A 57,222-nucleotide genomic window follows, 5' to 3' on the forward strand; every position below is an offset into this window, starting at 1 on the left:
GGGGCATCCACAGGTTGTCCGCTCTCACTGTCTCAACCGCTGCTGTGATCCACCGCATCAAACCATTGTTTGTGCTGGTCACACCCGGTAGAAACACCCTTTGATCGTGGTGTTCCCGGTGAGGCGAACGAGATATAACTCTAGACCACCCCAGCGGGTGCGGGCAAGCCGTTGGCCCGGATTCGGGCTGTGACAACCGTCACCGCTGAAAACACGCGGGATCCAGGGGCCTCAGCGAGGGGGTCAGTCGTCTGCTGTCGCACTCGTCGTCGTGAAGTAGGCGTAGCCGAGGCCGCGGGACGACCAGTCGAGCGAACCACAGGTCGAGACGCGGGAATCCGGGATCGCAGGGCAACCGGGCAGCCCGCCGGCCCCACGCTACGGTGGCCCCATGAGCGATCCTGCTGAACCACTGGCCCACTCTCCCATTGCGGTCATCGCCGGCGCATCCGGGTTCGTCGGCCGCTCGCTCCTCGGTCCGCTCGAGGAATGGGGCTACCGGGTGCGCACGATCGGGCGCGGTGCGTCAGCGGACGCCTCCTGGGAGGACCCTGTTGGCATCGCCGCAGCGGTCGATGGGGCCGATCTCCTCATCAATCTCGCCGGCCGCAGCGTCGGATGTCGGTACAACGACCGCAACCGGCAGGAGATCTGGAACTCCCGCATCCTCACGACCCGAGCACTCCACGACGCAGTCACTGCCGCCTCGGCGCCGCCGCGACTGTGGATCAACGCGAGCACGGCGACGATCTACCGGCACGCCACCGACCGCCCGCAGACCGAATCGAACGGCGAGATCGGAGCGGGCTTCTCCGTCGACGTCGCGACCGGCTGGGAGGCTGAGTTCTTCCGCGGCGATCTGCCCCACACTCGGCGCGCGGCCGCGCGGATGGCGATCGTCCTCGGTGACGGCTCGGCGCTGACCATGCTCGCGAGGGCCGCGCGGTTCGGTGCGGGCGGACCTCAGCTCGAGGGCCGCTGGTTCGGGCATCGGCGCTATCGGGGAATCGGCCCGACCCCGTCGGGCCCGACGGTCTGGCGGGGACACGAGCCGACCCATGGTCATCAGCGCTTCAGCTGGATTCACATCGACGACCTCATCGCCGCAATCCGGTTCATCGATTCGCACCCGGAGCTCTCGGGCCCGATCAACCTCGCGAGCCCCGGCGTCTCGGACAACACGGCACTCATGGCAGCGCTGCGGCGGGCCGTGCGGATGCCGATCGGGATTCCCGCGCCGCGGTGGCTGCTCGAAACCGGGATGCTCGTCCTCCAGCAGGAGTCCGAACTCGTCCTCAAGAGCCGGTGGGTGCTGCCCGAGAAGCTCGAAGCCGCCGGCTTCGACTTCCGCTGGACCGACGTCGGTGCCGCGGTGAAGGGTCTGCTGCGCTGATGGCGGGGTGAGGCGATAGCGCCCGACTCACGGGCGAGCTCCCCATTCCGACGGTTCACTGAGGAGGATCTCCCCGAGGGTGCCGCGCAGCTCGGCGACGACCTCGGCGCCGATCCGGTCGTCGAGCCACGCATCGAACCGGTCGATGACCCGCCCGGCGATCTCGACACCTGTCCACCCCGCCTCGGTCAAGCGCACGAGCCGCGCCCGCCCGTCGTTCGGGTCGGGCACCACCTCGACATAGCCGAGCCGCTCGAGGTGGCGGACCTGCTCCCCCATCGCCTGCTTCGTCATCCGCGCCCGCTGCGCGAGCACCGAGGCCCGGGTCCCCTCGGGGTCGATGACGAGGAACAGCGGGGCGTGCGCGGATCGGATTCCCGTCAGGCCCGCCTCGGCGAGGGCGTCGTCCAACCCAGCGAGCAGATGCTGCGCGGTCGCGGCGAGCAGGGAGCCGAGCGGCAGCGGCCGATCCCGCAATGGATTAGTAAGGGTCTTGACCATCTCAGCGAGACCTCCTATCGTGATAACAGTCAAGCACCTTACCATCTCGGCTGGCATCGGAAGAGGACTGCACATGGAATCGATGGATCGCCCGCGCCTCATCGGCGGCTTGATCTGGACTGCGCTCGGGCTCGGAGCCCTCGTCTGGGGGCTGGTCCTCGGGACGTCACCGGGACCCGTCGTCATCGCACTCACGGCATTGACCGTCATCGCCGCCGTGACCGCGCTGACCGGGAATGGGTGGGCACGGTGGCTCACCGGCCGGCTCCTCGGTGTCGCACTCGGCCTCGAGCTCGTCCTCTCGGTCGCCGATCGCTTCGGAGCTCTCGGCGCGCCTGGTGAGCCGGGCGTCTCATGGGGAAGCTGGGGCGACTTCACGACGTACACCGGGATCCTTCTGCCGTGGGCACCGGACATCCTCGTCACCGCCGCGGCCGTCATGGCGACTCTCGCCGAGGTCGGCCTCGGCGTCATGCTCATCCTCGGCCCGCAGTGGCGCTGGGCCGGCAAACTCACCGCCGGAATGCTTCTGTGCTACCTGGTCGCGATGCTCGCCACCGTCGGCTTCGGTGAGGTCGCTCGCTACGGAGTCGTCATCCAGATCGGGGCCGCACTGCTCGTCTCGGCCCGCGGGGCGCGCCCGCGGTCAGCCGATCGCAGTCAGCCGGCGGCCGCCTCGGCGGGGTAGGGCGCGGCCACGCACTCGGGGCAGCGGGGCTGACGACCGGCCGCGGTGCACTCCGCACACCGCAGATACTGCCGGCGGCAGGCGAGGTCGGCGCAGTTGACGAACTCCGGAGTCGCCTCCCCACACGCGACGCAGCGGCCGATCGATTCGGCGCCGGCACCGAACTCGACGTGCATGCGCTTGTCGAAGACGTAGAGCGAACCGTCCCAGTACCCCGAGTTGCCGAACGTCTCGCCGTAGCGGACGATTCCGCCGTCGAGCTGGTAGACCTCGCTGAACCCGCGGTTCCTCATGAGCACGGACAGCACCTCGCAGCGGATGCCGCCGGTGCAGTAGGTGACGACGGGCTTGTCCTTGAGGTCGTCGTACTTGCCGGATTCGATCTCGGCGATGAAGTCCCGCGTCGTCTCCGTGTCGGGCACGATCGCGTCCCGGAACTTCCCGATCTGCGCCTCCATCGCATTGCGCCCATCGAAGAAGACGACCTCGTCGCCGCGCTCGTCCATGAGCTTGTGCAGAGCTCCGGGCTTGAGATGGGTTCCCCCGCCTTGGACGCCGTCGGCGGTGACGGTGATCTCGTCGTCGGTGCCGAACGTCACGAGTTCGGGGCGGACCTTGACGCTCAGCCGCGGGAAGTCATCGCCCTGCCCGTTCGACCATTTGATGTCGGCGCCCCGGAACGGCTCGTACGACTTCGTCGCCCGCACATAGGCCTTGACCTCCCCGATGTCACCGCCGAGCGTCGCGTTGATCCCGTGCTCCGAGATGATCACGCGCCCCTTGAGGCCGAGGCTCTCGGCGAGGGTGTGCTGCCACAGCCGGACGGCCTCGGGGTCGGGCAGCGGCGTGAAGACATAGAAGAGCACGATTTTGGGAGTGGCCATGATCCCCATTCTATTTCTCGGCCCGGTTCCCCTGCCACAGCGGTTGCCGGCGGACGTCAGCGCGACCGTCTTCGCCGAGGTGACGCACCGTGAGAGCGTCACCGGCGCGTGCGTCGACGCCCTCGCCGAGGCGGCCCCTCCCCCGGGCGGGCGCGCGGGAGCAACCCGGCCCGGATAAGATGGACCCTGAGCTCCGTGTCGTACGAAAGGGCCACTCAGAGGACATGTCTGAAAACCTCATCTCCGCGAATCCCGAGTCTGCTCGCGCGGACGATGCCCAGGAGGTCGATCAGACCTCGAAGAAGGTCAAGGAGACGGTCGAGTTCGCCACCACGAACCCCGACGTCGACCAGCCGTTCGCCGAACTCGGCCTCAAAGCCGACGAATACGCCCGGATCAGGGAGATCCTCGGCCGTCGCCCCACCTCGGCGGAACTGGCGATGTACTCCGTCATGTGGTCCGAGCACTGCTCGTACAAGTCCTCGAAGGTCCACCTGTCGAAGTTCGGTGACTACGTCACCGACGACATGAAGAAGCACCTGCTCGTGGGCATCGGCGAGAACGCCGGCGTCGTCGACATCGGCGACGGCTGGGCGGTGACCTTCAAGGTCGAGTCGCACAACCACCCGAGCTACGTCGAACCCCACCAGGGCGCGGCCACCGGCGTCGGCGGCATCGTCCGCGACATCATCTCGATGGGCGCCCGCCCCGTGGCCGTGATGGATCAGCTGCGCTTCGGTGCGATCGACCACCCCGACACCTCCCGCCTCGTCCACGGCGTCGTCGCCGGCATCAGCCAATACGGCAACTCCCTCGGCCTGCCCAACATCGGCGGCGAGACCGTCTTCGACTCCGTCTACCAGGGCAATCCCCTCGTCAACGCCCTGGCCGTCGGCGTTCTCCGGCATGAGGACATCCGCCTGGCCAACGCCTCCGGCAAGGGCAACAAGGTCGTCCTCTTCGGCGCCCGCACCGGCGGCGACGGCATCGGCGGAGCCTCGATCCTCGCCTCCGAATCGTTCGACGACACGAAGCCCTCGAAGCGGCCCGCCGTCCAGGTGGGCGACCCCTTCGCGGAGAAGGTGCTCATCGAATGCTGCCTCGAGCTCTTCCGCGCCGGCGTCGTCGAGGGCATCCAGGACCTCGGCGCCGCGGGCATCAGCTGCGCGACCTCCGAACTCGCCTCGAACGGCGACGGCGGCATGCACATCGCCCTCGACGACGTGCTGCTGCGCGATGACACCCTCACGCCCGAAGAGATCCTCATGTCCGAGTCGCAGGAGCGGATGATGGCCGTCGTCCGGCCCGACCGCCTCGACGACTTCATGGAGATCGTTGAGAAGTGGGACGTCGAGACCTCCGTCCTCGGCGAGGTCACCGACACCGGCCGCCTCATCATCGAATGGCACGGCGACGTCATCGTCGACGTGCCCCCGCGCTCGGTCGCCCACGACGGACCCGTCTACAACCGTCCGATGACCGAGCCCTCCTGGACCGCCGAGGTGGCCGCGAACTCCGTCGAGGCCGCCGGCCTGGTCGCGCCCACCACCGATGACGAGCTGCGGGCGACCGTGCTCGAGCTCGCAGCCGCCCCGAACCTCGCGTCGAAGGAGTGGATCACCACCCAGTACGACCGTTACGTCCAGGGCAACACCGCGCAGGCCTTCCCCGACGACGCCGGTGTCATCCGCGTCGACGAGGAGTCCGGCCTCGGAGTCGCGATCGCGACGGACGCCAACGGCCGCTACGGCTACCTCGACCCGGCCCGCGGCGCCCAGCTCGCGCTGGCCGAGGCCTACCGCAACGTCGCCACCGCAGGGGCCATCCCCCGCGCGGTCACCGACTGCCTCAACTTCGGCTCTCCCGAGGACCCGGAGATCATGTGGCAGTTCGCCGCCGCAGTCGAAGGCCTCGCCGAGGCGTGCCAGGACCTGGGCATCCCCGTGACCGGCGGCAACGTGTCCCTCTACAACCAGACCGGCGGCGTCGCCATCCACCCGACCCCGGTCGTCGGTGTGCTCGGCGTCTTCGACGACGTCGCCCGTCGCACCCCGAGCGGCTGGAGTGAGCCGGGTCAGACGATCTACCTGCTCGGCACCACGGCAGCCGAACTCGACGGTTCAGCATGGGCCGACGTCACGGCCGGCCACCTCGGCGGGGTTCCCCCGCAGTACAAGCCCGAGGCCGAACGCGAACTCGGTGAGATCCTCATCAACTCCTCGCGCGACGGCATGGTCGATGCCGCCCACGACCTCTCCGAGGGCGGCCTGTCCCAGGCCCTCGTCGAGGCGAGCCTGCGGTTCGACACCGGGGCGCGCATCTGGCTCGACGAACTCTGCGAACGCGACGGCATCGACGTCTTCACCGCCCTGTTCTCCGAATCCACGGCACGGGCGATCGTCGCCGTGCCGCGGTCGGAGGAGGTCCGGTTCAAGGACATGTGCACCGCACGCGGCTTCCCGTTCATCCGCATCGGCATGACCGACACTGGCGACGGCGAGCCGCAGCTCGAACTCGTCGATCACTTCTCGATCGGCCTGAACGAACTCCGCGACGCTCACGAGAAGACCCTGCCTGAGCATTTCGGCTGAGGTGAGATCGGCAGGGTTCGGCCTGCTGGGCTGAGCAGGGTGCGGCCTCTGCGTTGAGCAGCGGTCGGCCTCTGTACTGAGCAATGAAGGAGCCGCGTGGTCATCCACGCGGCTCCTTCGTGTCTGTCTGGGACCCATCCGGGCTCAGCGGCGCCTGTCGTTCAGTGCCGCGGGCGACGCGGCGGGTCGCCGGCTCCGTGCCGGCCGTCGTAGGGCTGGCCGCCGTATGGCTGGCCGTCGTAGGGCTGGCCGGCAGTCCACTGGCCGCCGAAACCCTGGGTGGAATCGGAGCGCTGGGTGGAATCGTGTCGGCCGTAACCGTACGGCTGATCCGCTGAGTTCGGGCCGGACGCCTGCGGGGAGCCGTGGGCTTCGTGCGCGCCCGTTGCCTGCCCGCTCGACTGCCCTGTCCCCGGGTGCTGCGCGAACGGGTTCCGGGCGTAGGGATGCTGTGCGTCCGGAGAGGGTGCTCCCGAATACTGCGCGTCCTCGCCGGGAGCATACGGATACTGGGCGCCTTGGTATTGGGCACCGTGGTGCTGGGCGCCCGGGTATGGGGCACCCGAATGCTGACCGCCGTAGTTCGGGGCTCCCGGGTGCTGACCGCCCGAGAACTGGTCACCCCAGCACTGCGCTCCCGGATACTGCGTTCCCGAATACTGACCGCCCGCCGCCGGTCCCGGCTGCAGCCGTCGACGCTCTCCGAGGGCCGGCTGCGCGACGACGGGCACCGACCCGCCGCGCAGGCGACCGCAGACGTGGAGCAGACCGAGCGCGGCGAAGAACAGGAGCAGCGAGAGCACCTGCGAGATAAGTCCCGCAACTGCGGGATCCGCTGCCTGGAGGGTGGTGACGTACTGGACGACGGCGACGACAACGGCGGAGACAGCAGCGAGGCCCGCGGCGACGAGATGGACCCACCACGACCGGTTGCGCACGATGTTCCAGGCGATGAGCAGAGCGGCGACCACGATCGTCGAGAAGACGGCGAAGACGATCGGGAACAGCGAGTACTCCGCGTTCATCCGGTAGACGAACTCCGTGAGCAGCCGTGTCATCACCGGCGGGACCGCCACACTGAGGATGCCGGCGACAAGATAGATGCCGCCGCCGACCATCCGTCGCAGCCAACTCGTGTTGCGCACGAGGAGGAACGCGAGGACGCCGACGAGGCAGGCGATGATGCCGGCGATGAGCACCACCGCAGAGTAGAGCGCGGCGAGATCCGGGAGCCCGTCGGCGATCGACGTCGAATAGATGAACGGCAGCAGGGTGATCGCCGGCAGTCGATCGATGAGGATCGACACCCAGAGCGCGATGCGTGCGAACCATCCGGGGTCGACGGCAGCAGACGCCGCTGCCGAGTGTTGCCTGCTCTCGGACCACCGGCCACCGGGACCGGATCCTGGCTGGTGCTCCGGCACATGGCCGGGGACTCCGGCATTGCGCACATACGGCTGACCGGGGTTCTCCGGCGGCTTCGGGCCGGGCCACTGCTCACTCATGCGGCCACTCTATGCGCACATGGGGTTCCCGAGCGGCAGATCATCGGTGAACTCTAGGCCCCGGTGCCGAGCTCCTCGTCGAGGCAGTCGGTGAGGGTGGGCTGCGCGAACTGGTACCCGGTCTCCTCGAGCTTCGTCGGCATGACCTTCTGGTCGGCGAGTGCCAGCTCCCTGGCGCCGTCACGTCCGAGGACGAGTTCGGTGACGAATCCCGGCGTCGGGATCACCGCGGGGCGGTGCAGATGGGCGGCGAGCGCCTCGGCGAACTCCTTCTGCGTGACGAGGTGCGGGGCCACCGCGTTGACCGGGCCCCGCACATAGTCCGTCAGCGCCGCATGGACGTAGGACCGTGCGAGGTCATCGAGCGAGACCCACGCGAGCCCCTGATCACCGCTGCCCAGCCGCCCTCCGGCCCCGGCGAGGTAGAGCGGCGCCTGCACCTTGAGGAACCCGCCGAGGGTGGTCAGCGCGATGCCCGACCGGATCGAGACCCAGCGGATGCCCGCCTCCTCGACGCTCGCCGCCGCAGCCTCCCAGTCCCGGCACAGGTCGGCGAGGAACCCCTCACCGAAGGGCGCGGACTCATCGACCGGGCGCTGCGCCTCGGCGCCGTAGGCCCCGACGGCCGACGCACAGACGAAGACCTCCGGTCGCTTCGCCTCCGGCAGCGCCTTCATCGTCTCCGCGAGCAGCATCGTCGAATCGAGACGGGAGGAGCGGATCTCCTCTTTGGCCTTCTTCGTGAACCGGGTCGCGATCGACTTCCCGCCGAGGTGGACGACGGTATCGGCCCACGCGAGGTCGCGGGGGTTGATGATCCCGAGCTCGGGATCCCAGTGCACTTCGTACTCGAATTTCGGGGTCCGACGGACGAGGAGGCGGACGAAGTGGCCGGCGGTCGAGAACAGCGCCGCAACCTGCCGACCGACGAGCCCGCTGCCGCCGCCGATGAGGATGTGCTTGGGCGTGCTCGACCGCAGCAGCGGCGCGTTCATCCGCTCGAGGAACGCGAAGTCCATGAGGAGCCGGCGCTGCCGGGCCTCGAACGTCGCCTGCAGATAGTGGCTCATCGCGCGGTCGATCGTCTCGAATCCCTGCGGCGTCATCGAGAACTCGATGGTGTCGGAGATCTGCGATCCGCCGGCCTCCGAGGTGAACTCGTGGGTGTGCTTCCACTGGCTCAGCGGACCCTTCATGAGCTCGTCGACGAAGGAGAAGCGGGAGGGCCCCTCGGAGTGCACGGCGGTGAACGGGCGCCGCACGAGTCCGTAGCTGCCGGGCAGGCTCGCCTTGATCTGGGCGACCGACCCCGGCGCGAGCGGAGGATAGCCCTCCTCGACGATCTCCTGCGCCCAGTGCGGTGAGACGCGGGTCAGCGCTCCGGGTCGTGCGTGCCAGTCGTACGTGGTCTCGGCGGCGAGCGGGACTTCCGAGGTCCACTCGAACTTGGTCATGGCTTCCCTCCTGTTCTCTCCGATGATGCCACCCCAAGCTCAAAGTGCGATCCACAACGCGCGGAATGGTCAGTGAATGGGAAGCGGCCGGCCGCCTCCTGGCCCAGGCGACGCCGCCACCGGCCGCAGCCTCCCCTACTCGGCGGGGATCTTCCCGTAGCGGAACGCCGACCAGAAGTCCCCGCGCACGTACCCGGTCTCGATCTGCGGGTCGAAGTCCCAGTGCCGGACACGGCCGATCCGCAGCGCATCGGCGACGAGCTGCCGGTTCCGCTGGGACCCGAGCACGTGCTCTTCGACCTGGATGAGGTCATAGCGCGCGGCGATCTCCGCCCGCAGCTGCGCGCAGACCTCCGCGTAGGCGGGATCGGCGGCACGGCTGTCGAGTTCGTCGGGGTCGGCGTCGAGGTCGAAGAGCAGGTCGGGGTCGCCGGGGCACACGATGAGCTTGAGCGGTCCGCGGACGATCGTCACCTGCGGTCGGCGGGTGCCCTCGGCGAAGTACTCGATGACGATGTCGCGTTCCGCAGGCCTCGACTCCCCCGCCGTCTCGCGGCGCGCCGTCTCGAGGAGGGAGACCCCGCTCAGCCCCTCGTCGACGTCGTTCACCCGCACCCGCGGCACGGCCGCGACGTCGGCGGCGTCCGCGGACTGCGCGGCCCCTTCGCCTCCGGGGTCCCGTCCCGCCGGGTCGCCGGTGAGTGCCCCGGTGCGCGCGATCTCGAGCAGCGTCGGGGCGAGGTCGATGAGCGAGACCGGCGTCGTGTACCGTCCGGGGGCGACCACCTCGGCGGGCCCGGAGATGATGAGCGGGACGCGGGCGGACTGCTCGTACGGGGACATCTTGTACCACAGCCCTTTCTCCCCGAGCATGTCCCCGTGATCGCTGACGACGATGACCACGGTGTTCTCGGCCAGGCCGAGCTCCGCCAGCCGAGACGTGATCCGGCCGATGTGGTCGTCGACGTAGCTCACCGCGGCGAAGTAGGCGCGTCGGGCCCGCCTGACCTCCTCGAGCGTCGGCTCCCTCTCGTCGAATCCGCACATCGTCCGCAGCCGATGGGTGTGCGGATCGGAGGCCGCGTCGGGGACGGCGGGGTGGGCGGGGTCGGGGATGCCCGCCTCGGCGAAGCGGTCCCAGTGCTCCCGCGGCGGCTCGTACGGGTCGTGCGGGTGGATGAACGAGGTGACCATGAGGAACGGGCGGTCCTCACCCGCCGCCTGGTTCGCCCGCTTCCGGTCGCTCAGGTGGCGCAGGGTGCGGAAGAGCACCTCGTCGTCGAAGTCCTGCTGGACGTTCGCCGTGGCCGCACCGGCGGTGAACACGGGGTCGGCGGAGTGGTACCACTGGAGCCGGTCCGCCAGTGGTCGGGTCCAGTCGGGGACCATGTCGAGGTCGGCCGGGTAGACGTCGGTCGTCAGCCGCTCCTCGAAGCCGTGGTGCTGGTCGGGGCCGATGAAGTGCATCCGGCCGATGAGCGCGGTGTGGTAGCCGAGCTTGCGGAGCCGATGAGCGAACGTCGGCACCGAGGCGGCGAAGTCGTCGCCGTTGTCGAGGCAGTCGATCTCCGAGGGCAGGCGCCCGGTCATCATCGCCGCTCGGGACGGCGCGCAGAGCGGGCTCGCGCAGTAGGCGCGGTCGAAGACGGCGCCGGTGGCGGCGAGCGCATCGATGGTGGGAGTGCGTGCGGCATCGCTGCCGTACGCGCCGAGGGCGTCGGCCGCCATCTGGTCGGCCTGGATGACGACGATGTTGGGCGGTTGCATACTGGGTCACGTCCTTGTGTGTCAGGGCGCGACCGTCCGCGGGCGCGCCGGATCTAGGGTGGCGGTGGAGCCTGAGTGAAAGGGGTGTGTGATGAGCTCATGCTGCGGTCCGTCGCGAACATCGCCGGCCAATACCGGTGCGTCGCGGCAGACCCCACCCGAGGTGGGCGTTCGCGCAGAAGAAACCCCCGCCGAGGTGGCTGTGCCGGGCCGGAATGCGACCGAAGGCGCGGGTCTCGTCGACGGCACAGGGCTCATCGACGGCCCAGGGCTCATCGACGATGGGGCACTCATCGCGGGTCTCGCCGCCTCGGCGCCACAGGATCTGCGCCTCATCGGACTGCCCGGCGGCACGTTCCGCATGGGCAGCGAGGATGCGCTCGCCTACCCTGCCGACGGCGAAGGTCCCGTGCGCGCGGTCGCCGTCGACCCGTTCGCGATCGCAGCGACCACGGTCACCGTCGCCTCCTTCGCCGCGTTCGTCCTCGCCACCGGGCACCGCACCGAGGCGGAGGTCCACGGCGATTCGCTCGTCTTCGCCGGTCATCTGCCCGACGCGGTCCGCGCGCAGTCCCCGGCCGTAGCCGCGACCCCGTGGTGGCGTCAGGTCGCGGGCGCCACGTGGCTGCACCCGGCCGGCCCCGGTGCTCCAGGGCCGGGTGCCGCTGGAGCAGCCGCGGTGGGACGAGTGGAAGGTCATGGGCCCATCGTCGCACTCGCCGACCATCCCGTCACGCATGTGACGCGACGTGACGCCGAGGCCTACGCCGCCTGGGTCGGCGCCCGCCTGCCGACCGAGGCCGAATGGGAGTACGCCGCCCGCGGCGGACTCGACCAGCAGCCCTACCCGTGGGGTTCGGTGCGCGAACCCGACGGCGTCCCGCGGATGAAGACCTTCGTCGGCACCTTCCCCGACGGTCCCACCGAACCGGTCGGCACCGTCGCCGCCAATGCCTTCGCCCCCAACGGCTTCGGGTTGCACAACATGACCGGCAATGTCTGGGAGTGGACGAGCGGGGCCTTCGCCCCTCACGACGACCGTGCCGTCCTGCGCGGCGGCTCCCACCTGTGCCACGCCTCCTACTGCCGCCGGTACCGCACCTCGGCGCGCACCGCGGTCACCCCCGACACGTCGCTCGCGCACACGGGGTTCCGACTCGCCCTCACTCTCTGAGCTGCGCGGGCGGCGGGACCCGGCGACCGGCCGGCTCGGCGGAAGTCCTCCCGGTCGGCGGCTGCCGCTCGAGACAACTCCTATGCGTCGTGCATACAATTGTCTGCATGTCCTCACAGCACATGCCGGCCATCGAGGCCGCGATCGGCGAATGGCACACGGCGGTGAACTCGGGTGACCGCGCCCGTTGTGCGCGAGCCGTCGGAGATCCCGTCGTCGTCCTCGGCCCCAAAGGCGCAGGCCCGATCACTCCGGCGGAGTTCGCCGACTGGGTGGACCGCTCCGGCATCCGGATGGTCCCGCGATCATGGCACCCGATCAGCGAGCGCCTCATGGTCGTCGAGCAGGACGCGACGTGGCCGCAGAGCCCGACTCCGACGCGGGTGGCCACGGTCTTCCGCGTCAGCGGTGCCGCACGGGGCTCCGTCGTCACCGCGGCGCTCCGGCAGCCGAGTCTCCGGTCGGCCCTCGAGCTTGCGTTCATCTGCCGGGAGATGGCGGCCACCGACCACACCGACTCGCTCGCATGACCTCCGACCATCCCGGTCGGGCGCTGTTCGCGTTCGTCCGTCGCTTCGGCCAGCTGCCCGGCCGTGAGACCGTCTCGACGGCGCAGGGCCGACTCGCCCTCGTCGCCGAGGCGGTCGATGCGCTCACGTCCCGCGGCGCCGATGCCACGGTCAATGCGGTCGCCGCTCACCTCGGCATCGATCAGTCCGGGGCGTCGCGCCTGCTGAGAACGGCCACCGAGGCAGGAGTCGTGCGCACCGACGTCTCCTCCGCCGACGCGCGGCGCCGCACCTCGGTCCTCACGCCCGCTGGAGAGTCGATGCTCGCCGAGGCGCTCACCTGGCAGGATGAGGTCCTCGCTCGTCTCACTGCGCAGTGGTCCGAGGACCGCCGGGCCGACTTCCTCTCCGACTTGGGCGAGATCGTCGCTGCGGCGGACCGCCTCGGGCTCTGACTCCGCCGCCGGAGGAGAGCGCCGCGGTCAGGACACCCGCGTCGACGGCCGCGGCGTCGCCGCCACCTCAGTCACGCGGACGAGCCGCCGGCTCACCTCCGGTCTCCCCAGCACCGTCGGGGCGGGACTGGGCATGCACCTCGGTGGGGTCGGCCTCGGACTCAGCGGCCGCCTCGGCGGGGATGTCCGTCTCACTGTCCGAGGAGTCCGCGGTCTCCGGGGTCCACCCGTCGGCCCACTGGCCGGTCTCGTAGTCGTAGCCGACGGGTTCGCCGTTCTCGTCGGTGCGCTGGTACCAGTCGGTGTAGTCCTCGTGCTCGGAGTCGATATCGCCGTTGGCACCGTCCCCGGGTTCGGTCGGGACGACGTGGAGGGCGAAATTGTCGCCGTAGGTCTCCGCGCCGGCGACGACGGCGTTGTCGACCGCGTTCTGCGCATACTTCCGGCGCAGGGCGATCGGGTCGGTGCGCAGCTCCTTCACCCACGCGACGATGATGAGGATCATCACGAGGGCGAACGGCACGGCGGTGACGATGACGAGCTGCTGGAGACCCTCGAGGGCGCTCGCGTTGCCGAGGAGGAGCATGACGACGGCGATCCCGGACATGACGAGCCCCCAGAACACGACGACCCACTTCTTCGGCGTCTGGTCGCCGCGGCTCGTGAGCATGCCCATGACCACCGAGGCGGAGTCGGCGGAGGTGATGAAGAAGATCGCGAGGACGACGATCGCGACCGCCGGCAGCCAGCCGATGCCCGGGAGGTTGCCGATGAGGGTGAAGAACACCTCGGGGGCCTCCATCGTCTCGGTGAATCCGGCAGCGCCCTCCCGGTACATCCAGATCGAGGTCCCGCCCATGATCCCGTAGGCGACGAAGAGGAGGGCCGAGGGGATGAAGATCGTGCCGAGGATGAACTGGCGGATGCTGCGGCCGCGGGAGATCCGGGCGATGAACGTGCCGACGAACGGCGACCACGAGATCCACCATGCCCAGTAGTAGACGGTCCACACCGACTGGAACTCCTGCGTCTGGCCGCCCCACGACAGGGACCGGCCCATGAGGTCGAAGAACGAGCCGAGGTACTCCATGAGCGCCGAGGGCAGCAGGTTGAGGAGGAAGAGGGTGGGGCCGAGGAAGAGGACGAGGGCGACGATGCCGACCGTGAGCACGATGTTGATCGATGAGAGGTAGCGGATGCCGCGGGAGACGCCGGACACCGCGGAGATGATGAAGCCCACGGTGAGGACGCAGATGATGATGACGAGCGTCGTGTTCGTCATCGGACCGGCCCCGGACACGATCGTCACACCGGTGCCGATCTGCATCGCGGCGATGCCGAGGGCGGCGGCGGTCCCGAAGAGGGTGGCGACGATCGCGAAGATGTCGACGAGGCGACCGGCGAAGCCCTCGGTCTGGCGCTTGCCGAAGAGGCTGCGGAAGATCGAGGACAGCAGGAGCGAGCGGCCGCGGCGGTAGGCGGCGTAGGCGATCGCCCCGCCGACGAGGGCGTACATCGCCCACGCGTGGAAGCCCCAGTGGTAATAGGTCTGGGCCATCGAGCCGTGGAGGGCCTCAACGGTCTCCGGGTCGTTCGTCAGCGGCGGTGGGGKGATGAAGTAGGTCAGCGGCTCGGAGGGACCGAAGAAGAGGACGCCGATGCCGATGCCGGCGGCGAAGAGCATCGCGACCCACGCGAACGTGCTGAACTCCGCCTTCTCCCCGTCCTTGCCCAACGGGATCCGCCCGTACGGCGAGAACGCGATGATGAGGAGGGCGACGAGAACGACGATCGCGACGAGGTTGAAGAACCAGCCGACGTTGAGCGTCGACCAGTCGTAGGCGGCCGTCGCGACGGTGGAGACGCTGCCGGGATCGGCGATGCCCCAGATGACGAACGCGACGGTGAGACCGCCGGCGATCGCGAAGATCACCTTGTCGATCGAGTACCGGCGCCGCTGTTCGTCGATCGCGATGCCGGGCACGAGGATCGGGTGGATGTCGTGCGGGTACTGGGTCTCCGCCTCCTCGCCCACACCGTCGGTGGTGCCGGCCGCCCGTTTGGGTCGTGCGTAGTCGAGGGCGCCGAGGCGCTTGCCGGCATCCCGGCTCACCCGCTTGGCATCGCGGCCGACCCGTTTGGCGTCGGCTCTCATCCGTTCGCGGGAGGCGCGGCGGGCCGGAGTGCGCAGCGACAGGGAGTGCTCGGGGGCCGCGTCGGTGCGCGTCGTGTGCTCGGTGTCGGGCGCCGGCTGCGTGTCGGGCGTGGTGTGACGGTCGTCGGTCGAGTCGCGGGACAAGACGATGGGCCTTTCTCAATGGTCGGTCTCAGTGACAGTGGTCGGTCTCAGTGACGGGTTATCGGTCTCGGTGACGGTTGCCGGTGTGCTCTGTGCCGGTGTGCTCTGTGCCGGCGGGCCGTGTCTTCGCCGCAGGCTGCGCTCCGGTCGGAAGCGTGCGGCGCCCGTGTGGGCGTGCGGCGGCTCGGGCGGCAGCTCACCGTCGATCAAGTCGCCGGGTCAGCTCGGTTGAGGGTTCGGGAAAGCTGGTCGCCGGAGTCGTGGCCGGCGGAGAGGAATACGGCGCTCCGGCGCACTTCGTCTGTGTGAGGCGGTGTCGAGCGATCAGGGTTCTCCACCGCACGACACGATGCTCGACACGACGGCTGCCGGCTCCCGCCGATGCGCGGGCGGCCGCTGCGGGGAGGGGGTTTCCGGGGTCGTTCGACCACGGCGGTGTGATCTCGAGCTCCTGGAAATGCCCATGGTGTGGGAGATTAACAGCTTCTGCGGACCATCTCAACGGCACACCGTCATCGAGGGAAACGGCAAACACTCCTGCCGGAATGCAGCGCGCACACCTGCCGGAATGCGGCGCGCTCCGCTGACCGGCACGGTCAATGACAGCAACCGTGCTGGTCAGCGGAGCGTCAGCCGGGCGCTGCGGCGAACCTCAGGAGTGGAATGCGCCGGACCTTGGGTGCGGAATGCGACGAACCTCAGGTGAGCCCTGCGCCGGACCTCAGTTGAGCAGCGCGCGGTCGCCGAGAGAGGCGCCCTTGAGCTTCGAGAACTCCCCGAGCAGGGCCTCGACCGTCAGCGTCTTCTTCTTCTCGGCGTCGGCCTCGTAGATGATGCGGCCCTCGTGCATCATGATGAGCCGGTTGCCGAGCGAGATCGCCTGCTCCATGTTGTGGGTGACCATGAGCGTCGTCAGCCCGTCGGCGGCGACGATCTTCTCCGTCAGCTCGGTCACGAGCGCCGCCCGCTGCGGGTCGAGGGCAGCGGTGTGCTCGTCGAGGAGGAGGATCCGCGGCTGCGTGAACCCGGCCATGAGAAGGCTGAGCGCCTGCCGCTGCCCACCGGAGAGCAGCCCGACCTTCGTCTTCAGGCGATTCTCCAACCCGAGTTCGAGGGTCGCGAGTTCGGTCCGGAAGCGCTCGCGCCGCGCCGAGGTGGTCCCCCGTCCCAGCCCCCGCGCACGTCCGCGCTTGAGCGCGAGCGAGAGGTTCTGCTCGATCGTCAGGTCGGGCGCGGTCCCGGCCATCGGATCCTGGAACACGCGCCCGAGGTAGGCGGCCCGGCGGTATTCGGGCTTCTTCGCCACCTCGGCGCTGTCGATCGTGATCGACCCGGAGTCGATGGGCAGGCGGCCGGAGATCGTGTTGAGCAGGGTCGATTTGCCCGCCCCGTTCGACCCGATGACGGTGACGAAATCGGATTCGGCGAGAGTGAGCGAGAGGTTCTGCAGGGCTTTGCGCTCGTTGACGGTGCCGGGGAAGAAGGTCTTCGAGATCGAGTCGATCGTCAGCATGGCTCAGCCTTCCTTCACGGTCGAGGAGCGGGGACCGGACGTCCCCGCGGGGACGCCGCCCTGTGCGGCATGGACGGCGGCCGGATCGTCGGTCGTGCCCTCGGGCAGTTTCGCCGGAGCCCGGTTGCCGCGGGAGCGCAGGGACGGGATCCGCTTGAGGAAGCCCCACCGCGGCAGCAGGAGCGCGACGATGACGAGCAGCGCGGTCGTGAGCTTCATGTCATCGGTGTTGAGGCCCGCCCGCAGCGCGAGGAAGATGATGATGCGGTAGATGACCGATCCGAGGATCGCGCCGAGGCTGGCCATGACGATGTTCCGGTTGCCGAAGATCGCCTGACCGAGGATGACCGAGGCGAGGCCGACGAGGATGAGGCCGATGCCCATGCTGATGTCGGCGAACCCCTGGTACTGCGCGATGAGCGCGCCGCAGAGGGCGACGAGTCCGTTGGACAGGGCGAGCGTGAGCATCGTCGTGTTATCGGTGTTGACGCCGAGGCTGCGGATCATCTCGCGGTTGTTGCCGGTGGCCTGGATGGCGAGGCCGAGGTCGGTGGTGAGGAACCAGTCGACGAGGAACTTGAGCACGAGGACGAAGGCGATGAGGATCGCGATCGACACCCACGTCCCCAGCCACATGTTCGCCCGCAGCGGGGTGAACACGGTGTCCTCGCGCAGCAGGGAGAGGTTGGCCTGTCCCATGATCCGCAGGTTGATCGACCACAGGCCGATCATCGTGAGGATGCCGGCGAGCAGTCCGTCGATGCCGCCCTTCGTGTGGAGGAGGCCGGTGATGAAACCGGCGATGAGGCCGGCACCGACGGCGGCGAGCGTCGCGAGGAACGGGTTGACCCCGGCGATGATGAGGGAGGCCGCGGTGGCGCCTCCCGTGGTGAAGCTTCCGTCGACGGTGAGGTCGGGGAAGTTGAGGACCTTGAAGGTGAGGTAGACACCCAAGGCCATGGCTGCGTAGATGAGCCCGAGCTCCAGCGCTCCGTACATTGCTGTCCGATCAGATCGTCAGGGCATCGCCCTGGTTGCCGTGCCGCCCGGGACTCGTCCCGGGCGCTGAGCAGGCGGGTCACGCCGCCTCTAGATGATGGGAGGGAACACGACGCGGGTCTGCGGTGAGCACTCACCGCAGACCCGCCTCGGCGTCATTCGATGACTTTGTCGGCTTCGTCGATGAGGTTCTGCGGAATCTCGACGCCCTGCTTCTTCGCCGCTTCGGGGTTGACGACGAGTTCGAGGGTCTCGCTCGTCTCGACCGGCATGTCCGCCGGCTTCGCCCCGTCCTGGAGGATCTTCAGGGCCATCGCACCGGTCTGCTCGCCGAGCTTCGTGTAGTCGATGCCGCGGGTGATCGCCGCGCCCTGCTCGACCTGTCCGGCCTCGGAGCCGACGAGCAGCGCCTGGTTCTTCTCAGCGGCCTGGACCATCGTCGTCACCGCGGAGACGACGTTGTTGTCGGTGGGCACGTAGTAGGCGTCGACCTTGCCGAGGGAGTCGACGGCCTGGCCGAGCTCACTCGAGTTCGCGATCGTCGCCTCCTTGATCTCCAGCCCCATGCCCTGCGCGGCCTCCTTCGCGAGGTCGACCTGGACCTGCGAGTTGACCTCACCGGAGCTGTAGACGATGCCGACGGTCTTCGCGTCGGGCTTGACGTCCTTGACGAGCTGCAGCTGATCGGCGACCGGGTTGAGGTCGGAGGTGCCGGTGACGTTGCCGCCGGGTGCCTCGTTCGACTGGACGAGGCCGGCCTCGACCGCGTCGGTGACGGCGGTGAAGAGGACGGGCTTGTCGGTGATCGCCTGGGCTGCGGCCTGCGCTGCCGGGGTGGCGACGGCGAGGACGAGGTCGAGGTCGGAGCTCGCGAAGTTCTGCGCGATCGATGTGGCGTTGGCCTGTTCGCCGTTGGCGTTCTGCTCGTCCCAGTCGACCTCGACTCCGGCGTCCTCGAAGGACTTCTTGAATCCGGCGGTCGCCGCGTCGAGGGCCGGGTGCTGGACGAGCTGGGAGATGCCGATGCTGTACGAGTCCCCGCCGCCCTCACCTCCGCCGCTGTCGCCGCCGGAACACGCCGAGACCGCGGCCATCGAACCGATGGCGACGAGGGCCACGGCCAGTTTCTTGAGACGCATACTTCTCCCCTTTGAAAAATATCGGCCCGGGGCGTGGGGCTCCGGGGCGAACCGATGACCGCCCCCGTCGCTTGGGGGCGGTCGAGCATCAGTCCAACCGTTGACCGACCCCGGGTGCCCTCGGCGTCGAGGACGGGTCGGTGCTGGACGACTGTGATGCTATCAACTCTATTCGGCGCCTCTGACACCAGTAGTCGAAATCACACATCGGGAGACGTTTCGTCTGCAGATCGTTATCTGCACGGCCACGCGTCCGCTCAGGGGGCGATCTGCACGTCCGATCGTCCCAGGACGCGGAGCATCCACGCGAAGTCGAACGCCGTCTCCTTCCACGCGTCGTAGCGTCCCGAGGCACCGCCGTGACCGGCGGCCATCTCGGTGCGCAGCAGCGCATCGGCGCCGACCTCGCGCAGCCTGGCCACCCATTTCGCGGGTTCGACGTAGAGGACCCGGGTGTCGTTGAGCGAGGTCACGGCCAGGATCTGCGGGTGGGCCGCCTCGGCGACGTTCTCATAGGGGGTGTAGGAGCGCATGTACTCATAGACCTCCGGATCGTGGAGCGGATCGCCCCACTCCTCCCATTCGATGACGGTGAGCGGGAGTTCGGGCATGAGGATCGAGGTGAGCGCGTCGACGAACGGCACGTGGGCGCTGATCCCCGCGAAGAGCTCGGGCGCCATGTTCGTCACCGCCCCCATGAGGAGCCCACCGGCCGATCCCCCGGTGGCGACGAGCTGCTCCGGCGTCGTCCATCCCTCGGCGATGAGGTGGCCGGCGACGGCGATGAAGTCGGTGAACGTGTTCGTCTTCACCGTCGTCTTGCCCTCGTCGTACCAGTGGCGGCCCATCTCGCCGCCGCCGCGCACGTGGGCGATCGCGTAGACGACGCCGCGGTCGAGAAGGGAGAGCCGGGCGACGGAGAAGTACGGGTCGACGCTGATCTCGTACGAGCCGTAGCCGTAGAGGACGAGCGGTGCCGGGGCGCCGAGGCGGCCGTCGGGTCCGACATCGACGAGGTCGGTGCGGTAGACGAGGGACACGGGGATCTCGGTGCCGTCCGCAGCCCGCGCCCAGACGAGGGATTCGCCGTACCGGGCGAGGTCGACGCTGCCGAGCACGGGCTGGCGCTTGAGGACGGTGTCGGCTCCGGTGGCGATGTCGTGCTGGAAGACGACGGCGGGCGTCGACATCGACGTGAACGTCAGTCGGATCGCCGGCTGTTCGAACTCGGGGTTCGCCCCGAGGCCGAGCGTGCCGGTCTCCCGATCGAAGGGCAGCTCCTCGAGCGGGCCGAACGGGGTGCTCGGCGCCCCGGTGAGGGGGACGATGCCGACCCGGGCGAAACCGCCTCGGCGATAGCTGATGACGATATACCCGACGAAGGCGTCGACCTCCTCGATGCGCAGGCCGTCGACGTCGACGAGGACGCTGCGGCCGGTCGTCGTCGGGTCGAGGCTCGTGCCGGCGGGAGCGTCGACGGCGTCGGCGGTCTCCGTGGCGTCGCCGGTCGGGTTCGCGGCGGGCACGTCGATGATGTCGAAGTCCGCGCGGTCGCGGTTGTGGGTGATGAGGAAGCGGTCCTCGTGGTCGATGAGGGCGTGCTCGACGGAGTACTCGACGCCGTCGACGCGGGGCCACACCTCGGCCGGGGTCGCCTCGAGGTCGCTCGTCCGCAGCGCCCAGTAGCCGGTCGTCGTCTTCGAGCCGGTGACGATGAAGAGGTACCGGCCGGAGCGGGAGAAGCCGGCGCCGACGAAGAAGCGCTCGTCGGGTTCGTGGAAGATGCAGACGTCGTCGGCGCTGTCGGAGCCCACCGCGTGACGCCACACCTTCTCCGGGCGCCACGCGTCGTCGACGGTGGTGTAGAAGACGAAGCGGCCGGTCGGGTCGATCGAGGCCCCGGCGAAGGTGTTCTCGATGGCATCGGGCAGGTCCTCGCCCGTGACGAGGTCGCGGATGCGCAGAACGTAGCGCTCGTCGCCGGCGGTGTCGACGCCGTAGAGGAGGCGGCCGCCGTCGTCGGTGAGCGAGAACGTCCCGAGCGAGAAGAAGTCCGAGCCCTTCGCCGCCTCGTTCGAGTCGAAGACGACCTCCTCGTCGGGCAGCGGTTCGTCCCCGACCTCCGGCGGCGTCCAGTCCTGCGAGTCCGCGATCGGCACTCGGACGTGGATGCCGTAGTCGAGTCCGGCCCGAGTGCGTGTGAAGTACCAGTACCCGCCGCGGCGGGTCGGCACCGACATGTCGGTCTCCTTGATGCGGGTTCTGATCTCGGTGAAGATCGCCTCCCGCAGCCCGGCGACGTCGGCCGTTTGCGCCTCGGTCCATGCGTTCTCCGCTTCGAGGTGGGCGATGACCTCGGGAGACTCCTTGTCCCGCAGCCATTCGTAGTCGTCGACGAAGGTGTGCCCGTGGTGCGTGCGCTCGTGCGGGACCTTCTTCGCCACCGGCGCCGAGGCGGGGGCCGCGGCCGGGTCGACCGCGTCGGTCGGTGCGGGGGTCGGAGCGGGGACTGCAGGTGCGGCGTCGGGGGCGGTCGCCTCGGCGGGGGTCGGATCGGGCTGCGGGGAATCGGAAGACGTCATGTGCCCACCCTAGCCACCCGCGCAAGGGTGCCCGGGCTCGCGGGGTCGTCGACTCCAGGGCTGCGGAGCCTCTGTTCGCACGCCCCCATTGTGAGCAGAATGCGCAGAAGGCGCAGAACGCGACAAACGGGTTTATTGCACTCAACCGCAGACCGTGACGCGCGCCACACTAGACTGAGGTCCATGTACGTCTTCGCAGGTGAAGGCGTTCTTCGACGATGAAGAAGGGACATCTGCTCAATGATGATGCAGTCTTCCGGCAGCGCAGGCCCGCCCGGCGGCCCTGACTCCGGCACCGCCCCCGATTCCGGGGACCCACACAGATCCGGCGGCGTCTCCCGTCGCCTGTTCGGCAAGGTCGCCTACGGCGTCATCGCCGTCGCGGCGATCGGCACGGCGACGGGATATTCGATCCGGTCCGCCTCGGCGAAGGGGGACCTCTCGGCCAACCTCACCCTCATCGCCCCGGCCGGTGCCGGCGGCGGCTGGGACGGGTTCGCCCGCGAGACCCAGCAGGCGATGCGGGTGACGCGCACGGCGAACAACGCGCAGGTCGTCAACATCCCCGGCGCGGGCGGCACCATCGGCCTCGGCAAGTTCTCGACGATGGACGGACGCGCCGACACGATCCTCGCCACGGGCACCGCGATGGTCGGCGGCATCGCCCTCAACGACTCCCCCGTCGGCTTCGACGACACGACCCTGCTCGCCCGCGTCGCCGAGGACTACGACGTCCTCATCGCCGCCGCCGACTCCCCGTACGACACGCTCGAGGACGTCATGACCGCGTGGCATAAGGACCCCGAGGGCTTCGTGTGGACGGGCGGTTCGGCCGGCTCGGTCGACCACCTCACGATCGCCCAGCTCGCGCAGCTCGGCGGGATCCCCGGCTCCGCGATCACCTACATCCCGAAGTCCGGCGGCGGCGAGTCGATTCAGACCCTGCTCTCGGGCACCACCGACTTCGCCTCGACCGGCTTCAACGAGGTCTCCGACCAGATCGAGGCCGGACGCGTCAAGGCGATCGGCCTCGCCGCCCCCGAACGCCTTCCCGGCTTCGAGGACATCCCGACGATGAGCGAGCAGGGCTTCGAGGTCACCCTGACGAACTGGCGCGGCTGGCTCGGCGCTCCCGGCATCACCGCCGACGAGACCGCAGAGCTCGTCGGCATGCTCGAGACGACCCGCAACAGCCCCGAATGGAAGGACGCCCTGGCCCGCAACCAGTGGACGGACGTGTGGCTGACCGGTCAGGAGTTCGCCGACTTCATCGTCGAAGACACCAAGCGCATCGAAGCGCTGCTTGAGGAGTTGGGACTGTGAGCACGACAACGGACACATCCGCACGGACCCGGACGGGCCACCTCGGCGAGGGGACCTGGTGGCACGGCCGCTCAGGTCTGCTCGTCCCGCTCATCCTCGGTGCGTTCTCGACGTACCTGCTCATCGGGATCCTCACGATGGACGTCGCCGAGGACGCCGACCCGCCCGGCCCGCAGTTCTTCCCGATGATCATCATGGTCCTCGGGTACGTCATCACGGTGCTGCTGACCATCGCGATCATCCGCAACCCCGAACCCGTCGACGCCGACACGGCCGCCCCCGCCGAGGCGAGGGAGGAGAAGGCGTTCTCCACCCCGGTGACCTCGGCGGTCGCCGCCTCCCGGCTGTCCCCGCACGAGGAGGACGAACCGAGCGCGGATCGTCGGGCCCTTGCCGAGGCGCGGGCGGAGGATGCGAGTCATCGCACCCATTCCGACTTCACGTCCCTGGCCTGGGCGATCGGCGGCTTCGCCGCGTTCGCCGCGATCCTCGAGTTCGCCGGCTGGATCATCGCCGCGGCCCTCCTCTTCTGGTGTGTGGCCCGCGCGATGGGCTCGCGCCGACCGCTGTTCGACCTCACGCTCGCGCTGACGTTCTCCTCGCTCGTCTACCTCGCCTTCGCGGTGCTCCTCGGACTCAACCTGCCCTCGGGTCTGCTCGGAGGGGAGTTCTGACATGGATGCTCTCTCCTCCCTCATGGAAGGCTTCACCCACGCGCTCACCCCGATCAACCTGCTCTGGGTCCTCGTCGGCTGCTTCCTCGGCACCGCCGTCGGCGTGCTCCCTGGACTCGGGTCGTCGATGGCTGTGGCGCTGCTCCTGCCGATGACCTTCGCCCTCGACCCGACGGGCGCGTTCATCATGTTCGCCGGCGTCTACTTCGGCGGGCTCTTCGGCGATTCGACGATGGCGATCCTCATGAACACCCCGGGGCAGGCCTCGGCGATCGCCTCGACGTTCGAGGGCCACAAGATGGCCAGGGCCGGCAGAGCCCCGCAGGCGCTCGCGACAGCGGCGATCGGGGCGTTCATCGGCGGGTTCGTCTCGTGCTTCCTCGTCGTCTTCATCGGGCCCCTGCTCGCGGACCTCTCAGCGAACTTCGGTCCCGCCGAGTTCTTGGCGCTCGCACTCTTCGCCTTCGTCGCGACCTCCTCGGTCGTCGCCGACTCCGTGCTCAAGGGGCTCATGGCGCTCCTCCTCGGCATCGGGATCTCGGTCATCGGCATCGACTCGGTCTCGGGCACGGAGCGGTTCACGTTCGGGGTGCCCGAGCTCTTCGACGGCGTCTCGCTCGTCACGGTCACCGTCGGCATGCTCGCCCTCGGCGAGGTCTTCTACATCGCCTCCCGGATCCGGCGGAAGGCCGCCGACAACACGATCAACGCCTCGGGCCGGCCGTTCCTCTCGGGACGCGAATTCAAGGAGGCGCTGCCGGCGTGGCTGCGCGGCACGGCGATCGGCCTGCCCTTCGGCGTCGTCCCCGTCGGCGGTGCCGACGTGCCGACCTTCATGGCCTACGGGCTCGAACGCAAGCTCGACTCCCGCCGGGCGGACCCGCAGTTCGGCAAGGGCGCGATCCGCGGCCTCGCCGCCCCGGAGGCTGCCGGCAGTGCGACGACGGGCATCGCGATGGGGGCGCTCTTCGCGCTCGGTCTGCCGATCTCGGCGACCGCGGCGATCATGCTCGCCGCATTCCGCCAGTACGGTCTGCAGCCGGGGCCGCTGCTCTTCGACCGGGCCCCGGAACTCGTGTGGGCCCTCATCGCGAGCTTCTTCATCGCGATGATCGTCCTCCTCATCATCAACCTGCCCTTCGCCCCACTGTGGGCGAAGCTGCTCAAGATCCCCGAGCCCTACCTCTACGGCGGCATCGCGGTCTTCTGCGGGCTCGGCATCTATGCGACCTCGGCGTCGACGTTCGAGCTCTTCGTCCTCCTCGGGATCGCGATCATCAGCTTCGTCCTCAAACGCTACGGCGTCCCGCTGGCACCGCTGATGATCGGCATGGTGCTCGGCCCGCTCGCCGAGACGAACCTCCGGGATGCGCTGCTCGCCTCGGGCAACGACCTCTCGGTGCTCATCTCCTCGCCGATCGCCGTCGTCCTCTACCTCATCCTCATCGCCGCCCTCATCTACACGGGCACCGGCCGGGTCCTCGCCCGCCGGCGGCAGCGGGCACGGGCCGAGGCCCTCGCCGCTCGCTGACCGCGGGGATGTGAGGCACCGAAGCGCCGAGGTGGGGCGGACGATCGTGTCCGCCCCACCTCGGCGCTTCTCATCGCGGGAGCGTCAGTGCGCGGACACGGGCTCCCGCACCTCAGCGGCCTCAGTCTGCGGTCCGCGGCCGGCGCCCTTGAGGCCGAAGGCCGTGAGGACGGCGGCGGTGAGGACGACGACGGTCGCACCCCCGGCCGCCCACTGCACGCCGAGGTCGAAGGCGCGCACAACGGTATCGGCGAGCTCATCGCCGAGGCGGCCGCCGATCTCACCGGCGCGCTCGAGCGCGGATCCGAGCGTCTCGAACGCCGGATCCTCGGCCCTCTCGCCGAGGTGGGAGGCGAGCTGGCGGCCGAAGACCATCGTCGTCAGGCCGCCGAGGACGGCCGTGCCCATGACCGAGCCGAACTCGTAGGCGGTCTCGGAGATCGCCGAGGCGGCTCCGGCCTTGTCCGCCGGTACCGCGGAGAGGATGAGGTCGTTGGTGATCACCTCGGCGGTGCCGATGCCGGCGCCGAGGACGATGAAGGAGATGATCATGCCGGGCACGCTCGGCTCCGGGGTGAAGGCGACGAAGCCGAGGCCGGTCGCGTTGAGGGCGAGCGCGGCGGGGACGACGATGCGCGGCCGGATCCGGGCAACGAGCGGGACGGCGAGGTAGCCGGCCGCGATCGACATGATCAGTCCGGGGACCAGGGCGAGCGCGGCCTCGACCGGGGAGAGGCCGAGGACGAGCTGGAGGACCTGCGTGCCGAAGTAGAGGAACCCGGCCAGCCCCATGAGGCTGAGCAGGTTCGCCGTCACCGCCGAGGTGAACACGGCGTTGGCGAAGAGCCGGACGTCGAGCATCGGGTTGGCGGATGCCAGCTGCCGGCGGACGAAGAGGAACCCTGCGATGAGCGAGACGATGACCGCTGCGACGAGGAGCCAGTCGAGGCCCTCGGACATCCCGTGCTTGATGGCGAAGACGAGCGGGGTGAGCGTGAGCATCGAGAGCACGATCGAGAGGGGATCGATGGGGCCGGGATTCGGGTCGCGGGACTCCGGCAGGAGGAGGAGCGCAGCGGGGATGAAGAGCGCGATGAGGGGGAGGTTGATGAAGAAGATCGAGCTCCAGTGGAAGTGCTCGAGGAGGACGCCGCCGACGACGGGACCGAGCGCGGCACCGCCGCCGAAGAGCGCGGCCCACGTCGCGATCGCGATCCGCCGGTCCCTGGCGTCGAGGAAGATGTTGCGGATGAGCGAGAGCGTCGAGGGCATGAGCGTGGCGCCGAAGACGCCGAGGAGGGCGCGGGCGACGATGAGCATCTCCGGGGTCGTCGAGAACGCCGCGAGCAGGGACGCGGCCCCGAAGCCGATGGCACCGATGACGAGGAGGAGCCGGCGCCCGAAGCGGTCGCCGATGCTGCCCATCGCGACGAGGAGGCCGGCGAGCATGAGCGCGTAGATGTCGACGATCCACAGCAGCTGGGTGCCGGTGGGGTGGAGGCCGGTGCTGATCGCCGGCAGGGCGAAGCCGAGCACCGTGTTGTCGATCGAGATGAGGAGGACAGGGATCATCAGCACAGCCAGGCCGAGCCATTCACGCCGGCCGGCGCGCACAGGTGGAGTCTGCGTTGTGAACATGCTTCAACTGTACCGTCTAGACGGTATAGTTCCAAGGTCTGGGGCGACGGTGAGGCCGGACTCACAGTCGGTGCGCAGGATCTCGGTTAGGCTCGTATCCATGGCACGGAATTCCGCCGATACGAGGGAGAAGCTCCTCGACGCCTTCGACAGGCTGCTCGAACAGCACGGCACTGCCGGGGCGACGCTCGACGCCGTCGCCGCCGAGGCGGGAGTGTCCAAGGGTGGTCTGCTCTACCACTTCGGGTCGAAGGCGAAGCTCGTGCAGGGCAGCCTCGACCGCCTGCGCCGCCTTGTCGACGCCGACATCGCGGCGATGCGATCCTCCGAACTCGGCCCCCACATCTACTACCTCGAGACCTCGGCGGAGATGGGGACGCCACTCGACCTCAGCCTCATCGCCGCGACCCGCCTCGCCCAAGAGCACGACGAGGCGCGGGTGGCGCTGCGGGAGACGCGCGAGCAGTGGTTCGCCGTCCTCAACGACCACCTCGGCGACCCGCACCTGGCGATGACGATCCAGCTCATCGGCGACGGAATGTACCTCAACCAGAACTTCGGGCTCTCGGAGTCCGAGGCGCTCGTCCACGTCAAGGACGTCCTGGCGCGCCTGGGACTGTAGGGCGCGGCGGGGCGCGGCGGGTGCCTGGACGTTTTAGGCAGGTTTCCGCGCCGTTTCTCTGCCTAGAACGTCCAGGACTCGGCCGTTCTGCCCGAGGACCATCGAGTGAGGACGTCGCTGTCCGGCGGTCAGGCTCCCATCGCACCGCACTCGTGCACGAACGCCTGTGGACCCCACCCCTACGCGGTGCGCCCCCACTTCTCATAGCCCACGACTTCAACAGGCGATTCTTGGTCACTTCGGACAGGTTCCAGAGCCAGAAACCAGCCTGAAACGTCCAGGTCTCGGGCCGCCACAACTGTTGCGCGCCGATTGCTGCCGGCATTGCGTATCTCGCCGACCACATGTGTGCAGACGACGATGATCGACGAGCCGACTCGTGTGCAGATCGCCTGTGGGCGGCGACACCGTTTCCACAGGCACGCAACCGTAACTTCCCACGACTGTCTGCCTCGGGGAGCATCAGCGATATGATCACTCCAGGCCCGTGGGAGTTGCGCGACTACTCCCCGCTCTTCCGCGCGAACGCTGCCGAACAGCGCGGGATCTCACGGCACAAGCTCTTTCACTCGGGCCGCTATCCTGTCGTCGTCCCCGGTGTCCGCATGGATCGCGAATCGACAGTCGCCTACCCCACGCCGCAGTGGGCCGATCAGAGTTGGATCGACGACGCCCAGCGGCTGCGAGCGGTGGGCCTCAAGTACCCGAAGGTCGCCGCCGGCTTCGCAACAGCGGCCCGGCTCTTCGGTTGGCCGCTGCCGAGGGCTCTGCAGATATCCGAACTCCATGTGTGCTCTGACGACGTGAACATGCGCATCCGCCTCCCTGGCATCCGTCTGCACCGGACGAAGGTCTTCGTCTCCTGCGAGTTCTTCGGCCTGCCAGTGGTCACACCCTTATGCGTCTTCGTCACTCTCGGACCGGCGTTGTCTCTCCACGATCTCGTGAGACTCGGCGACGCCGCAGTGGGCAATTGGCATGGGCCACCCCAGCTCCGACTCGACGAGCTGCGCGGGTTCGTCTCCGAGACCAGGGGAATCCGGTTCCGCCGCCACCTGCTCGAGGCCCTCGAACTCGTCCGCCCGACGGTCGACTCGCCGCGCGAGACCGACCTGCGGCTGTGGACGCGCTCGGTCGGTCTGCCCGAACCGACCGTCCATCCGCGCGTCTGCTGCCCGAGCATCAATCGCGTCGTCGAACCCGACCTCGGCTACGAGAACGAGAAGCTCGCGCTCGTGTACGACGGCGACCACCACCGGACCTCGAAGGACCAGTGGAACAGGGACATCGCACGCGACGAGGCGATGCGCCTCGAAGGGTGGACGGTCTTCAGGGTCACCGGCCGCACGGACTACCGACAGCTCGAAGCTAAGATCAGGCGGCACCTCGGCCTGAGCTGAACAGTACAGGCACGAGCTGAGGACGCTGGGTGTCGATCTGCGACCGGCAGATCGACACCCAGCGTCCTCAGCTCCACCCCACCCCGGAGCGGCCGCCCCACGACCCCTCACCCGAGGTGGTGGACCTCCTGCAGCCGGTAGACGGGGGTGTCTATCCCCTCGAACCGGGCCTTGAGCTGGAGAGCCAGGTAGAGCGAGTAGTGCCGCGACTGGTGGAGGTTGCCGCCCTGGAACCAGAGGTTCTCCTGCTGGGTGGGCTTCCACATGTTGCGCTGTTCGCCCTCCCACGGACCAGGGTCCTTCGTCGTGTCCGAGCCCAGTCCCCAGCACTTGCCGACCCGATCGGCGGTCTCCTGATCGACGAGGTCGGCGACCCAGCCGTTCATCGACCCGTATCCGGTGGCGTATACGACGAGATCGGCGGGCAGTTCCGTGCCGTCATCGAGCACCACGGCATCCTCGCTCAGATGATCGACCTGCCCCTTGGCGAGGCGCACCTTGCCGTCGGCGACGAGTTCGGCGGCACCGACGTCGATGTAGTAGCCCGAGCCTCGGCGCAGGTACTTGAGGAACAGCCCGGACCCGTCGTCACCGAAGTCGAGGTCGAACCCGGCCTCCTCCATCCGCCGATAGAAGTCGGCGTCACGCTCCTTCATCTGCTCGTAGAGGGGGATCTGGAACTCGTGCATGATCCGGTAGGGCAGGGACGCGAAGATGAGGTCGGCCTTCTCCGTCGTCACTCCGGCCGCGACCGCCTCCTCCGAGTAGAGCGCGCCGAGGCCGATCTCCATGAGCGAATCGCTCTTGACGATGTGCGTGCTCGAGCGCTGGACCACCGTCACGTCGGCGCCGTTCTCGTAGAGGGCCCCGCAGATGTCGAACGCGGAGTTGTTGCTGCCGATGACGACGACCTTCTTCCCCGCGTACGCGTCCGGGCCCGGGTGCTGCGAGGAGTGCTGCTGCTCGCCGCGGAAGACCTCGCTGCCGGGGAAGCTCGGGATGTTCGGCTTGCCCGACATTCCTGTGGCCATGACGAGGTGCGTGGGAGTGAGCGTGATCGACTCCCCGCCGCGTTCGACCTCCACCGTCCACTGTCCGGCCGCCTCGTCATAGCTCGCCGAGGTGGCCGTCGTCGACGACCAGTACGGGATCTCCATCACCCGGGTGTAGAACTCCAGCCAGTCCGCGATCTTGTCCTTGGGTGCGAACACCGGCCAGTTGTCGGGGAACTTGAGATAGGGCAGGTGGTCGTACCAGACGGGGTCGTGCAGGCACAGCGACTTGTACCGTGACCGCCACTGGTCCCCCGGCCGCTCCCAGCGGTCGATGACGAGCGTCGGCACCCCGAGCTGCCGCAGTCGGGCCCCGAGCGCGATCCCGCCCTGTCCCCCGCCGACGACGAGCACGTACGGGTGGGCGGTCTCGCCCCACGCGGCATCCTCCTCGGCGCGCTTCTCCGACCAGCTCTTCCGCTGCGGATCGACCCCGTGCTCGGCGCCCTTGACCCGGCGGGTGCCGCGGGGCTCCTCGTGTCCGGTGATCTCCTGCAGCGTGGTGAGCACGGTCCAGGCCTTGATGCCGTCTTCGTCGATGAGGCGGACGAGTCCTCTGCCGCGCCCGACCGAGGTGGTGAAGGTGAACCACGCTTCCGTCACTCCGTCGGCGGTTGCTGCCGGTTCATTGAGTTCGAATTCCGCCGGCGAGACACGATCGAGGTTGTGGGTGAGCAGGTCGGTGACCCCATCGGGGTTCTCCACGGTTTTGAGGTTCCAGGTGAAGGACACAAGGTCCCTCCAATAGCTGTCGGTGGCGAACAGACCGGCGGCGGCCGGAATATCCCGCCGGCTGAGCGCCGATTCGAAATCCTGCAGCCACCTCATAGCGATGTCGTCGGCGGTCAACTGGGGACGGTCGAGCGTCGTTGTCATGTCACTCCTCCTCATTGAGTTCAGTGACTCCAAACTAGGCCGGGCACTCCCGGTTCAAAAGAGTTGCACCGGATTGCATGGACCACGCTGTGCCGGGATTCTCACCAAAGCTTCGACCCCATGGTCAGGGGTGCGTTCCCGTCCTATACTCAAGGCATGCTTCAGCCGGATCTGGCGCATCTCGCCAGAGATCTGACACGCATTCACGATGCTGTGATCACCGGGGCGTCGCCGCCGGTGCAACCGCGCGCGCTGGTCAGGCGCTCGTGGGATCGGATGCTGCGATTGGGGCTGGACCCGGATGGCGCGAATGCGCGGATCGTCGCCGATGGGGCCGAGCTGGAGACTCGGCGGAGGACGTCACGGCTGAGGCTGGTCGTCGATGAGATGCGCTCAGTGCTGTTGCGGGCTCCCGACGCTGCGCCGTTCATCCTCGTCGTCACGGATGCCGATGGAGTCATTCTGTGGAGAGATGGTGCGGCTTCCGCCAGACGGCAAGCCGATGAGCTTGGATTCGTCGAAGGAGCGCATTGGTCCGAAGCCAAGGTCGGTACGAACGCCATCGGCACGGCGCTGGCCGAGGAGGCACCCGTCCAGCTCTTCTCCGCCGAACATTTTGAGGCCTCTCAGCACCCTTGGTACTGCAGTGCCGTGCCCGTGCACGACCCGCATGACGGGACTCTCTTGGGAGTCGTCGACATCAGCGGTCCGGCGATGACTCTTCATCCTGCTGTGCAGTCGTTGGTGACTACGGCGGTGCGTCTGGCCGAGGCCCGCCTGATGATCGCTCAGCAGGAAGCGCTGAACACTCTCCGCGATCGGATGTCGGCGATGCTTGCGGGCACGTCCGGTCCGGCCCTCGTCGTCGACGATGCCGGATGGGTGGCGTATCAGCAGGGCGTACGCAGCCGCGACCGCATCGAGGTGCCGGCCGCTGACCGTTCGATCCTCATCCCCGGTGCCGGTCTGTGCCTGCCGGAGAAGATCACCGGTGGATGGCTGCTGCGGCCCACCGGCGATCGTCGAGCTTCGGTGACTCTGCGGATGAGGCAGGACCCGCCCGTTCTCGATATCCATTCCGGAACCGAACCTCTGGTCGTTCCGCTCACGCCACGGCGGGCGCAGATTCTGGCGGCGGTCACCTCTGCGGGGGCTGCGGGGATCAGCGCTCCCGACCTCAGCCAGCGCCTCTACGGGGACGGCGACCATGTGGTCACCGTCCGCGCAGAGGTCTCGCTCTGCGCCGTTCCGTCGGAGCCCTGCTCGCCACCCGGCCCTACCGGTGGGCCGACGGCGTCGACGCGCGGGTGGACTAGGCCGGTCACGACGTCGCCGGGGAACAGAATCGGCTGAGAGATCGAGAAGCACGAAAGAGGCACTCCTGAGCGACGGCTAGTTTCCCACCGCGCCGAGCCACCAGGGACAGCGCATTCGCAACGTTCTTTCGGTATCCGCCAGCTCTGTCACGACGCCGATGCTTATCGGGCACTGCAGCCGCTATTGTCTGCAACCCGTGAAGATTCGGTGAAGTAAAATCTGAGGCACACCCATTGACTCCGAAGAACGGTTCACCAGAGTTGACTCTTTCCCAACAGGCTTACAGTGTCATCGAAGACATGATCATCAGTGGGTCGATTCCTGCCGGCAGCTACATCACCGAGCCCGAACTCGTGGAGAAGACCGGCTTGGGCAGGACACCCATCCGCGAGGCGTTGCAGCGCCTCGCACGCGAGCACATGGTGACCATCCGGCCCCGCCGAGGCATCTACGTTCCCTCTCTGGAGTATGAGACCGAATTGCGTATCCTCGAAGTCCGCAGAGAGCTCGACGTCGTCGCCGTCCGCCTCGCCGCCAGACGAGCCTCAGATGACCAGCGCAGCAGGATGCGATCTCTGGCCGCGCAGCTCGAGCAGATCGGATCCGACTTTCCGACTTACGCGGAGACCATCCGCGAAACTCATCAACTGCTGGCAGCCGCCACCAAGAACACCTACCTCGTCGAATCTCTGCTTCCGCTGCAGAATCTCTCTCGACGCTACTGGATCTCCAACGTCGTCGATGTCGAGAAGGAGATCGCAGCCAGTTCCGGCTGCCATCTGCGCATGCTCAGAGGCGCGGCGGACATGGACGTTGACGCGGCAGAGAAAGCCGCCTACGATCTCAACGACTATCTGGTCGACTATGCAACGAGAGCGGCGCAGATGGCCTGACTCAGCTATCTGCGCCGCAACGGGTTCGCCTGCCGGCTCAGTCCGCTGACCCAGCCGGAGCCGTCCCGATCAGGTCGGGTTTCCCGACAACCCCGCTTGTGCGTCCCCATCGGCACCCGGCACGCGCATCTCGAAGGTCTCGGTCACGACCGTGTAGTCGAAGTAGCCCATGCGCGCAATCGGCTTGGCCTTGAGGATGTCGATCTTGCCATCCTCCGAGACATAGTCATCGTTGAGGTGGATGCGCTCGACCGAGGCATAGACGATGTCGATCGAGCCCACCTTCGAGTTGCCGGGCAGCCGGTGAGTGGAGATGTACTTGCACTCGTACTGGAACGGGCTCTCGGCGATCATCGGCGTCGCGGACAGGTCAGCCGAGCGACGGGTGACGTCCATCTGGTCGAACTCGGATTCGTGCGCGTCCATCACCTGGGCGCTGATGTTGACCTGCTCGCGCAGATCCCAGGTGGCCATGTTCCACACGAACCAGCCGGTCTCCTCGGCGTTGAGCACGGTGTCCTTGCGACGCCCATCGGGGTACTGGTTGGCCGCGAACATCACCATCGGCGGATCGAATGTGAGGTTCTGCCACTGGCTGTAGGGAGCGATGTTCTCGACTCCATCGGCGCTCACGCTCGAGAGCCAGCCGATGGGACGCGGCACCGTCAGCGCCTTGAACGGCGAATGTTCGAGGGGACGGTTCTTCGACGAAGGATCGTATTTCATCTGGATTTTCCTTTGTTGGGTTCGAAGTGGAAGAGATGGTGCCGGCACCGAAGGCCGGGGCGGCAGCCAGACTCAGGCTGCGGCGGCCTTGACCCGGCGGCGCAGGTTTCCGGTCATGAGGTAGTAGAGCACGGCGGAGACGACGACGCCGAGGATCCAGGCGATCTCCGCGCCATTGAGCAGGTAGGCGATCGGTCCGACGTAGATTGCGCTGTTCATGAACGGGATCTGGACGATGACGCCCGCGAGGTAGGCGACGTAGGCGATCCAGTTGAACTTCCCGTAGATCCCGTTCGGGTCGAACAGGCCCTTGATGTCGTACTTCTTATTGCGCACCAGGTAAAAGTCGACGAGGTTGACCGCCGACCACGGTGTCATGAAGTAGAGGAGGAAGAGCAGGAAGTTCTGGAACACAGTGAGGAAGTTCTCCGAGGCGGCCAGGGCGATGGCAAGCGCCACCGCGGTCACGCCGAGGATGAACAGCGTGCGCGTGTACGACTTCAGATGGTTCTGCTTGGTGAAGGCGGAGACGATCGTTGTGATCGACATGAACCCGCCGTAGGCGCTGAGCGTGTTCCCGGCAAGCTTGCCCAGGATAACCGCGAGGAGGACGATCACGCCGAACTTCCCTGCCAGGTCGGTGATGTAGCCGACCTCGCTGCCGCTGAACGCGTCACCACCGAGGAACGCGGCGAAGGCGCCGACGGTCATCGCGAGGCTCGCACCGAGGACGCTGCCGAGGAACGTCCACCCGACGGTGGCGTTCTGCGAGGTAGTCTCGGGCAGGTAGCGGCTGTAATCGGCGATGTACGGGCCGAAGGTCAGCTGCCACGAGGCGGAGAGCGAGACGCCGAGGACGAACGGAGCCATCGCGAATCCGTTGCTCGCCGTGATGGACTCGCCCATATCGCCCGTGACCATGACGACGATGAGCCAGACGAAGACGATGGCGCTGAGGAACGCCGGCAGGTGCGAGAACCGGTGGATCCAGCGATAGCCGACGATGGCCGAGAGCGCACAGAAGACCGCGAAGAGGATCGCACCGATCTGCGGCGAGACGTGGAACAGCAGCCCGAGCGCCTGACCTCCAAGGACGAGCCCCGTGGCATAGAAGCCGATGTAGATGAAGAGTGCGAGGACCAGCGGCAGGATGGCACCATAGAAACCGAACTGTGCCCGGCTCTGGATCATCTGCGGCACCCCGAGCTGCGGTCCCTGCGCCGAGTGCAGAGCGGTGATGTACCCGCCGAGGATGTTGCCGAGCAGGATCGCCGGGATCGACCACAGCGCCGAGTTCCCGAGAATCGTCATGAGCGCACCCGTGACGAGAGCGGTGATGGAGCTGTTCGCGGCGAACCACACGAAGAGCAGGGAGATCGGGCGTCCGTGACGTTCGGACGGCGGGATGTAGTCGATGGTTCGCTTTTCGACGAATTTAGGTTGAAGCTCGGGTGTAGCAGTCATCATGACCTCCATTGCACGGCTGCGTTAAGTGCAGTGTCGTGAAATATATCACCAATATATCTTTGGTCACAATACCGTCGGACCCTTTTCATTCGGCCGCGACGAGCAACGATCCGCGAAGTTCCGCGCGTCGTCGAGACAGGGAATCGCCCGACCGGAACAGCGCCGAAACTGTGCTTGCCGACCGGGTCTGTGCTGAAAAGAGAGCCCTCACGTGTACCAGCGTTGGGAGGTCAGAATGGCTGGCGAGAAGCTCGACCTCGAAATGCAGGGCACGGGAGGACTCCTGGCTCGAATCCACACAGCGATGGGAACCGAGGAGATCGCTCTGATGTTCGACGATGCCGAGGATCCCGCATCACTGTGCAGACTGTGAAGGGCGGGGCCGACATCGTCTGTCGGCCCCGCCCTCAGCTATTCAGTTCTGGTGCGACCTCAGTCCAGCAGGTCGTGTCGCACGATCGACTGTTCGCGATCGGGGCCGACGCCGATGACCGACATCCGGCAGCCCGAGAGCTCCTCGAGTGCGAGCACGTACTTCTGCGCGTTCTCCGGCAGATCGTCGAAGGTCCGAGCCTTCGTGATGTCCTCGGTCCAGCCGTCGAAGTACTCGAAGATCGGCTTCGCATGGTGGAACTCGGTCTGCGACACCGGCATCTCCTCATGACGCTCGCCGTCGACTTCGTAGGCCACGCACACGGGGATCCGCTCGATGCCCGTGAGCACGTCGAGCTTCGTGAGCACATAGTCGGTGAAACCGTTCGTGCGGGCGGCGTAGCGGGCGATGACCGCGTCATACCAGCCGCAGCGGCGCGGTCGTCCGGTGTTGACGCCGAACTCGCCGCCGGCCTTCTGCAGGTATTCGCCCATCTCGTCGAAGAGCTCGGTCGGGAAGGGTCCGGCGCCCACGCGGGTCGTGTAGGCCTTGACGATGCCGACGACGCGGTTGATCCGCGTCGGGCCGATCCCGGATCCCACGCACGAACCGCCAGCGGTCGGGTTGGAGGACGTGACGAACGGGTACGTGCCGTGGTCGACGTCGAGCATCGTCGCCTGACCGCCCTCCATGACGACGACGTCTCCCCGGTCGAGGGCGTCGTTGAGCATGAGCTCGGTCTCGGCGACGTAGGGGCGCAGCCGCTCGACGTAGGGCAGGAAGTAGTCGACGACCTCCTCGACGCTCACCGCGCGACGGTTGTAGACCTTGACGAGGAGTTCGTTCTTCTGGTGGAGCGAGCCCTCGATCTTCTGGCGCAGGATCGACTCGTCGAAGATGTCCTGGACGCGGATGCCCAGGCGCCCGATCTTGTCCATGTACGCCGGCCCGATGCCGCGCCCGGTCGTCCCGATCGCGCGCTTGCCGAGGAAGCGCTCGGTCACCTTGTCCAGCGTTTGGTGGTAGGGCGCGACGAGGTGCGCGTTCGCCGAGATCCGCAGCTTCGAGGTGTCGGCGCCGCGCGATTCGAGGGCGTCGATCTCCTCGAAGAGCGCTTCGAGGTTGACGACGACGCCGTTGCCGATGACGGGGGTGACGTTGGGCGAGAGGATCCCCGCGGGAAGGAGCTTGAGCTCGTACTTCTCACCGCCGACGACAACCGTGTGACCAGCGTTGTTCCCGCCGTTGGGCTTGACGACGTAGTCGACGCTGGTGCCGAGGATGTCGGTGGTCTTCCCTTTACCTTCGTCGCCCCACTGAGCGCCGACGACAACGATTGCTGGCATGAGTGTTTCACCTCAAGTGAAAGAAGGGGATCATTACCTCCACAGTCTACTTGCTGGTCATGACATCGCCCCCGTTCCGTCCGCGGCCCCGCCCCGATACGGCCCCCGTTCCGTCCGCGGCCCCGCCCCGATGCAACCCTCGTTCCGACCGCGACCCCGCCCCGATAAGACCCACGGCCCCACCCCGATAGGGCCCTCGCACCGGTAGCATGGGGCAGACCGTCCGGTGTTCGAAGGAGCTGATGATCGATGACCACTCCCGACACCGCTGACACTGCCGTCGAACGCGTCGTCCTCCTCGACGAGGCCGCCCGCCCCATCGGGTCGATGCCCAAGTCCGAGGTCCACACCGCCGACACCCCGCTGCACTCCGCGTTCTCCTGCTATCTCATCGACGACGAGGACCGCATCCTCCTCACCCGCCGCGCCCTGACGAAGGCGGCGTGGCCGGGCGTGTGGACGAACAGCTTCTGCGGTCATCCGGCACCCGGGGAGGACATCGAGGACGCCCTCGTCCGGCGGGCTGACCAGGAGCTCGGCACGACCGTGAGCGCCGTGACGGTCATCGCCCCCGACTTCCGCTACCGTGCCGTCGATGCCGGCGGCATCGTCGAGAACGAGGTGTGCCCGGTCTACGTCGCCCGGATCGCCTCGCCGCTGGACCCCTCCCCCGCCGAGGTGGCCGAATGGTCCTGGACTCCGATCGCTGAGGTCCGTGCGGCGCTGAGTGCGACACCGTTCGTCTTCAGCCCGTGGATGGTCGATCAGTTCGCCGCCGGCGTCTTCGAGAGCCTGCGGCCGTGAGAGGACCCGACTCCGCGCGCGCCGAACCTGCCCCGGGTTACCACCGGATCCGCTCGTTTGCGGCGGCCCGAGAGGTCCTCCGAGCCCGCCGCTCCACGGTCCAGGCCGGCTTCACCGCGGAGCGGATCCCCCGCGGATGGTTCCGCCGCCACCCGATCCTCATCTCCGACGGCCCCGCGCATGATGAGCAGCGGCGTGCCCTCGCCCGCTTCTTCGCCCCGTCTGTCGTCGACGAACGGTACGCGGCAGACATCGAGGCGCAGGCCCAGGCGATCGTCGATGAGGCCGTCGTCACCGGACGCTGCCGCCTCGACGACGCCGCTCTGCTCTACACCGTTGGAGTCACCGCCGGGATCGTCGGCCTCACCGCGTCCCCGGTCCCGGCCCTCGCCTCGCGGCTCACGGCGTTCTTCCGGCAGCCCCCGGTCGACCTCGCCGCCCCGAACTGGGGGCGGACCAACCGCCAATGGCTGCAGGCCGCCGTCAACGGGCTCCTCCCGCTCACCGCCTTCCACGTCTGCGACGTGCTGCCCGCCATCCGCGACCACCGGCGCAGCCCTCGCGACGACATCATCTCCCACCTCCTCGCCACCGGTGCCGGCACCGCGGACATCCTCGTCGAATGCGTCACCTACGGCACCGCGGGCATGGTCACCACTCGTGAGTTCATCTCCTTCGCCGCGTGGCGGCTGCTCAGGGACGATGAGCTCCGCCATGACTACCTCGGCGCCGCCCGGGACGCCCGGCTGGCGATGCTCGAGGAGGTCATCCGCCTCGACCCCATCGTCGGCCACCTCTACCGGCGCGTCACCGACGATCTCACCGTCGACATCGACGGACAGGCGACGACGATCCCCGCCGGCGACCTCGTCGACATCGACGTCACAGCCGCCAACGTCGATCCGTCCGCGTTCGGGACGGCCGCCGAGGCGGTCTGTCCGGCCCCGACCGAGCGCGGTCGCGTCCCCGGCCGCCCGCGGACAGCGCTTCCCGCGGGACTGAGCTTCAGCGACGGGGCCCACCGCTGCCCGGGACAGCCCGTGGCGCTCGTCGTCGCCGACGCTCTCCTCCACCGCCTCCTGGCGTGCGAACCCACCCTCCTCACAACCCCGGTTGTCGGTCACGACTCCGTCATCGCCGGGGCCCGACTGCGCGGTCTCGACCTCGGCTTCACCGTCCCGTCCCGTCCGCGGCGGCGCTAATGTTCGGCCAGTGGGAGTACCTCGCGCTCATGGCGGCCTGTGTGCTCATCACCCTGCCCCTCGAGTTCGCGTTCGCCGCGCGGGTCTATCGCCGGTGGAGGCTCCTGCTCGCCGCCCTCATCCCCGTCGTCATCGTCTTCGCGGTCTGGGACCTCATCGCGATCGCCCGCGAGCACTGGTCCTACAACCCGGAGTTCGTCACGGGAATCGAATTCGGTGCCCTGCCGCTCGAAGAGCTCGTGTTCTTCGTCGTCATCCCCATCTGCGCCCTGCTCAGCTACGAGGCCGTCGGCACGGTGCTTGCCCGCGCCCCGCACTGGTGGGCGCGGCTGACGAGGAGGAAGGAGCGATGATCCCCGAATACACCGTCATGACGGTCGCCGGCATGGTCCTCGTCATCGCCCTCGAACTCTTCGTCTTCCGCAGCGGCATCTTCCGACGCGCCCAGTACTGGGCCGCGCTGGCGATCTGCCTCTTCTTCCAATGCCTCGTCGACGGCTGGCTGACGAAGCTGCGCGACCCCATCGTCGTCTACAACCCGGACATGTTCTCTGGCATCCGCGTCCCCTTCGACATCCCCATCGAGGACTTCGGTTTCGGCTTCGCAATGATCACCGCGGTCCTCATGCTCTGGCAGTGGAACCTCAACCGGCGCAGCGCCGAGGCGGACTCCCCCGCCGAGGCGGACTCCCCCACCGAGGCGGACGGATGACCGCCCGGACCCGCACCGGTTCCGGTGCCGGCACCGAGGGCCGTTTCCGCCCCGCCGACCGGCATGCCGTCCGGCTCCCGGCCGCCCCCGGCAGGTCGCGGCCGCTGCGGCCGAAGAGCGTGACCGTCATCGGCGGCGGGATCGCGGGACTCAACGCCGCCACCGTCCTCGCCGAACGCGGAGTCGACGTCGTGCTCGTCGAATCGGGCCCCCGCCTCGGCGGGCGGGTGAGTGCATGGCCGCTGCCCGGCGGGCGGACGATGAGTCGCGGGTTCCACGCGTTCTTCCGGCAGTACTACAACCTCCGCGACCTGCTCCGCCGTGCCGATCCTGACCTCTCCCGTCTGCGTCCGCTCGCGGACTATCCCCTCACCCGCCGAGGCGGGGCCACCGATTCGTTCGCCGCGATCCCGACGACGCCGCCGTTCAACCTCGCCGGGTTCGTCCTCTCGAGCCCGACGTTCCCACTGTCGGGACTGACCGAGATCGACACCGCGGCGGCGTTCGAACTCATCGACGTCGACTTCCCCGACTCCTTCGCCCGGTACGACGGCGAATCAGCGGCGGCCTTCCTCGACCGCCTGCGCTTCCCAGCGGAGGCCCGGCATCTCGCACTCGAGGTGTTCGCCCGGTCGTTCTTCGCCGACCCCGATGACTTCTCCGCCGGCGAACTCGTCGCCATGTTCCACACGTACTTCGCCGGCTCCTCAGAGGGCCTCCTCTTCGACGTCCCCACAGACGACTACGACACCGCGCTGTGGGCACCGCTCGGGGACCATCTCGCCGACCTCGGCGTGCGCATCGAGACCGACTGCACGGCGACTGCGCTCAGACGTGGCCCGAGCAGGTGGACGGTGACGACGGACAGCGGGGAGGTCGACTCCGATGCCGTCGTCCTCGCCGCCGATCCGGCCGCGGCCCGCAGTCTCGTCGCCACGCTGCGCGCTGACGAGCCCGCGGAGGCCGAGTGGGTGAGCCGGGTCGCCGCCACCCGCAACGCGCCCCCGTTCGCGGTGCTCAGGCTGTGGTTCGACGGACCCGTCGACCCCGACCGTCCCGCCTTCCTCGGGACGAGCGGCTTCGACCTCCTTGACAACGTCTCCGTCGTCGACCGCTTCGAGGCCGGCGCCGCCGACTGGGTGCGCGAGCACGGAGGGTCCGTCGTCGAACTCCACGCCTACGCACTGCCGAAGACTGCACTGCAGAAGACCGCGGTGCAGGAGGCCGGAGTGTCGGAGACCTCGGTGCCGGAGACCGCGATGCCCCAGGGTGGGGCGTCCCAGGGAGCGGTGTCTCCAGGGACGGTGTTCGAGAAGGAGATCGCCGACCGGCTGCTCGCCGACCTCCACACCGTCTGGCCGGAGACGTCGCGACTGACCGCCCGCGAGTCGCAGCTGCTCATCCGTGACGACTGCGGACTCACCGACCCGCGCCCGTGGCACGAGCGCCCTGGCGTCGAGACCCCGCTGCCCGGACTCGTCCTCGCCGGGGACTGGGTGCGCTGCGATGCGCCCGTCGCCCTCATGGAGCGCGCGGCGACGACCGGTGCGCTCGCCGCGAACGCTCTGCTCGCCCGGTGGCGGGTCGCGGGCACCGACCTGTGGTCACCGCCGCCGCGCGGCCTGCTCCGGCGCGGTCTGCTCGGGCGAATGCGGCGGACGACGACGCGCGGCTGAGATGGCGGGAGACCACGGCACGGCGGGAAACTACGGCACGGCGGGAGATGGCACGCCGCAGAGGCGGCACGGTGCTCAGGCGGCATGTGCGGCGGCACTGGCGGCCCACACGGCCCAGACAGGGCCGCGCGGGCAGGCACCCCTAGACGCCGTCCCCGGCCGGAAGTGGACCGGGACTCGAGTCGCCGCGGATGTGCTTGAGGACCAGCTCGGCGCTGATGAGGCACATCGGCACGCCCACCCCCGGCGCCGTGGTCGCACCGGCGAAGTAGAGGCCGTCGACGGTGCGGGAGACGTTCTGCGTCCGGAACATCGCGGACTGGCGCAGAGTGTGCGCGGGCCCGAGCATGCCGCCAAGCCACGAGTTGTAGTCGCGCGCGAAGTCGGTCGGACCGATCGTGTGGCGGACGACGATGCGCTCGGCGAGGTCGGGGATGTCCGCCCACTCCGCGATCTGCGCGATCGCCCGATCGGCGGCGCGTTCGATGAGGGGATCGCCGCTGCCTTCGGGACCACCGCCCCCGAGCCCGGCATCGGCGGGGACGGGGACAAGGACGAAGAGGTTCTCGCATCCCGGCGGTGCCACGGTCGGGTCCGTGGCGCTGGGGCGGCAGACGTAGAGCGACGCCGGGTGGGGCACCCGCGGGCGCGGGCCGAAGATCGCGTCGAAGTTCTCCGTCCAGTCCGGGGTGAAGAAGAGGGAATGGTGGGGCAGCTGCGGAAGGTCGCCGGTGACGCCGAGGAAGACGAGCACCGCCCCGGGGCCGCTGACCATCCGTGACCACCGGCCCTCCGAACGACCGCGGAGAGCGGGCGGGAGCAGCCGGGTCTGCGTGTGGTGGAGATCGGCGGCGGAGACGACGATATCGGCCCCCGTGCGCCGGGCACCTGATCGGGCATCGGTCCAGCTCACCCCGGTCACCCGCGGTCGCCTGCGACCTGTGGTCTCGGTCTCGATCGCCTCGACCTCCGCCGAGGTGTGGATGCGGGCCCCGGCGCGTTCGGCGAGACGGGTGAAAGCGTCGACGACCGTGCGGAAACCGCCCATCGGGTAGTCCACCCCCTCGTCGAGGTCGAGGGCGCTCATGAGGTGGTAGATCGCCGGTGCCCGGCGCGGGTCGGTGCCGAGGAAGACGGCAGGGTATTGGAGGATCTGCCGTAGACGCGGATCGGCCACAGTCCGCTCGGCTCGTCTGCTCAGGCTCTCCGTGAGCAGGCGGGTCAGGGACGGAAGCGAGGGCAGGAGCGCACGGTCGAGGACGGAGAGCGGAGAGGTGAACGGGTTGTAGAGGAAGAGCCGCTCGGCCATCGCCTTCGCATGGGCGGCCGAGCGCAGATGGGCCTGCAGGCGCCTGCCCGCGCCGGACTCGCGGTCCTCGAAGACCGCGACGACTCTGTCCCGTCCCAGCGGGACACTCACCGGTGCCGCCTCGGCGGTGACGCTCGGCGCGGTCGACGCGTCCGGGTCGGTGAACACGGTGTAGGCGGGATCGAGGGACACGAGGTCGAGCTCAACCGCCGCGCTCGTGCCCATGAGCGCGAAGAAGTGGTCGTAGACCTCGGGCATGAGATACCAGGACGGGCCCGTATCGAAGCGGAACCCGTCCCGGACGATCCGACCGATGCGCCCGCCCACCTCGGCGTTCTTCTCGAAGACGTCGACACTGTGACCGTCTCGGGCGAGCAGGGCGGCGGTGGCGAGTCCTGCGGCACCCGCCCCGATGACGCTCACCTGCGCCATCACGAACTCCGGCCGCGCAGGGTGCCCAGGGTCGAGCGGGCGAGGAGACGCGCCTTGACGTGGCCGGGGATGCGTATCCGCTCCCGGTAGAGCCGCTCGACGGGGGCGGCGGCGATGGTGTCGATGAGCGCGGCGAAGAGCGCGGTGGCGGCGCCGACGGCGAGCCTCGCGTCGTAGGGCAGGAGCGGGATCGCAGCCTCGGCATCGGCGAGCTGATCACGGATGGTGAGGATCCAAGCGTCCCGCGCACTCGTGCTCAGGCGCGCTTCCTCGGTGAGGTAGCTGCGACCGAGGCGGTCACGGTCGTCGGCGAGGTCGCGGAGGAAGTTGATGTTCTGGAAGGCCGCGCCGAGGCGGCGGGCCCCGCACTCGAGGATGGGCAGCTGAGTGTCGTCGCGGGGGTTGTCGTGGAGGAAGATGCGCAGGCACATGAGGCCGACGACCTCGGCGGATCCGTAGACATAGTCCGCATGCTCCCCGGCGCTCAGGCACCGCACCCCGGGTGCCGCCGGGTGTCCCGCAGGCGATTCGGCGTCGAGATCGGAGCGCATGGCGGCGAAGAACGGTTCGATGAGGTCGCTGCCGATCCCCGTCTGCCGCGCCGTCCGGGCGAACGCGTGGATGATGAGATTGGTGCTCACCCCGCGCGAGAGCGCCCGATAGGTCTCGGCGACGAAGTCCTCGAACATCTCCCCCACCTCGTCGGGCCCCACCCCGGCACTGCTCGGCAACCCGTCGACGATCTCATCGGCGACGCGGACAAGGGCGTAGACGTTGCGGACGTGGGACCGGTGGGAGGGGCCCAGCAGCGCCGTCGCCGCGCCGAACGACGTCGAATACCCGTCGATGACGGACTTCGCGGCCCGCTCGGCGGTGCGCGAATAGGTCTCGAGGGAGGAGCGTTCACTCATCGCCGACGCCTCTCGTTGCGCCGAGCAGCCCGTTCGATGTTGCAGGCCATGGCCGGGAAGATGAACCGGTGGAAGGGTGAGACGAACGCCCAGTAGAGGCGGCCGCGGATGCCGCGGGGGAAGAAGATCGCCCGCTGCCGGTATTCGCAGTCGGGGCCGACCTGGTCGACGGTGAACTCGAGCCATGCGTCTCCGGAGACCTTCATCTCCGCGCGCAGGAGGAGCTTGTGGTCGGGGACGATCTCCTCGACCCGCCACCAGTCGACAGGATCGCCGACCCGCAGGGCATCGGGCAGTCGGCGTCCGCGGTTAAGACCGGCCCCGCCGACGATCTTGTCCCAGAGGCCGCGGATCTTCCACGCCAGCGGCCACGAGTACCAGCCGTTGCGCCCGCCGATGCTGACGATGACCGGCCAGATGTCGGAGACGGCGAGGTCGCGCAGCAGCCGCCGGCGGTCGTCGACGAACGCCTTCTTGCCTGCCCACTGCGGGTCGTTGGGCAACGGCTTCGCCGCCTGTTCGAGCTCCCCCGAATCGGCGTCCCAGTTCGTCGCCACCGCCCCTTCCTTCTCCCGGCGCAGGGCGAGCCGGACCGCCTGGTCGTAGCTGAGCAGTCCCGAACTCGGCGGCGGGATGACGGCGTCGATGTCGTCGTTGCGGGTGACCGCGTCCTCCTGCAGCGACTGGACGAGCGGGAGGGTGAGCGCGAACGGCAGCGGGGTGACCAGCCCGACCCAGATGCCTGAGAGCGTCGGGGCCGGCAGCGGGAGGGCGATGACGTGACGTGGGGGCAGATCGCGGATGCGCGCGAAGTCCTTCATCACCTCGGCGTAGGTGAGGACGTCTCCGGAGCCGATGTCGAAGGCGCGGTTGACCGGCTTCGGGAGGTCGCAGGCGGCGACGAGGTAGTAGAGGACGTCGCGGACGGACAGCGGTTCGACCCGGTTGGCCACCCAGTCGGGCGCGGGCATCCAGCGCAGGGCGTCGGCGAGGTGCCTGATCATCTCGAACGACGCCGACCCGGAGCCGATGATGATCCCAGCCTGGAAGACGATCGCCGGGGTGCTCGAGGCGAGGAAGATCTCCCCGACCTTCGCTCGGGAGCGCATGTGCATCGACAGCTTCGCCGACTCGGGGTGGAGGCCGCCGAGGTAGATGATCTGCCGGCCCCCGGCCGCAGCGGTGGCCTCGACGAGTCTCGTCGCCGCCTGCGCTTCGTGTCGTTCGAAGTCGCGGCCGGAGTTCATCGAGTGGACGAGGTAGCAGACGTCGTCGATGCCCTCCATCGCCGCCTTCAGGCCGGTGCCGTCGTCGAGGTCGACGGTGTGGACGGTGACCTCATCGGCCCAGGGCACCGCGCTGAGTTTGTCCGGCGAGCGCACGCCCACGCTCACGGCGTGCCCGGCCTGGAGGAGGCGGGGCACGAGGCGGCCGCCGATGTAGCCGGTGGCCCCGAGCACGAGCACAGAGCGGGGATGGCGGGCTGACGGGATGGTCTCGGTGAGATCGGTCGCGGCCATCGGGTCCTCGCTGATGGGTAGGCGAGGCGCGTCGCTGCGTCTCGGTGCGGGCCCCTGCGTCCGGATCGGCAGCGGGGACACTGTGGGATCAGACTACCCTATCTCCAAGCCGAGGCGACCGATCCATTGGATGAGGAGCTGAGTCTCCGTCTCGCCAAGGATCTCCGGGTTCGCGGCGGCGCGTTCGATGACCGCGTGCCCGAGGCGGGCATCGGCCTCGTCGCCCGCCCCGGCTGGCCCGGTCCCGGTGATCGCTGCGATTACGCCTTCGCGCACGTGCGCTGAGAGGTCGGGATCGGCTTCGCCGAGGATGATCTGGCGCAGCGTCACCCCGATGTTCGTCGCGATGATGTGGGCGGCCGCCTCCTCGTAGCCGACGACGAGTCGCCCCTCCTCCTCGGCGCGCTTCGTCACTGCCCGAAGCATCTCGCCGGGCCTCGACTGCTTGTCGGGCGAATGGCCGGGCCGGACCTTGCCGTACATGAGCGTATAGAAGCCGGGATTCTCGAGCCCGAACGCGACGTGGGCGTCCCAGCCCTGGCGCAGCGCCTGGATGGGGTCGTGGCTCGGCTCTGCTGCGGACTTCTCAGCGAGGTACATGTCGAATCCGCGTTCGATGACGGCGTCGATGAGTCCCTGCTTGCTGCCGAAGAAGTGATAGAGCGTCGGCATCTTCACCCCGACCGCGTCGCACACGGCGCGCAGCGAGAAGTCCTCTCCCGGCGCGGCGGCGATGAGGTCGGCCGCGGCGTTGAGGAGGCGGGTGCGTGTATCGACCGCCTGTGTATCGAGCGAAGATCCCTCTGTCATATCGCAATACTATCGTGTACTGTCGATATAACGAGATGTACCGACGCTACATCTCGTCTCTGCGGGAAGCCTCCGCGAGGCACCCGCCGCAGAGTCCCTATCGTCACGACCGATCAGGAGCAGACATGACCACCCACACCCTCGAAGGCAAGAACGTCCTCATCGCCGGCGGCGGCAAGAACCTCGGCGGCCTCGTCGCCCGGCAGGTCGCCGAGGCGGGGGCCAACGTCGCGATCCACTACAACTCCGAATCCTCCCGTCCGGATGCCGAGGAAACCCTGGCGGCGGTCGAAGCCGCAGGTGTCAAGGGCGTTCTCCTCACCGGGGATCTCACCCAGCCGGCGAACGTCGAGAAGCTCTTCGCCGATGCCGCCTCGGCGCTGGGCCCGATCGACATCGCGTTCAACACCGTCGGCAAGGTGCTCCGCAAGCCCATCGTCGAGACAACGGAGGAGGAGTTCGACGAGATGTTCGCCGTCAACGCCAAGGCCGCGTACTTCTTCATCAAGGAGGCGGGCAAGAACCTCGCCGACAACGGGAAGATCGTCACGATGGCCACCTCGCTGCTCGCGGCATTCACCGACGGGTACTCGACGTATGCCGGCGGCAAGGCCCCGGTCGAGCACTTCACGAGGGCCGCTGCGAAGGAGTATGCAGAGCGCGGCATCTCCGTCGTCACCCTGGCCCCCGGTCCGATGGACACTCCGTTCCTCTACGGCCAGGAGACGCCTGAGCGCGTCGAGTTCCTCAAGTCGCAGGCAATGGGCGACCAGCTGACGAAGATCGAGGACATCGCCCCGATCGTCCGCTTCCTCACCACCGACGGCTGGTGGATCACCGGCCAGACGATCTTCCCCAACGGCGGCTTCAGCACCCGCTGAGCCCGCGTCCACCCGTTCACCGCTGCGACCCCAGCCCCTAGGCTGAGACCAGCCGACCCAGGAGGAATCATGACCGACCAGTCCATCCCCCAGCCCGTCGCCGACTTCATCGCCACCGTCAACGCCCATGACGACGCAGGCTTCCTCGACTCATTCACCGATGACGCGTTCGTCGATGACTGGGGTCGCACCTTCACCGGCCGTGACGAGATCAAAGGTTGGAGTGACAAGGAGTTCATCGGCTCACAGGGCGTCCTCACCCCTGAGGAAGTCAGCGCTGACGACGACTCCGTCACCGTGGTCGGCGATTGGAAGTCGAACTACGCCAATGGGCGGTCCTCGTTCAGGTTCACCACCAAGGGAGACAAGCTCACCTCGATGACGATCCGCGAGGGCTGACCACATCGGCGGCCGACACCCCGCCCCACGATGATCGCTGCGAGCCCCACCGCTTCGACGCATGTGCCACAATGACAGAGACGCGCATCCGTCACGGCGGTGGGGCTCGCCGTACCCAACCTCGGAGCAGTCCGCTCCGACAACAGTCCCTACCTCGACCGGCGCCAGCATGCCCGAAAGGTAGGAGAGACCATGAGCACCGCCCCCACCCACCTGCGAGCGTCCTCCCTCATCCTCGTCGCTGCGGGCGGCACGCTCGGGACGGCAGCCAGGGAGGCGATCAGTCTCACCGTTCCCTCCCTCGCGGGGATCCCGGTGGCGATCTTCGGCATCAACATCCTCGGCGCGTTCCTCCTCGGACTCCTCCTCTCCGCCCTCGCCCGGCGCGGGCCGGATGAGGGCGCTCGACGCCGGGTGCGCCTCCTCGTCGGCACCGGGTTCATGGGCGGGTTCACGACGTACAGTGCGCTGGCCACGGATGCGGCGCTCTTCCTCGGCGGGGTGCCGGGAACGGAGTCGGCGGGTGGGGTCCCCGCGGTCACCGCCTCCACCGGGATCGGCGTCGGCTATGGGCTCGCGACCGTCATCATCGGCGGGCTCGCGACATGGGCGGGGATCGCCATCGGCGCGCTCACGCGAGCCCAGTGCCCGCACGCTGCGACTCGCACGACCGCGACCCGTACGGCGGGGAGCCGCGCGGAGGCGACAGGCTCCCCCGCCGAGGCGGTCCTTCCGGTGGAATCGGATCCGCACGATTCCGGCGCCGCCGGGACGGGCCGACGGGACGGTGACCGCCGATGACGCCGCTGCTCTTCGCAGGCATCGCCGTGGCCGGCGGGATCGGCGCGGCGGCGCGGATGGTCCTCGACGGACTCATCAGATCGCGGCTGGCAGGGGCCACCCCGTGGGGGACGATCGCGATCAACGTTTCGGGCTCTCTTGTGCTCGGATTCCTCACCGGGCTGGCGGCAGGGAACCTCCTGCCCACGGAGTGGTTCCTCATCATCGGCACGGGCTTCCTCGGCGGGTACACGACGTTCTCGACGGCGAGCTACGAGACCATCCGCCTCCTCGAACAGCGCGCGTGGTGGGCGAGCGCGATGAGCGGGCTCGGCACCCTCGTGCTCGCCACGACTGCGGCCGGCCTCGGGCTCCTGCTCGGCGGGCTGGTCTGATCCGCCTCGGCGGGCTGATCATCTCAACCACCGCCCACCGGCGGATCCTCAGCCTTCTTTCCGGCAATGCACGTTCTGCTCAAATCTCCGCAGATGCCCCCACCCTCACCGCATCACGGCAGTCATCTTGCCTGGTGAGAACGGCAGGTTCACCGGCCTTTACTGTCACGGCCTGACATGCCTAGAGTGGGAACAGAGGTTGCCGTGTGACCTGCAGTCATACGCGTGTCACTCCTCTTCAGCATCGAAGCGAATGGAGAACGAATATGCCTACGCCCGAAGAACAGGTCGACCAGTGGTTCGATCCGAAGAAGCCCTCGACGACCGAGGTGGGAACGAAGCGGGAGTCAGACGCACACTCGCTGAGCGTGGGTCCTGACGGCCCTCTGCTCCTTCACGATGTCGCCCTCGTCGAGAAGATCGCCCGCTTCGACCGTGAGCGCGTGCCCGAGCGCAGCCCGCACGCGAAGGGCTCCGGCGCGTTCGGCGAGTTCGTCGTCACCGGCGACGTCTCGAAGTACACGAAGGCGAAGTTCCTCCAGCCCGGGACGACGACCCCGATGCTCGCGCGCTTCTCCACCGTCGCTGGTGAGCTCGGTTCGCCGGACTCGTGGCGCGACGTCCGCGGCTTCGCCCTGAAGTTCTACACCGAAGACGGCAACTTCGACATGGTCGGCAACAACACCCCGGTGTTCTTCGTCCGCGACCCGATGAAGTTCCCCGACTTCATCCACTCGCAGAAGCGCCTGCCCGATTCGGGTCTGCGCAGCCCGAACATGCAGTGGGACTTCTGGTCGCTCTCGCCCGAGTCGGCCCACCAGGTCGCCTACCTCATGGGACCGCGCGGCCTGCCGAAGACGTGGCGGAACATGAACGGCTACTCCTCGCACACCTACATGTGGGTCAACGAGGACGGCGAGAAGTTCTGGGTCAAGTACCACTTCCTCACCGACCAGGGTGTGGAGAACATGTCGAACGAGGAGGCCGCGAAGCTCGCCGGTGAGGATGCCGACGTCCACCGTCGCGACCTCTTCGACGCGATCAAGGACGGCAACTTCCCGTCGTGGACGCTGCACGTGCAGATCATGCCGTACGAGGACGCGAAGACCTACCGGTTCAACCCCTTCGACCTGACGAAGATCTGGTCGAAGAACGACTACCCGCGCATCGAGGTCGGACGGTTCACGCTCAACCAGAACCCGATCAACCACTATGCGCAGATCGAGCAGGCCGCGTTCAGCCCGTCGAACACCGTGCCCGGCACGGGAGTCTCCCCGGACAAGATGCTGCTGAGCCGAGTGTTCTCCTACCCGGATGCGCAACGCAACCGCGTCGGCACGAACTTCAACCAGCTGCCGGTCAACGCTCCCGTCGTCAAGACGAACAACTACGACAAGGAAGGGCACATGCAGTACCACCACACCGGTGCTGCACCTGTGTACGCTCCGAACTCGTACGGTCGCGCCTACCAGGACACGCAGGGCGTCGTCGACAACGGGTGGGAGGCCGACGGCGAGCTCGTCCGCATGGCCTACACCCTGCACCGGGATGACGACGACTTCGGCCAGGCGCACACCCTCGTCCGCGAGGTCTACTCCGAGGAGGAGCGCCAGGAGCTCGTCAACACGGTCGTCGACATGCTCAAGTCCGATCTCGAGGAACCGGTCCTCTCGAACGTGTTCGCCTACTGGAAGAACATCGACGCAGAGGTCGGCCAGGCTATCGAGGACGGCTACCGCCAGGGCTGATTCGCCCACGGGCACCCGGCCCACCGTCGGGTGAGCCGCGGCCCGGTCCGAGCGCCCGAGCGTCGACCCGCCTCCCCCACGGGAAGCGGTTCGACGCTCGGGCTTCGTCGTCTGGCAATTTAGTTAACTTGGTGAAATACTGACTCCATGAAGGACTCCCCTCGATCACCCGGCGCCCTCCGCATCGTCATCCCCATCGTGCTCATCCTCGCCTGGCTCGCCGTCTTCGGCTTCGGCGGCGCGAGCTTCTCAGACATCAGCGAGGTCTCCTCCGACGAACGGTCGAGCTTCCTCCCCGACAGCGCGGAGTCGACCCGCGTGCAGAACGAGATCACGGAGTTCACCGGATCCGATGCCGTTCCCGCGATCATCGTCGCCGAACGCCGCGACGGCCTCACCGAAGCGGACCGCACAGGTCTCGAGGAGCTCGCCGACAGCGCCGCAACCACGGTCCCCGGGGCGTCGGCGTCCCCGGTCATCCCCTCCGAGGACGGGCAGGCAGCGGAGATCGTCGTCGCTGTTCCCTCCGACGCCGAGGTCGGCGACGCCGTCACCGCGCTGGAAGCCGAGGCGCAGACGGTCCTGCCGGACGACCTCGGCGTGTGGGTGAGCGGGCCCGCCGGGTTCACCGCCGACCTGCAGGAGGCGTTCAGCGGCATCGACGGCATCCTCCTCCTCGTCGCCCTCGCCGTCGTCTTCGTCATCCTCGTCATCGTCTACCGCTCCCCCCTGCTGCCGATCCTCGTCCTCCTCGCGTCGATGACCGCGCTCTGCGCCGCCGTCCTCCTCAACGTCGCCCTCGCCCGAGCCGACGTCGTCACGCTCAACGGCCAGGTGCAGGGGATCCTCTTCATCCTCGTCATCGGCGCGGCCACGGACTACTCCCTCCTCTTCATCGCCCGATACCGGGAGGAGCTGCGCGACACCCAGTCGCCGCGCACGGCCGCGTGGCGGGCAGTGCGGGGTGTGCTCGAGCCGATCGCCGCCTCCGGCGGCACTGTCATCGCGGGTCTCCTCTGCCTGCTTCTGTCCGATCTCGGGTCGAACTCCGCTCTCGGCCCGGTCGCCGCAATCGGCATCGTCTGCGCGATGCTCACGTCGCTGACGTTCCTCCCGGCCCTCCTCGCCGTCACCGGCCGTGTCGCGTTCTGGCCCCGGGCCCCGCGGTTCGGCACCGCCCATCCTGTCCTCACCGGCCCCGAGGCGACCGGGCCCTGGTCCCGCATCGGCCGTGTCGTCGCCGCAGGACCCAAGCGGATGGCCGCCGGGGTCACGGTCGTCCTCGTCCTCGGGTGCGGCGGTCTCCTCGTCCTCGACGCCGAGGGAGTCCCGCAGAGCGAGTTCGTCCTCGGCGAGTCCGAGGCCCGTGACGGGCAGGTCGTCATCGACCGTCACTTCCCCGGCGGATCGGGCACCCCCGCCTACGTCCTCGCTGATGATTCGGAACGGGACAACGTCGCCGAGGCGATCGCCCGAACCCCCGGAATCGACGGGGTCGCGCTCATCGCCCAGGATTCGCCGTCCGGAACCGTTCCCGTCGACGCCTCCGGCGAAGTCGAGAGCGCAGGCCCGGCCGGAGGCGGTCCGGGCGGCGCGCAGGCCCCGGCCGCCGAGCCGACTGTCATCGACGGTGAGGTGATGTTCTCCGTCACCCTCTCAGATCCTGCGGACTCCCTCGAGGCCGAGCAGACCATCCGCGACCTCCGGGCTGAGCTGGGCCCCTACGATGCGGCAGTGGGTGGGAGCACGGCCGTCGACCTCGACACCAACGAGACCTCCTCGGCCGACCGGTCGGTGATCATCCCGATCGTGCTCGTCGTCATCACGATCATGCTCGCCCTGCTTCTGCGCTCCCTCGTCGCGCCGCTCGTCCTGCTCGCGACGACGGTGCTCAGCTTCGGCACGGCGCTGGGGCTCAGTGCGCTCATCTTCCAGGTCATCGGACAGCCGCAGTCGGATCCGTCCGTGCCGCTCTATGCGTTCGTCTTCCTCGTCGCCCTCGGCATCGACTACAACATCTTCCTCATGACCCGGGTCCGCGAGGAGACTCTCGGCCACGGCACGAGGGAGGGGACGCTGCGGGGCCTGTCGGTGACCGGAGGGGTGATCACGAGCGCGGGCATCGTGCTCGCCGCGACCTTCGCCGCCCTCGTCGTCATCCCGATCCAGTTCCTCCTCCAGCTCGCGATCATCGTCGCCCTCGGCGTCCTCCTCGACGCCCTCGTCGTCCGCACCCTGCTCGTGCCGGCGCTGGCGATCTGGATCGGCGACCGACTGTGGTGGCCCTCACGGCTCGCGCGCCCGCGCCGCCCCGACGCGCGCTCGGGTGCGGCAGACCAACCCACGGACGAGTCCGAGTCCTCGGCGACGAGGCTCCTGGCTCAGCGCTGAACGCCGTGGCAGAGTACTGAACGCAAGGGCGGCGGGGGCGCGGTGATTGCCGGGCAAGTCACGCAGTTCCGGCGCGTGCGAGCGGCGCCCACCGGCCTCGCCCGCCGAGGCCGTCCGCCGAGGCCGTCTCAGGTGTCCGGCTGGTCGGGGTGTGACTCGGCCTCGGCGTCGGCCTCTGCCCAGCCCTGCCCGCTCAGTGCGATCTCCTCGCGGGTGTCGCGGAGGAAGCGGATGACGACCTCACGTTCGTCCCGGGTGAGTCGGGCTGCGGCGTGGAAGCGCCTCGCCTGTTGCCGACCGACGGTCTCCATCGCCGAGGCGTAGGTTCCCTGCGTGATCGATACGGTCTGCGCGCGGCGGTCGTGCGGGTGCGGGGCGCGGGTGATGTGGCCGCCGCGTTCGAGCCGGTCGAGGAGCTTCGTCGTCGCCGCCGGTGAGATGGTCAGGTGGGCGGCGATCCCGCCGGGTGTGCCGAGGATGTCGCGATGACGGCAGACGATGAGGTAATGAAGCGCCTTCATGTCCGTGGCGCCGAGGCGCATATAGCGGCGGGAGGCCTCGGAGATCTCCTGCTCGGTGTCGCGGAGCTCGCCGAAGGCGGTCATGAGCTCCGTGATCTGCTCGACGTCGGCGGGGTCCATGCCGGAGCGGTCGACGAGGCTCTGCTGCGGGTCGCTGGCGTCGACGTCATAGACGGCCGATCTCTCGACGGCTTCGCTCGCCACGCTCTGCTCCCACTCTGCCTCGTCATTCCGGGGCCCATCGCACCCCGTGAGTCTCCCATCCATGCTACAGCGCGGGCCCGAGGCTCGACCTCCGCCGCCAGGAGCGCCCAAGTCTGCCCTCGCCCAACCGTCGGTTGCCTCCGCGAGGAGGATCCGGTTCGAAACCGGGCTGGTTTTCGCACCCGGTCCTCCTCGGTGGCGAGTCCTCACACTCGCCGCGTCGACCCACCGCAGCCTCTGGCTCCCCCACTCCTCGCTCCGGCGGCGGGTCAGAGTTCGGTGACGATGCCCCAACGGGCGAGTCGGGCCGCAAGCCAGTCGAAGCCGCCATCGTCACTGAGGTCGTCGAACGACTGCAGCAGGTCCCCCGGGCGGGCTCGTTCGAACAATGGGGTCGACCGCCCCGAGTCGAAGAAGACGAAGGCCAGCCCTGAGGGATCTCGCCGAGACACATAGCGGATTCCGTCGAAGCCCGCTCGCCAAGCGGTGCGCGCCCAGTGAATCGTCTCCGCATATCGGTTCGACCCGGGAGATGTCAGTTCGTCCCGCGGCATGTTCAGCGTGTGCATGTCAGCGCCTGCCAGAGAGGCGACCCTGAGGTCCCGGCTCGCCCGGACCTGTGCCAACACCCGACCGCGGAACAGTACGCGTGGGAGGGCATCGGTGTCGTCAGGGGCGCGGTCGCGAAGCAGCGTCTCCCAGAGCGCGACGTTCTCTGAGGGCGACGCGTAAAGCGTCGGGACCGGCCTCGCGGGCTCTGCATCGTCGAGGAAGAACGAGAACCGCGAAACCGGGAAGACATCGTCCCTCTGCGTCGCCCGGACTGCCAAGGACGTTCCCGGATTGAAGTCGTTCGGCGCACGGTTCGATGGTCCCGGCGAGTACACGCGCAGGAGAACGGTCCCTGCGGGAACCAGGTCCTCGGCGGGCTTGAAAGGCTCTGGCGGCGTCGCCACCGGTCGCGCCATCAGACGTCCGCGAGGGCGGCCGCTGCCGTGGAGAGGAAGTCGGGGTCTCCCGCGCGCTGCGCCGGCAGGTCGCGTGCGAACCTCGGAGAGGGCGCGGCCGCCCAGATCGCGAAGTCTCGACCGTCTAACCCGAGCTCGTCGAGCATGGCAGCCATCGGAGCGGCCCAATCACGGACGGTTCGGGTTTCGGGATCGATCTGGAAGGCGGGGTAGAGCGTCCTGCCTGCATGCTCGACGCGGATGAGGCTGCCGGATTTGGAGCGCTGAGCTGCCCAGTTGCGTCCGCGGCCGACATACTCAGCCATCTCACCCGCGCTGAGCAGACGTGTCTCGTCACTGCCCTCGAGCGCGGCCAGCCGTCGCTGGGATGCCGCCAGGCCGGCCGCAATGGCTGGGCTCGGTTGCGCACTCGCGATGCTGCTCTGCAGTTCGCCCTCGAGCACCTCGAATCGCAGGAGGCGCAGTTCGTCTTCGAGTTCGTCCAGACGGGTGATCGCGACGTGGGGAGAGAGTCCTCCGAGCGAAGCGCGCAGAGATTCGACAGCGTCGTGGACCGGCTGTCCGCCATCGGCGTCCGCACTCGACCCGGAAACTGCGCCCATCACCCACTCCAATCGTGCGTACCGTGCATTTCATTCTATTGCCTTAACTGCACGAAGGGAACCGATCGAGCCACTGGGCGTCGCCGAAGTGGCGGGAAGACAACCCGGCAGGGCGTCAAAGCGCGTCCCCGAGGAGGATCCGGTTCGAATCCCAGCCCGATTTCGAACTGGATCCTCCTCGGGGAGACGCCTCAGACCCGCCGCGCGTCGATGAGATGGCGGGTCGAGTGGGCGACGAACGGACCGTCGGAGGCGATGCGTTCATGGAGTTCGCGCAGGCGGTCCCGGTATCCCTCGACGGTGAAGCCGGGCACCCACCAGACGACCTTGCGCAGGAGGTAGACGACAGCGGCGACGTCGTGGATCTCGATGCGCAGGTCCGCGGTCCGGAGGTCGACGACCTTGAGGCCCGCCGCCTCGGCGGCAGCGGCCTCGTCGTCGGGGTGCCGCGCCCGCCTGGCCTGAGGCTGGGGGCCGAGGAAGAACTCGATGAGTTCGAAGACACTCGCCGGACCGACGTGCTGGGCGAAGTACGTCCCACCCGGTCGGAGCACGCGAGCGATCTCCTCCCACCAGATCGTCGCCGGATGTCGACTCGTCACGAGGTCGAAGGCGGCATCGGCGAAGGGCAGCGGGGGTTCGTCGGGATCGGCGACGACGACCACGCCACGAGGATGGAGGAGGCTGGTGGCCCGTGCGATGTTCGGCGGCCACGATTCGGTGGCCACGGCCGTCGGTGGGAACCGGGTCGCCTCGGCGAGGACCTCTCCCCCACCGGTCTGGATGTCGAGCGACGCCGAGGCGGCAGCCAATCTCTCGGCCAGCTGCCGGGCGTAGCCCCATGGGGGCCGCTCCTCGGTGGCGCGGCCCTCGAGCCACGCGAAGTCCCACCCGGAGACGTCGGCGTCGGCACCGAGGGCGATGAGATCGTCGAAGGAAGTGCTCACCCCGCGACGATGGCGTCGATCGCTGCCGGGTCGGAGGAGCGGAGGAACTCCTCGATGCGCGCGGTTTCTTCGCTCTCCCCGATCCCCGCCGAGGCGCGGCCGAGGGCATAGAGCGCACGGAGGACCCCGCGGTTGACCTCGTGCGACCACGGGATCGGACCGGCGCCGCGCCAACCCGCGGCGCGCAGGGCGTCGAGTCCGCGGTGGTAGCCGACACGGGCATAGGCATAGGAGTCGACGAGTCGACCTTCGGCGTGGGCCTCATCGGCGAGCACCGCCCACGCGAGCGACGAGGCGGGGAGGTCGGCGACGATGTCGAGGGCCTCCTCACCGGCATCGAGGCGGCGCTTCGCCTCGACGTCGGGGTGGTCGTCGGGGAGGAACGTCGGCTGCGGGCCGAGCTGCCCGGCATCGAGGTTGCCGATGTGGGAGGGATTGCCGATGGGCTGCGTCATGGTCGTCTCCTGTTCGTTGGGCGAGCGGTGCGGATCCGCCGAGGCGGGTCCCCGGTCATCGTGTCACACTCAGTTCGTCTTCACGGTCGAGGGCAGGACCGCGTACGGATTCGTCGCCAGCGCGCCGATGACGCCCTGTGAGGCGAGGTCGTCGAGCTGCTTCTTGTCTGCGACTCCGGTCGCCCAGACCCCCAGACCCGAGTCCGTCCAGTCACCGGCATCGGCGGCGTCGACGGCGACCATCGTGTACCCCTGATCGGCGAGCTCCTTCTCCGCCGTGGCGGTCGGATCCCCGACGAACATCGCAGCGATCCCGGCATCGGCGGCGGCGCGGGCCACCTCGGCGTCGGCGGTGCGCACGATCGTCGAGGCCGCCATGTCCGCCTTCGCGATCGCGGCCAGGGCCGGTTCCGCGGTGGCCGTGTCGGGGATGAGCGGCACGACCACGGTGCTGCCGGCGACGGCGTCGAGCACCTGCTGCCACGTCATCGGCGTGCCCGGTTCGGTGCCTTCGCGCGGGGGTGCGATCGTCCTGTCCTCGAACTCATCGACGGTGAGCCCGCCGAGGCCGTCGGGCAGTCCCAGCGTCTCGGCGGCGGTCTCGGGGTCGGCGGCGACGACGGTGCCGTCGTCGAGGGTGGTCAGCGTCGGGGCCGGAAGGTAGCCGAACTTGACGTTCTCGGTGAAGGCGAGCTCCGAGTTCGGCGGGTAGACCTCCGAGCCGCCGTCGAGGGCGGCCACGGCCGGTGGGTTGAGGTCGTCGACGGTGAGCGTGTCCTTGTCGCCGAAGACGTTGACGAGGAGGACGATGATGAGGCCGACGACGACCACGGCTCCGGCCCACAGGGGCGCGTTGAACTTCTT

General features: G+C 68.5%; 49 protein-coding genes and 1 pseudogene (1 of these 50 only partly in view). 25 read left to right on the forward strand and 25 right to left on the reverse strand.

The features are described 5' to 3' along the window. Positions 1 to 391 precede the first annotated feature (391 nt). Positions 392 to 1,393, forward strand: coding sequence for an epimerase (locus tag FJ887_RS09385; RefSeq protein ID WP_137824826.1), 1,002 nt, complete (start codon positions 392 to 394; stop codon positions 1,391 to 1,393). 27 nt (positions 1,394 to 1,420) lie between these two features. Here the strand turns inward: FJ887_RS09385 and FJ887_RS09390 are convergent, their stop codons facing one another. Further along, complete coding sequence (locus FJ887_RS09390; RefSeq protein ID WP_181365635.1) at positions 1,421 to 1,927, reverse strand: MarR family winged helix-turn-helix transcriptional regulator; 507 nt, start codon at positions 1,925 to 1,927, stop codon at positions 1,421 to 1,423. Positions 1,928 to 1,967: 40 nt separating this feature from the next. Here FJ887_RS09390 and FJ887_RS09395 point away from each other — a divergent pair, with 40 nt between their 5' ends. Beyond that, positions 1,968 to 2,582, forward strand: a complete 615-nt coding sequence (locus FJ887_RS09395) for a hypothetical protein (RefSeq protein ID WP_171006991.1) — start codon at positions 1,968 to 1,970, stop codon at positions 2,580 to 2,582. Here the strand turns inward: FJ887_RS09395 and trhO are convergent. Then, positions 2,555 to 3,466 carry an oxygen-dependent tRNA uridine(34) hydroxylase TrhO gene (gene trhO / locus FJ887_RS09400; protein ID WP_137824823.1) on the reverse strand — a complete coding sequence of 304 codons (912 nt, stop codon included), beginning with the start codon at positions 3,464 to 3,466 and terminating at the stop codon, positions 2,555 to 2,557. The genes FJ887_RS09395 and trhO overlap by 28 nt on opposite strands. A 224-nt stretch (positions 3,467 to 3,690) precedes the next feature. Here trhO and purL point away from each other — a divergent pair, with 224 nt between their 5' ends. After that, positions 3,691 to 6,057 (forward strand): phosphoribosylformylglycinamidine synthase subunit PurL, encoded by a 2,367-nt coding sequence (gene purL, locus FJ887_RS09405; RefSeq protein WP_137824822.1) that lies wholly within the window; start codon positions 3,691 to 3,693, stop codon positions 6,055 to 6,057. Positions 6,058 to 6,218: 161 nt separating this feature from the next. Here the strand turns inward: purL and FJ887_RS09410 are convergent, their stop codons facing one another. The 3 genes from FJ887_RS09410 to betC all read right to left on the reverse strand — a co-directional run bounded on the left by FJ887_RS09410 (position 6,219) and on the right by betC (position 10,783). Continuing rightward, positions 6,219 to 7,562 (reverse strand): DUF4064 domain-containing protein, encoded by a 1,344-nt coding sequence (locus FJ887_RS09410; protein ID WP_140955236.1) that lies wholly within the window; start codon positions 7,560 to 7,562, stop codon positions 6,219 to 6,221. Between the two features lie 53 nt (positions 7,563 to 7,615). After that, the gene (locus tag FJ887_RS09415; protein WP_137824820.1) at positions 7,616 to 9,016 is read right to left on the reverse strand and encodes a TIGR01777 family oxidoreductase; all 1,401 of its coding nucleotides are present in this window, start codon (positions 9,014 to 9,016) and stop codon (positions 7,616 to 7,618) included. Positions 9,017 to 9,151: 135 nt separating this feature from the next. Then, the gene (betC, locus tag FJ887_RS09420) at positions 9,152 to 10,783 is read right to left on the reverse strand and encodes a choline-sulfatase (RefSeq protein WP_137824819.1); all 1,632 of its coding nucleotides are present in this window, start codon (positions 10,781 to 10,783) and stop codon (positions 9,152 to 9,154) included. A 163-nt stretch (positions 10,784 to 10,946) separates the two neighbouring features. Between betC and FJ887_RS09425 the strand changes: the two genes are divergently transcribed. The 3 genes from FJ887_RS09425 to FJ887_RS09435 all read left to right on the forward strand — a co-directional run bounded on the left by FJ887_RS09425 (position 10,947) and on the right by FJ887_RS09435 (position 12,921). Continuing rightward, positions 10,947 to 11,957, forward strand: a complete 1,011-nt coding sequence (locus FJ887_RS09425) for a formylglycine-generating enzyme family protein (protein ID WP_249356675.1) — start codon at positions 10,947 to 10,949, stop codon at positions 11,955 to 11,957. Positions 11,958 to 12,064: 107 nt separating this feature from the next. Further along, on the forward strand, positions 12,065 to 12,487 hold the full coding sequence (locus FJ887_RS09430) for a hypothetical protein (protein ID WP_212743287.1): 423 nt from the start codon (positions 12,065 to 12,067) through the stop codon (positions 12,485 to 12,487). Beyond that, complete coding sequence (locus FJ887_RS09435) at positions 12,484 to 12,921, forward strand: MarR family winged helix-turn-helix transcriptional regulator (protein WP_137824817.1); 438 nt, start codon at positions 12,484 to 12,486, stop codon at positions 12,919 to 12,921. Before FJ887_RS09430 ends, FJ887_RS09435 begins: the two co-directional genes overlap by 4 nt. Positions 12,922 to 12,988: 67 nt before the next feature. On the opposite strand, the gene FJ887_RS09440 is transcribed toward FJ887_RS09435, so the two are convergent. From FJ887_RS09440 to FJ887_RS09460, 5 genes are all read right to left on the reverse strand, one after another. Then, the gene (locus FJ887_RS09440; protein WP_250786236.1) at positions 12,989 to 15,076 is read right to left on the reverse strand and encodes a BCCT family transporter; all 2,088 of its coding nucleotides are present in this window, start codon (positions 15,074 to 15,076) and stop codon (positions 12,989 to 12,991) included. Positions 15,077 to 15,941: 865 nt separating this feature from the next. Further along, on the reverse strand, positions 15,942 to 16,733 hold the full coding sequence (locus tag FJ887_RS09445) for an ABC transporter ATP-binding protein (RefSeq protein WP_137824816.1): 792 nt from the start codon (positions 16,731 to 16,733) through the stop codon (positions 15,942 to 15,944). 3 nt (positions 16,734 to 16,736) lie between these two features. Then, positions 16,737 to 17,732 (reverse strand): ABC transporter permease, encoded by a 996-nt coding sequence (locus tag FJ887_RS09450; RefSeq protein WP_137824815.1) that lies wholly within the window; start codon positions 17,730 to 17,732, stop codon positions 16,737 to 16,739. 155 nt (positions 17,733 to 17,887) lie between these two features. Further along, the gene (locus FJ887_RS09455) at positions 17,888 to 18,871 is read right to left on the reverse strand and encodes an ABC transporter substrate-binding protein (protein ID WP_137824814.1); all 984 of its coding nucleotides are present in this window, start codon (positions 18,869 to 18,871) and stop codon (positions 17,888 to 17,890) included. Positions 18,872 to 19,128: 257 nt separating this feature from the next. Then, a complete protein-coding gene (locus FJ887_RS09460) occupies positions 19,129 to 21,453 on the reverse strand; it encodes a S9 family peptidase (RefSeq protein ID WP_137824813.1) in 2,325 nt (774 codons plus the stop codon). A gap of 240 nt (positions 21,454 to 21,693) precedes the next feature. On the opposite strand from FJ887_RS09460, the gene FJ887_RS09465 reads away from it, so the two are divergent. The 3 genes from FJ887_RS09465 to FJ887_RS09475 are packed head-to-tail and all read left to right on the forward strand — an operon-like array spanning position 21,694 to position 24,981. Continuing rightward, on the forward strand, positions 21,694 to 22,776 hold the full coding sequence (locus tag FJ887_RS09465; protein WP_250786205.1) for a Bug family tripartite tricarboxylate transporter substrate binding protein: 1,083 nt from the start codon (positions 21,694 to 21,696) through the stop codon (positions 22,774 to 22,776). Beyond that, the gene (locus FJ887_RS09470; RefSeq protein WP_063248946.1) at positions 22,773 to 23,450 is read left to right on the forward strand and encodes a tripartite tricarboxylate transporter TctB family protein; all 678 of its coding nucleotides are present in this window, start codon (positions 22,773 to 22,775) and stop codon (positions 23,448 to 23,450) included. Before FJ887_RS09465 ends, FJ887_RS09470 begins: the two co-directional genes overlap by 4 nt. A 1-nt stretch (position 23,451) precedes the next feature. Further along, on the forward strand, positions 23,452 to 24,981 hold the full coding sequence (locus tag FJ887_RS09475) for a tripartite tricarboxylate transporter permease (protein WP_063248945.1): 1,530 nt from the start codon (positions 23,452 to 23,454) through the stop codon (positions 24,979 to 24,981). 84 nt (positions 24,982 to 25,065) lie between these two features. On the opposite strand, the gene FJ887_RS09480 is transcribed toward FJ887_RS09475, so the two are convergent. Beyond that, positions 25,066 to 26,619, reverse strand: coding sequence for an MFS transporter (locus tag FJ887_RS09480; RefSeq protein ID WP_063248944.1), 1,554 nt, complete (start codon positions 26,617 to 26,619; stop codon positions 25,066 to 25,068). A gap of 100 nt (positions 26,620 to 26,719) precedes the next feature. On the opposite strand from FJ887_RS09480, the gene FJ887_RS09485 reads away from it, so the two are divergent. Both FJ887_RS09485 and FJ887_RS09490 read left to right on the forward strand, forming a co-directional pair. Beyond that, the gene (locus FJ887_RS09485; protein ID WP_063248943.1) at positions 26,720 to 27,241 is read left to right on the forward strand and encodes a TetR/AcrR family transcriptional regulator; all 522 of its coding nucleotides are present in this window, start codon (positions 26,720 to 26,722) and stop codon (positions 27,239 to 27,241) included. A 470-nt stretch (positions 27,242 to 27,711) separates the two neighbouring features. Further along, entirely contained in the window at positions 27,712 to 28,641 is a 930-nt protein-coding gene (locus FJ887_RS09490; protein WP_250786206.1) for a putative endonuclease domain-containing protein, read from the forward strand. 107 nt (positions 28,642 to 28,748) lie between these two features. Here FJ887_RS09490 and FJ887_RS09495 read toward each other — a convergent pair whose 3' ends face one another. Continuing rightward, positions 28,749 to 30,569 carry an NAD(P)/FAD-dependent oxidoreductase gene (locus FJ887_RS09495; RefSeq protein ID WP_063248942.1) on the reverse strand — a complete coding sequence of 607 codons (1,821 nt, stop codon included), beginning with the start codon at positions 30,567 to 30,569 and terminating at the stop codon, positions 28,749 to 28,751. Positions 30,570 to 30,725: 156 nt separating this feature from the next. Between FJ887_RS09495 and FJ887_RS09500 the strand changes: the two genes are divergently transcribed. Together FJ887_RS09500 and FJ887_RS09505 are read left to right on the forward strand one after the other, a co-directional pair. Next, complete coding sequence (locus FJ887_RS09500) at positions 30,726 to 31,922, forward strand: GAF domain-containing protein (RefSeq protein ID WP_231882151.1); 1,197 nt, start codon at positions 30,726 to 30,728, stop codon at positions 31,920 to 31,922. A gap of 197 nt (positions 31,923 to 32,119) precedes the next feature. Beyond that, on the forward strand, positions 32,120 to 32,779 hold the full coding sequence (locus FJ887_RS09505) for a GntR family transcriptional regulator (RefSeq protein ID WP_140955238.1): 660 nt from the start codon (positions 32,120 to 32,122) through the stop codon (positions 32,777 to 32,779). A 69-nt stretch (positions 32,780 to 32,848) separates the two neighbouring features. On the opposite strand, the gene FJ887_RS09510 is transcribed toward FJ887_RS09505, so the two are convergent. Then, positions 32,849 to 33,505, reverse strand: a complete 657-nt coding sequence (locus FJ887_RS09510; RefSeq protein WP_063248940.1) for a flavin reductase family protein — start codon at positions 33,503 to 33,505, stop codon at positions 32,849 to 32,851. 72 nt (positions 33,506 to 33,577) lie between these two features. Then, on the reverse strand, positions 33,578 to 34,969 hold the full coding sequence (locus FJ887_RS09515) for a purine-cytosine permease family protein (RefSeq protein WP_063248954.1): 1,392 nt from the start codon (positions 34,967 to 34,969) through the stop codon (positions 33,578 to 33,580). Between the two features lie 238 nt (positions 34,970 to 35,207). On the opposite strand from FJ887_RS09515, the gene FJ887_RS09520 reads away from it, so the two are divergent. Then, complete coding sequence (locus tag FJ887_RS09520) at positions 35,208 to 35,345, forward strand: hypothetical protein (protein ID WP_156491125.1); 138 nt, start codon at positions 35,208 to 35,210, stop codon at positions 35,343 to 35,345. A 59-nt stretch (positions 35,346 to 35,404) separates the two neighbouring features. Here the strand turns inward: FJ887_RS09520 and FJ887_RS09525 are convergent, their stop codons facing one another. Then, entirely contained in the window at positions 35,405 to 36,691 is a 1,287-nt protein-coding gene (locus tag FJ887_RS09525) for an adenylosuccinate synthase (protein WP_140955240.1), read from the reverse strand. Positions 36,692 to 36,940: 249 nt separating this feature from the next. Here FJ887_RS09525 and idi point away from each other — a divergent pair, with 249 nt between their 5' ends. From idi to FJ887_RS09550, 5 genes are read left to right on the forward strand one after another with little or no spacing between them, the layout of a single operon-like run. Then, positions 36,941 to 37,495 carry an isopentenyl-diphosphate Delta-isomerase gene (idi, locus tag FJ887_RS09530; RefSeq protein ID WP_095375048.1) on the forward strand — a complete coding sequence of 185 codons (555 nt, stop codon included), beginning with the start codon at positions 36,941 to 36,943 and terminating at the stop codon, positions 37,493 to 37,495. Beyond that, positions 37,492 to 38,697 carry a cytochrome P450 gene (locus tag FJ887_RS18525; RefSeq protein WP_140955242.1) on the forward strand — a complete coding sequence of 402 codons (1,206 nt, stop codon included), beginning with the start codon at positions 37,492 to 37,494 and terminating at the stop codon, positions 38,695 to 38,697. The genes idi and FJ887_RS18525 overlap by 4 nt, the downstream gene beginning before the upstream one ends. Further along, positions 38,697 to 39,050, forward strand: coding sequence for a lycopene cyclase domain-containing protein (locus FJ887_RS09540; RefSeq protein ID WP_140955243.1), 354 nt, complete (start codon positions 38,697 to 38,699; stop codon positions 39,048 to 39,050). The genes FJ887_RS18525 and FJ887_RS09540 overlap by 1 nt, the downstream gene beginning before the upstream one ends. Further along, the gene (locus tag FJ887_RS09545) at positions 39,047 to 39,409 is read left to right on the forward strand and encodes a lycopene cyclase domain-containing protein (RefSeq protein ID WP_140955245.1); all 363 of its coding nucleotides are present in this window, start codon (positions 39,047 to 39,049) and stop codon (positions 39,407 to 39,409) included. Before FJ887_RS09540 ends, FJ887_RS09545 begins: the two co-directional genes overlap by 4 nt. Continuing rightward, positions 39,406 to 41,085: an FAD-dependent oxidoreductase gene (locus FJ887_RS09550; protein ID WP_140955246.1), complete on the forward strand. Its 1,680-nt coding sequence runs from the start codon at positions 39,406 to 39,408 to the stop codon at positions 41,083 to 41,085. Before FJ887_RS09545 ends, FJ887_RS09550 begins: the two co-directional genes overlap by 4 nt. A 142-nt stretch (positions 41,086 to 41,227) precedes the next feature. On the opposite strand, the gene crtI is transcribed toward FJ887_RS09550, so the two are convergent. The 4 genes from crtI to FJ887_RS09570 form a co-directional block, all read right to left on the reverse strand. Beyond that, positions 41,228 to 42,826, reverse strand: coding sequence for a phytoene desaturase family protein (gene crtI / locus FJ887_RS09555; protein WP_140955248.1), 1,599 nt, complete (start codon positions 42,824 to 42,826; stop codon positions 41,228 to 41,230). Further along, positions 42,826 to 43,737, reverse strand: a complete 912-nt coding sequence (locus tag FJ887_RS09560; RefSeq protein WP_119296796.1) for a phytoene/squalene synthase family protein — start codon at positions 43,735 to 43,737, stop codon at positions 42,826 to 42,828. The genes crtI and FJ887_RS09560 overlap by 1 nt, the downstream gene beginning before the upstream one ends. Beyond that, positions 43,734 to 45,257, reverse strand: coding sequence for an SDR family oxidoreductase (locus FJ887_RS09565; protein WP_063248932.1), 1,524 nt, complete (start codon positions 45,255 to 45,257; stop codon positions 43,734 to 43,736). The genes FJ887_RS09560 and FJ887_RS09565 overlap by 4 nt, the downstream gene beginning before the upstream one ends. Before the next feature lie 93 nt (positions 45,258 to 45,350). Continuing rightward, positions 45,351 to 46,067, reverse strand: coding sequence for a TetR/AcrR family transcriptional regulator (locus FJ887_RS09570; RefSeq protein ID WP_119296797.1), 717 nt, complete (start codon positions 46,065 to 46,067; stop codon positions 45,351 to 45,353). 125 nt (positions 46,068 to 46,192) lie between these two features. On the opposite strand from FJ887_RS09570, the gene FJ887_RS09575 reads away from it, so the two are divergent. From FJ887_RS09575 to FJ887_RS09600, 6 genes and pseudogenes are all read left to right on the forward strand, one after another. Continuing rightward, positions 46,193 to 46,948 (forward strand): SDR family oxidoreductase, encoded by a 756-nt coding sequence (locus tag FJ887_RS09575; protein WP_063248930.1) that lies wholly within the window; start codon positions 46,193 to 46,195, stop codon positions 46,946 to 46,948. 69 nt (positions 46,949 to 47,017) lie between these two features. Continuing rightward, positions 47,018 to 47,347: a nuclear transport factor 2 family protein gene (locus FJ887_RS09580; protein WP_063248929.1), complete on the forward strand. Its 330-nt coding sequence runs from the start codon at positions 47,018 to 47,020 to the stop codon at positions 47,345 to 47,347. Between the two features lie 192 nt (positions 47,348 to 47,539). Beyond that, positions 47,540 to 47,968: pseudogene (locus FJ887_RS09585) on the forward strand (fluoride efflux transporter FluC); the annotation flags it as partial. Between the two features lie 176 nt (positions 47,969 to 48,144). After that, positions 48,145 to 48,522 (forward strand): fluoride efflux transporter CrcB, encoded by a 378-nt coding sequence (crcB, locus tag FJ887_RS09590; protein ID WP_009380322.1) that lies wholly within the window; start codon positions 48,145 to 48,147, stop codon positions 48,520 to 48,522. Between the two features lie 266 nt (positions 48,523 to 48,788). Further along, positions 48,789 to 50,270: a catalase gene (locus FJ887_RS09595; RefSeq protein WP_009380325.1), complete on the forward strand. Its 1,482-nt coding sequence runs from the start codon at positions 48,789 to 48,791 to the stop codon at positions 50,268 to 50,270. Between the two features lie 147 nt (positions 50,271 to 50,417). Continuing rightward, positions 50,418 to 52,661, forward strand: a complete 2,244-nt coding sequence (locus FJ887_RS09600; protein ID WP_140955250.1) for an MMPL family transporter — start codon at positions 50,418 to 50,420, stop codon at positions 52,659 to 52,661. Positions 52,662 to 52,789: 128 nt separating this feature from the next. On the opposite strand, the gene FJ887_RS09605 is transcribed toward FJ887_RS09600, so the two are convergent. From FJ887_RS09605 to FJ887_RS09630, 6 genes are all read right to left on the reverse strand, one after another. After that, positions 52,790 to 53,386: a MarR family winged helix-turn-helix transcriptional regulator gene (locus FJ887_RS09605; protein WP_140955252.1), complete on the reverse strand. Its 597-nt coding sequence runs from the start codon at positions 53,384 to 53,386 to the stop codon at positions 52,790 to 52,792. A gap of 269 nt (positions 53,387 to 53,655) precedes the next feature. After that, the gene (locus tag FJ887_RS09610; protein WP_181365636.1) at positions 53,656 to 54,342 is read right to left on the reverse strand and encodes an RES family NAD+ phosphorylase; all 687 of its coding nucleotides are present in this window, start codon (positions 54,340 to 54,342) and stop codon (positions 53,656 to 53,658) included. A gap of 11 nt (positions 54,343 to 54,353) precedes the next feature. After that, positions 54,354 to 54,956 (reverse strand): hypothetical protein, encoded by a 603-nt coding sequence (locus tag FJ887_RS09615; protein WP_140955255.1) that lies wholly within the window; start codon positions 54,954 to 54,956, stop codon positions 54,354 to 54,356. Positions 54,957 to 55,147: 191 nt separating this feature from the next. After that, positions 55,148 to 55,903, reverse strand: coding sequence for a class I SAM-dependent methyltransferase (locus FJ887_RS09620; RefSeq protein WP_140955257.1), 756 nt, complete (start codon positions 55,901 to 55,903; stop codon positions 55,148 to 55,150). After that, positions 55,900 to 56,358, reverse strand: a complete 459-nt coding sequence (locus FJ887_RS09625; protein ID WP_119296801.1) for a DUF3151 domain-containing protein — start codon at positions 56,356 to 56,358, stop codon at positions 55,900 to 55,902. Before FJ887_RS09625 ends, FJ887_RS09620 begins: the two co-directional genes overlap by 4 nt. Before the next feature lie 69 nt (positions 56,359 to 56,427). Continuing rightward, a protein-coding gene (locus FJ887_RS09630) for a hypothetical protein (protein ID WP_101624437.1) crosses the window boundary here: on the reverse strand, positions 56,428 to 57,222 show its 3' portion. Its footprint extends 42 nt past the window's final position; only the last 795 of its 837 coding nucleotides appear in the window; the start codon falls outside the window, past its right edge; the stop codon is at positions 56,428 to 56,430.

This window comes from Brevibacterium sp. XM4083, from assembly GCF_006489205.2.
GTDB lineage: Bacteria > Actinomycetota > Actinomycetes > Actinomycetales > Brevibacteriaceae > Brevibacterium.

Coding starts and splice junctions, on each gene's coding strand:
- FJ887_RS09385 (WP_137824826.1), top strand. CDS start 392: ATGAGCGATCCTGCTGAACCACTGGCCCACTCTCCCATTGCGGTCATC.
- FJ887_RS09395 (WP_171006991.1), top strand. CDS start 1,968: ATGGAATCGATGGATCGCCCGCGCCTCATCGGCGGCTTGATCTGGACT.
- trhO (WP_137824823.1), bottom strand. CDS start 3,466: ATGGCCACTCCCAAAATCGTGCTCTTCTATGTCTTCACGCCGCTGCCC.
- purL (WP_137824822.1), top strand. CDS start 3,691: ATGTCTGAAAACCTCATCTCCGCGAATCCCGAGTCTGCTCGCGCGGAC.
- FJ887_RS09410 (WP_140955236.1), bottom strand. CDS start 7,562: ATGAGTGAGCAGTGGCCCGGCCCGAAGCCGCCGGAGAACCCCGGTCAG.
- FJ887_RS09415 (WP_137824820.1), bottom strand. CDS start 9,016: ATGACCAAGTTCGAGTGGACCTCGGAAGTCCCGCTCGCCGCCGAGACC.
- betC (WP_137824819.1), bottom strand. CDS start 10,783: ATGCAACCGCCCAACATCGTCGTCATCCAGGCCGACCAGATGGCGGCC.
- FJ887_RS09430 (WP_212743287.1), top strand. CDS start 12,065: ATGTCCTCACAGCACATGCCGGCCATCGAGGCCGCGATCGGCGAATGG.
- FJ887_RS09435 (WP_137824817.1), top strand. CDS start 12,484: ATGACCTCCGACCATCCCGGTCGGGCGCTGTTCGCGTTCGTCCGTCGC.
- FJ887_RS09445 (WP_137824816.1), bottom strand. CDS start 16,733: ATGCTGACGATCGACTCGATCTCGAAGACCTTCTTCCCCGGCACCGTC.
- FJ887_RS09450 (WP_137824815.1), bottom strand. CDS start 17,732: ATGTACGGAGCGCTGGAGCTCGGGCTCATCTACGCAGCCATGGCCTTG.
- FJ887_RS09455 (WP_137824814.1), bottom strand. CDS start 18,871: ATGCGTCTCAAGAAACTGGCCGTGGCCCTCGTCGCCATCGGTTCGATG.
- FJ887_RS09460 (WP_137824813.1), bottom strand. CDS start 21,453: ATGACGTCTTCCGATTCCCCGCAGCCCGATCCGACCCCCGCCGAGGCG.
- FJ887_RS09465 (WP_250786205.1), top strand. CDS start 21,694: ATGATGATGCAGTCTTCCGGCAGCGCAGGCCCGCCCGGCGGCCCTGAC.
- FJ887_RS09475 (WP_063248945.1), top strand. CDS start 23,452: ATGGATGCTCTCTCCTCCCTCATGGAAGGCTTCACCCACGCGCTCACC.
- FJ887_RS09480 (WP_063248944.1), bottom strand. CDS start 26,619: ATGTTCACAACGCAGACTCCACCTGTGCGCGCCGGCCGGCGTGAATGG.
- FJ887_RS09485 (WP_063248943.1), top strand. CDS start 26,720: ATGGCACGGAATTCCGCCGATACGAGGGAGAAGCTCCTCGACGCCTTC.
- FJ887_RS09490 (WP_250786206.1), top strand. CDS start 27,712: ATGATCACTCCAGGCCCGTGGGAGTTGCGCGACTACTCCCCGCTCTTC.
- FJ887_RS09495 (WP_063248942.1), bottom strand. CDS start 30,569: ATGACAACGACGCTCGACCGTCCCCAGTTGACCGCCGACGACATCGCT.
- FJ887_RS09500 (WP_231882151.1), top strand. CDS start 30,726: ATGCTTCAGCCGGATCTGGCGCATCTCGCCAGAGATCTGACACGCATT.
- FJ887_RS09510 (WP_063248940.1), bottom strand. CDS start 33,505: ATGAAATACGATCCTTCGTCGAAGAACCGTCCCCTCGAACATTCGCCG.
- FJ887_RS09515 (WP_063248954.1), bottom strand. CDS start 34,969: ATGACTGCTACACCCGAGCTTCAACCTAAATTCGTCGAAAAGCGAACC.
- FJ887_RS09520 (WP_156491125.1), top strand. CDS start 35,208: ATGGCTGGCGAGAAGCTCGACCTCGAAATGCAGGGCACGGGAGGACTC.
- FJ887_RS09525 (WP_140955240.1), bottom strand. CDS start 36,691: ATGCCAGCAATCGTTGTCGTCGGCGCTCAGTGGGGCGACGAAGGTAAA.
- idi (WP_095375048.1), top strand. CDS start 36,941: ATGACCACTCCCGACACCGCTGACACTGCCGTCGAACGCGTCGTCCTC.
- FJ887_RS09540 (WP_140955243.1), top strand. CDS start 38,697: ATGTTCGGCCAGTGGGAGTACCTCGCGCTCATGGCGGCCTGTGTGCTC.
- FJ887_RS09545 (WP_140955245.1), top strand. CDS start 39,047: ATGATCCCCGAATACACCGTCATGACGGTCGCCGGCATGGTCCTCGTC.
- FJ887_RS09550 (WP_140955246.1), top strand. CDS start 39,406: ATGACCGCCCGGACCCGCACCGGTTCCGGTGCCGGCACCGAGGGCCGT.
- crtI (WP_140955248.1), bottom strand. CDS start 42,826: ATGGCGCAGGTGAGCGTCATCGGGGCGGGTGCCGCAGGACTCGCCACC.
- FJ887_RS09560 (WP_119296796.1), bottom strand. CDS start 43,737: ATGAGTGAACGCTCCTCCCTCGAGACCTATTCGCGCACCGCCGAGCGG.
- FJ887_RS09565 (WP_063248932.1), bottom strand. CDS start 45,257: ATGGCCGCGACCGATCTCACCGAGACCATCCCGTCAGCCCGCCATCCC.
- FJ887_RS09570 (WP_119296797.1), bottom strand. CDS start 46,067: ATGACAGAGGGATCTTCGCTCGATACACAGGCGGTCGATACACGCACC.
- FJ887_RS09575 (WP_063248930.1), top strand. CDS start 46,193: ATGACCACCCACACCCTCGAAGGCAAGAACGTCCTCATCGCCGGCGGC.
- FJ887_RS09580 (WP_063248929.1), top strand. CDS start 47,018: ATGACCGACCAGTCCATCCCCCAGCCCGTCGCCGACTTCATCGCCACC.
- crcB (WP_009380322.1), top strand. CDS start 48,145: ATGACGCCGCTGCTCTTCGCAGGCATCGCCGTGGCCGGCGGGATCGGC.
- FJ887_RS09595 (WP_009380325.1), top strand. CDS start 48,789: ATGCCTACGCCCGAAGAACAGGTCGACCAGTGGTTCGATCCGAAGAAG.
- FJ887_RS09600 (WP_140955250.1), top strand. CDS start 50,418: ATGAAGGACTCCCCTCGATCACCCGGCGCCCTCCGCATCGTCATCCCC.
- FJ887_RS09615 (WP_140955255.1), bottom strand. CDS start 54,956: ATGGGCGCAGTTTCCGGGTCGAGTGCGGACGCCGATGGCGGACAGCCG.
- FJ887_RS09625 (WP_119296801.1), bottom strand. CDS start 56,358: ATGACGCAGCCCATCGGCAATCCCTCCCACATCGGCAACCTCGATGCC.